Source organism: Anaerobiospirillum sp. NML120449 (genome assembly GCF_023051105.1).
Classification (GTDB): domain Bacteria; phylum Pseudomonadota; class Gammaproteobacteria; order Enterobacterales; family Succinivibrionaceae; genus Anaerobiospirillum.
In genome coordinates, this window is sequence record NZ_JALKIL010000004.1 from 115,344 (window position 1) to 173,014 (window position 57,671).

Consider the following 57,671-nt stretch of genomic DNA (forward strand, 5'->3'; position numbering starts at 1 on the left):
GACTGGCAGAAGCCTGCTGAAGATGAAGAGCTGGTCGCCACCGTACAGAACCTCGCCCGTGAGGACATTGGTCAGGCTTTCTATATCGTTGACAAGCTTGAGCGTCAGGAGCGTCTTGCTGCCATTGCTGAGGACGTAACTGCAAAGGTTACCGCCATGAAGGAAGAGTGGGCAGAGATGGGCCAGAAGATTGCCACCATCCTGTTCGAGCTCGAGCGCACCACTGTACGTGAGCGTATCCTCAGCGGTGAGAAGCGTATCGACGGCCGTACCCAGCGCATGATCCGTCCTATTACCGTTGCTACCGGTATTCTGCCACGTGTTCACGGCTCTGCTCTGTTCACCCGTGGTGAGACTCAGGCCATTGCCGCCTGTACCCTCGGTTCCGAGCGTGATGCTCAGACCCTTGAGGACATGACCGGTACCCGTACTGACCGCTTCATTCTTCACTACAACTTCCCTCCATACTGCGTAGGTGAGACCGGTCTTATCGGTTCTCCAAAGCGTCGTGAAATCGGTCACGGCCGTCTGGCCAAGCGTGCTCTGCGCGCCGTTCTGCCAGATGCAGAGAAGTTCCCATACACCATCCGTCTGGTATCAGAGATCACCGAGTCCAACGGCTCTTCTTCCATGGCCTCTGTCTGTGGCGGTTCCCTTGCTCTGTTTGCAGCCGGTGTTCCATGCTCCTCAGCCGTAGCCGGTATTGCCATGGGTCTGGTTAAGGAAGGCGACCGTGTTGCTGTTCTTACCGACATCATGGGCGACGAGGATCACCTTGGCGATATGGACTTCAAGGTAGCCGGTACCACCGAAGGTGTTACCGCTCTGCAGATGGACATCAAGACTGACGGTATTACCCGTGAGATTATGCAGCAGGCTCTGACCGATGCTCACGCTGCCCGTATCCACCTGCTCAAGATCATGAGCTCTGCCATGCCTGAGCCTGAGGCTACTCTGTCTCCTTTTGCTCCACGTATGGTTCTTATCAACATCAACCCTGAGAAGGTCAAGGACGTTATCGGCAAGGGCGGCTCCAACATCCGCTCCATCCAGACCGATACCAACACCTCCATCGACCTCAGCGATGACGGTACCGTACGTATTGCCGCTGCCTCCGAGGCTGATGCCAAGGCTGCCATTGCCCGCATTGAAGAGCTTACCGCTGATGTTGAGGTAGGCCGTGACTATGTAGGTAAGGTTGTCCGTATTACCGAATTCGGCGCATTCGTTAACATTCTGCCTGGCCGTGATGGTCTGGTTCATGTATCTCAGATTGCTGATGAGCGCGTTGACAATGTTGCTGACTACCTGCGCATTGGTGACAGCGTAAGAGTACGTGTCCTTGGTGTTGACGAGGCCAATGGCCGTATTCGTCTGTCTATCCGTGCCTGTCAGCAGGAAGAGGCCGCTGCCGGGCAGCAGGCCGAAGAGCAGCCAGCTGCTGACGAGTCCTCAGAAGAGACTGTCTAACAGCCTGCCGGACTGATGCCACCGGCATCAGTCCCCATCAAAATAAAAGGTCCATGAGATTTGACTCATGGACCTTTTATTTTGCCTGCAGCGCACGGCGGTATGGGTCCTCCGGGCGTGCAGGCACCGCTGGCTGCGCGGGCGTGCAGGCGCCGCTGGCCGCGCGGGCGTGCAGGCGCCGCTGGCTGCGCGTGCAGTGCAGTCAGCGCTGGCAGGAGGGCGGGAGGCATCATATGTGGTGCACTGGTGTGAGCTGTGCACATAGTGTGCTGTGCTCTGTATGTATTAATTGCGTTCAATTGTGGTGCAAAGAAAGTTATCTACAGAAGTTTATATTTGAGGCTCAGATCAAGGAAATTAAGCAAAACAGGGGGATTTATGGCAAAATATGTGGCTTTTTTGCCATTTTAATCAGCATTGTGCAATTGATCCTTTTACAGGCAGCTGCATGAAAACTGTGCACCAAATAGGCGCCAGGATCAAAAGTGCTGAAATAGGGGCAAAAATAGTGCAAACTAGGAAGACTTAGTATAGGTTGCAGCTATCAGACCGGCCTGTTTTACGCTTTTGCAAGCGATCAGCTTCCGTCTCTGAGCTTAACTGCAGCAGCTAAGTGTTCTTACCGATCATCCCGGGGCCGTGCCCAGCGGCACGTTTCGTGCCCCACAGTGGATGACATCAGGCCATCTCAGTGGCGTCATCTAAGGCATTACTCAACACTGTCATCAAACGTTTACTGACTGTCCGATACCGGGCAGAGCCTGACCAGGCTGACGCCATTGCGGCCTCAGCTTCCGGCTTGAAGCCATACTTACCTGTGCCTTGTATCTTTGCAACTGTTCTGTGCGCATTATGCCCCGGCGATGAGCCTGGTGTGCAGTAGCGGCATCTGTTACATACTGAGGTCTCAGGACTGGCATTAAGCCGCTACAGCCGACTGCCTCTCCGGGCTGCGGCTGCCTTAATGCATCAGAACAGTGGCCCTGTGGCCACCTGGACGATGAATTTTTCTGATGCCTGATTTGTCTTGGTAGGTAACCTCAGCTATGGCAACCCGCGAACATTTCTCCTCACGTTTAGGCTTCCTTTTAATTGCCGCTGGATGCGCAATCGGCCTTGGTAACGTGTGGCGCTTTCCTTATATTGTGGGCCAGTATGGCGGCGCAATCTTCGTACTCATTTACCTCTTCTTCCTGGTAGCTTTCGGTCTTCCATTATTAATGATGGAACTGGCTGTGGGTCGTGCTTCACGCCGTTCCCTGGCTCTGTCCTTTGAAGAGCTCTCCCCTAAGGGCGGCAAGTGGTATTACAACAAGTACTGGATGATTTCAGGTAACTACATCCTGATGTCTTTCTACAGTGTGGTTACCGGATGGATGCTTTACTACTGCGTAAAAGGCTTTACCGGCGAGTTTGGAACCAACACTGAAGCAGCCGTTGCCGGTAAGGCTTTCGGTGAAATGCTCTCCTCACCATCAGACATGCTCATGAACATGCTGGCTGTAGTAGCAATCGCCTTTGGCGTATGTGCTCTGGGTCTGCGCAAGGGTGTAGAGCGTATTACCAAGCCACTGATGATTGTCCTTTTCGGCCTGCTTATTTTCCTTGCTCTGCGCTCTTTCACCCTTGATGGTTTTGCAGCAGGTGTTGAGTACTACTTAAAGCCTGATCTCTCCAAGATCACTGATGGCGGTATGTCCCGTGTTATTGAGGTACTGTCCGCTGCCATGGCTCAGGCTTTCTTTACCCTGTCCATCGGTATCGGTGCCATTCAGATCTTCGGTACTTACATGAACTCCCATCAGACTCTTGCCTCTGAGGGCCTGAGCATCCTGGCTCTGGACACCACTGTAGCTTTACTTTCCGGTCTGGTTATTTTCCCTGCCTGTTTTACCTACGCCGTAGAGCCTGGTCAGGGCCCTGGTCTTATCTTTGTGACCCTGGTTTCCGTATTCTCACATATGGAAAACGGAGCTGTATGGGGCGGCATGTTCTTCATGTTCATGCTCTTTGCAGCCTTGTCCACTCTGATTGCCGTGTTCGAGAACATCATTGCCATTACCATGGAGCTGTTCACCACTTCCCGTCGTCGTGCCGTAATGGGTAACTTCGTCGTGATTCTGGTCATTGCTCTGCCATGTGTCTTTGGCTTTAACCAGCTTTCCTTTATCCACCCTCTGGGCGGTGAGTCCACCATTCTTGATCTCGAAGACTTCCTGATTTCCTACAACATTCTGCCATTTGGTGCTCTGGTATATGCTGCATTCATCACCTGGCGTGGCGGCTGGGGTTATGACAACTTCCTTAAGGAGTGTAACACCGGCAACGGCATCAAAATGCCGTCCTGGGGTGTTAACTACTATCGTTTCGTTGTCCCTGTAGTAATCTTCCTGTTAATCATGAACTGCTACTACAGCGTATTCTTTTCCAAGTAAATAGTAGTTATTAACTGTCATTACCTGTTGATTCAGGCTCTGCCAGTAATAACAGCAGGGCCTGAAAAGGGCTGTTGCTGTCAGGCAGATAACAGCCTTTTTATCGTTTTCAGTACTGGCAAAACCTGACCTGTGAACCGCGCAGGCCATTGATGTCGGGTACAGGTTAATGACAGACAGCTGCAGCAACGGCAGCTGTGCCAGGCAGGCCTTCTCATGCGCGCCAGTGCGAGCGCCCGGAGACAGGCTGGTGCTGAGCCGGAAAGCTGTCACTGCTGCAGCTGCAGGCTGAACTGACAGATGTGTTTTTACCCTGTCAGGCAGCCCCCAGCCATCAGGATTTATAAAAATTATGGCCAGAGAACAGTTCTCATCACGTTTAGGTTTCCTTCTTATTGCCGCAGGCTGTGCCATTGGTCTTGGTAATGTATGGCGCTTTCCTTACATTACCGGTCAGTACGGCGGCGCCATTTTCGTACTTATTTATCTGCTGTTCCTCTTCATCATTGGCATCCCGCTTCTGACCATGGAGCTTTCCGTAGGTCGTGCCTCCCGCAGAAGTCTGGGCAAGTCCTTTGAAGAACTCACCCCTGGAACCAGATGGAACCTCAACAAGTTCTGGATGATTCCTGGCAATTACATCCTCATGTCCTTCTACTCGCTGGTCACAGGATGGATGCTTTACTACATGCTCAAGGTGGGCTCGGGCAATGTTGAAACCGGCATTACCCAGGCCGATGCCGGCGCCATTTTCAACAATCTGCTGGCCTCACCGAACATCATGCTCATGTGCACAGTATTCGTTGTGGTGCTGTCATTCAGCGTCTGTGCCTTTGGTTTAAGACGTGGTGTTGAGCGCATTACCAAGCCAATGATGCTCATGCTCTTTGGTCTGCTCATCTTCCTTGCAGGACGCTCCTTTACCCTGCCAGGTTTTGCTGAAGGCGTTTCCTACTACCTGATGCCCAGCTTTGAAAACATGCAGAAAGAGGGCATTTTAAACGCATTGTCCGCAGCCATGGGGCAGGCCTTCTTCACCCTTGGTCTGGGCGTTGGTTCCATTCAGATTTTCGGCTCCTACATGAGCCGCAATTACACCCTGGGCTATGAGGCTCTGACTATTACCCTGCTTGATACCACCGTTGCTCTGCTGGCCGGTCTGGTAATTTTCCCGGCCTGTTTCAGCTACGCCGTTGAGCCTGGTCAGGGTCCAGGTCTGATCTTCGTTACCCTGGTAACCGTGTTTTCCAATATGGAATATGGAGCAGTATGGGGTGGTATCTTCTTCCTCTTCATGCTCTTTGCAGCTCTGTCCACCCTGATTGCCGTGTTTGAAAACATCATTGCCATTTCCATTGAGGTCTTCAGCATTTCCCGTATCAAGGCTGTTGTTTACAACTGCATTACCATTTTGCTGCTGGGCCTGCCATGTATGTACGGCTACAACTATCTGTCCGACATCCATCCACTGGGTGGTGAGAGCACCATTCTTGATACTTACGACTTTATCTTAAGCAATAACATTCTGCCTTTTGGTACCACCTGCTACGTGCTTTACATAACCTTAAAGCGAGGCTGGGGCTTTGATAACTACATCAAAGAAACCAATCACGGCATCGGTCTTAAGATTCCAGGTGCTGCCCGTAACTACTACCGCTATGTACTGCCTGTAGTTATCTTCGCTCTGTTCTTACAGGGCTATGTGGCTGTCTTCGGCAAATAATCACACTGTGCCTCCATTTCCACACGCTGCAGCCAGGTGCTGCAGCTGCAGGTGGCAGGGGCAGGTGACCACAGAATTTGTTCTCCGCGCATTCCGGTTTAGTAGTCCGGATGTGGAGAGTAGCTCAAACTTTCCGGGTCAGTTCCCGGTATTTCGCAGGGGCATGGACTTTGCCCCCCCGAGGAAGCTTGTTAAACAGCAAGGAACAGCTGATTTCTGGCTGATGCTGTTTTCAAAGGAGTTGTTATGTCTCAACGCGAACAGTTCTCATCGCGCTTAGGCTTCCTGCTTATTGCTGCAGGATGTGCAATTGGTCTGGGTAACGTATGGCGCTTCCCTTACATCACCGGTCAGTATGGTGGCGCAATTTTCGTACTCATGTACCTCTTTTTCCTGCTCTTACTGGGCGTACCTTTATTAACTCTGGAGCTGTCTGTAGGCCGTGCTTCCCGCCGCTCTGTAGCCCGTGCTTTTGAAATTCTTGAGCAGCCAGGTTCCAGGTGGCACTGGAACAAGTTCTGGATGATTCCAGGCAGCTATATTCTGATGTCCTTCTATGGCGTTATTACTGGATGGCTGCTGTACTACATGTTGCGTACTGCCACAGGTTTCTTCCCTGAAGGTACCACTCAGCAGACTGCCGGAATGCGCTTTGAGGAGCTGCTGGCCAGTCCGTATATCATGTTTGCCTGCATGATGTCGGTAGCCTTTATTGCTTTCTCTATCGTTGCTCTGGGTGTGGTCAAGGGTGTTGAGCGAATTACCAAGCCATTAATGCTGGTGCTCTTTGCTCTGCTAATCTTTATGGCCGTGCGCTCAGTATCTCTGCCGGGTTTTGCCGAGGGTATTTCCTACTACCTCAACCCTTCATGGGACAGTGTGCAAAAGCATGGCTTTATGCAGGCCATGTGGGCAGCCATGGGCCAGGTATTCTTTACTCTGTCTGTAGGTCAGGGTTCCATTGAAATTTTTGGAACCTATATGGACAAGCGCCACTCTCTGACCTCTGAGGCTATCTTAATCTGTATCCTGGATACCACTGTGGCTCTGCTGGCCGGCTTCGTAATCTTCCCGGCCTGCTTCAGCTTTGACATTGAGCCAGGTGCCGGCCCAAGTCTGCTGTTCGTAACTCTGACAACAGTATTCTCCAATATGGAGTTTGGTATCTTCTGGGGTACCCTGTTCTTCCTTTTCATGCTCTTTGCGGCTCTGTCGACACTGATTGCCGTTTTCGAGAGTATTATTTCGATGACCATGGACCTCTTTACGATTTCGCGAGTCAAGGCAGTTATCTACAACTTTGCCATCATTACGGTGATGTCAATTCCATGTATCCTGGGCTTCAATGTGCTCAAGGACTTCCACCCTCTGGGCGGTCAGACCGTAATCATGGATCTGCAGGACTTTATCGTATCTAACAACGTACTGCCTATAGGCTCTCTGGTCTTCCTGCTCTTTATCACTGCAAAGAGCGGCATGGGCTTCAAGCGCTACCGTGAAGAGTGTAATACCGGCAGCGGCCCTAAGATCCCTGAGTGGACCTTATGGTACTTCAAGTACGTACTGCCTGTAGTTATCGCCGTAATTCTGGTAGTTGGCTACTACAACATCTTTTTCCTCTAAGGGCTGACCAGAGCAGCCGCAGCAGCGACCAGCCCGGCCCTTACAGGGGCGGTCTGGTGATGCTGACAACAGAGGACATACTTAAAGGTCCGCCGCATTTGCTCCGGCTCTGACAATCAGGCCCGACAGCCGCGTACACTGCGCAGCTGCCGGGCCATTTTCATTACTCACTCCCATAAACCGGTGCCATAAGACCACCTCAATCGCGCCGACCCTCGCAGCCATCATCACAGCGCGCTGTAAAGGCATGCAGGGGCTGGATGCAAGGGCAGACAGACTGGCTGCAGTGATCGATAAGTTTGGAGGGATACATGGACAGGGACAGGAGCCGGGATTAAAAGGGGAGGGAAAATGGATGAAAACAGGAAATTGAGCGGCTGTCCTGACGCGCAGGAAATAAATTGACGCGGGATGGTCCGGGAGTACGCTTACCGGGTATCTGTCTGATATAAGGGATGCGTATGGGACTGTGGATGTACAAAAGTCGGGAGTCAGCTCCCGTATTGTATTTTATCTATGGAACCTGAACGCTGTTTTCAGGTCATAATTACAGTTGAGAAAATATGCCTGATTTCTCTTATTATTATGGTGCAAAGTGCATACAGGTCTGATAATGACAGGTAGATTAAGCGTTATTGTGCTAAGTTAGAGTACTGAATTTCGACAGCCGTAACCCTGTGTTCCATGGAATATACAGCTCAATGGCATTTCTGCCTTGTCATAAGCGGGAATACATGGTGATGATTTGTGGTTCAGGCTGCAAAAGCTTATGCATTCAGGCGGTAAGAGTATATAGTTTCACAGACAGGGAGGCGTGACCAGCTTTGTTGCAATGGTCATGCAGTCAGAGCCGAATATTTACCGGCTGACCGGGTTCGTGATTTTTTTTCGTTGGATTACTGTTGCAGGCAAGGATGCCGCAGCAGAGGGATAGAAGATGCTGAGAAAGTCTTTAGCCTTTAAGTTCAAGGCCATGGTAATGAGTTTTGCCTGCCTTATTTTTGTATCTGCCGGCATCCCTTTTGATGAGGCAGTGGCTGCATCTTCAGCCCAGAAGTCTTCTCAGAGCACCTCCAAAAAATCTGCTGCCAAAAACACATCAGCCAACAAGTCTGCAGCCAGTAAGTCTGCAGCAAAGAAGAGTTCATCAAAAAATACTGCAGCAAAGAAGAGCTCAGCCAACAAGTCTGCAGCCAGTAAGTCTGCTGCAAAGAAAACAGCTGCCAAAAAGGCCCCGGCTAAAAAGACTGCTGCAAAGAGCGCAGCACCAAAGAACACTGCCTCCACAGCTCCAGCCAGCAGTGCAGCAAAGGCTGCTGCCAAGACTGCCGCCGCAGCTGCTGCCGGCGCTGCAGCCAGCACCGCTATTGCCTCTACTGTCGATCCTTCCATGATCGAAAAGCTCAGAGCCAGCATGGGCGATGGCGCCAAAGAGATGTCCATGGACTTCTTTGAGTCCGTACCAAAGTCCCGTATCAGCAAGATGCGCGATGCCTACATCCAGGCTGAAAATGCTTTCAAGCGCGGCGACGAGGCACTTGGTTTTGAAATCCAGCGCGAGCAGCTCAAGGGCTATCCTCTCAATATCTGGCTTAACTACTACTATCTTGCCTACAACATCAGAGATGAGAAGTTTGAAGCTGCCATGCAGTTTATTGAGCGTAATGAGCAGGCTGAACTGTCAGAGATGCTCAAGGATCGCTATGCCCGCTATCTCTCTGAAAACAAGGACTATCAGCGTCTTTCCCGTCTGGTAGGTGACAAGCCTTTTGATGAAACAGCACTGACAACTTTAAGTCATAATCAGAAGTCCCAGATCTGCCGCTACTACGAGGCTAACTGGCCTTTAAACCGTGTAACTGGCGATGCTGTTCACTTTGCTACCCGTATGTACCTGGAGCTGGGTAACAGACCGGCTGCCTGTAATGCGCTGATTGTGCAGATGGATGCCAGGGGCTATCTAACCGATGCCCTGCGTCTCAAGCGCTATGAAAGCGCCTATGTGCAGCGCTACTACCAGGAGACAACAGAGAGCCTTGCCAGGGTGCTCAATACCACATCTTTTGGAAAGCGTGTTGAGGCACAGATGGCTCTTTACAGCAATCCATCAGAGCTGTTCAGCAAGGTTGAGGGTAACAGTGAGCAGGAACACCGTACGGCTGTGCTTGCTTTCAAGCGCTACGCCAATCTGTGGCCAGAGCAGGCACGCAGCGATTTTGATCGCTTCATTAAAAAGTACAAGCCATCCAATGCCGAGCTGGTAGACATCTATCAGATCTTTGCTTCCAGTTTCCTTGGTCGCGCCTTTGAGCTTTCCGACGTAGAGTGGGTAGACAGGAATCTGCCAGCTGTTGCATGGAACACCAGGCTCAAGGAGCAGCGTCTGCGCCGTGCTATCTACTTTGCCCAGTGGCAGAATGTCTATGTTCTCATAGACCACCTGCCTGAGGATCTGCGCAATGCAGTTAACTGGCGCTACTGGAAGGGCCGTGCCGCCCACGAGCTGGGCAAGAGTGCCGAGGCTGATACCATTCTCTCTGAGGTAGCCCGTGACCGCAGCTTCTTTGGCTTCTATGCTGCTCAGACCTTAAAGAAAGATTACGCGTTCAATTATGCCAGGATCTCTCCTGATTATTCTTACCCAATGGATATTGCCAGCAACAAGGCTGCTATCCGCTTCATGGAACTGCATGCCCTTGATGATGATAATGCCATCTATGAGTGGCGTGAGATAGCCCGCCGTTCTCCTGAGCACGAAGCCATGGTAATGGCTCAGTGGGCGCTTAACTCTGGCAATTTCCGCTATGCCATTGATTATGTGATAAGTTCGGAAAACTGGAATGCCCTTGATTACCGTTTCCCTCTGGCTTTCCGTGGCATCTTTGAGCAGTATGCAAAACAGAGTAATGTGCCTCTGTCTTTCCTCTACGGTATCTCCCGTCAGGAAAGCATGCTCAACCACTCCATCAAGTCATGGGCCGGCGCCGTGGGCCTGATGCAGGTAATGCCTGGCACAGCAAAGGACATTGCCCGCAGAGAAAACTGGAAATTCTCCGGTGCCAGTGATCTTCTTGATCCGGAGACCAATGTACGCTTTGGCTCAACCTATGCCCGCTGGATGCTCGACCGCTTTGACAATAACCGCATTCTTGCTGCAGCTGCCTACAATGCTGGTCCTGGCCGTATCCCTCAGTGGAAGTCCACTGATGGCATCTTCCGTGACACCGCCATGTATGTGGAGACCATTCCTTTTGAGGAGACCCGCAAGTACGTGCAGAACGTCATTCTCTACGATGCTATCTACAACTATCTGCTCACCGGTGACAAGGGCAGCCTCATCCGCCCTAATGAGATGAGCTACGTCTACTAACAGCAGGCAAGGCGCAACGCACCATACTCTGAGTTGTACCTGAGTCATAGCATGGTCAACGCAGAGCCTGCATCACCATAACCCACGGCCTCCGAAACACCCCTGAGAGGGATGCAGCGGAGGCCGTTTGCTTTTCAGGCAACATGTCAATCAGAAGCGTTGGGCAGTCCTTTTGATTACCGATTGCAGACCTTGAATTAAAGATGCACCGGCTCTGGCAGTAAAAAGTTGCCTTGCAGTGGAAAGAAATTTCTTCCGGTAGAGCAGTCGCAGCTGAAATTTCAAAAAGTTTTTGAGGCCCCCCGGGGGTAAAACTGGTCATTTTCAGGGCGGTCAACTTTGCGTCAGGCCCGATGGAGGCGTCGTTTCTGGCTTAAAAATCAGGGTCATCAAAAAAGCTTAAAAATTTTTTAAAAAATGCTTTACATCACAATAAAAAACCTTATAATGAGCACCGTTGAAACGACAGAGTGTTTCAGCAAAAATCTGATTAAGCCCAGGTGGTGAAATTGGTAGACACGCTACTTTGAGGGGGTAGTTCGCGAGAGTGCGGGTTCGAGTCCCGCCCTGGGCACCAATTCAAGCTTACTGCAAGACCGCAGAGAATGGTCAGCAAGTAGGCTTTTTTTGTTTTTACAGCCTGCAAAATTTCAAGCCTGCTGCACGCATCCCATTAAGTCCCATCCGGCTCCATCCCGCTTCATCCGGCTCCATCCCGCTTCATCCGGCTCCAGCCCGTTCCATCAAATCCCATCTCACCGGCCTGACCATCACCAGGCTAATAACATCTTTCCTGTCTCACTGCATCCCATCCCATCCCATCCCATTCAATTCCACTTCATCCAGCTCCTCCAGCGCTTCCTGGTTCAATACAGCTTCGCTCATCCTGTCCGTATGGTCCGTATGGTCCGTATTGTCCGTATCGCACAGGCACATTACTGCGTCAGAGCATAGCCTCGTTAAAAAGCATCCGTTCAGCCCGGCACAATAACTATGGAAGTCATATCTTCAGTTCAGTTCGGTTCCGTTCCTGGCACCAGCATACCTGCATTACCACGCCCAACCGGTAACTGTCTTGTCTGCAAGAGCCCTGAGTAATTGAACTCAAAGGCAGTGATCAGCCAGGATAAGACCGATCCTGCCTGATAAGACCAGTCTGGGCCGGCTGACCGGTGGAATGCTGCATGTTGGGCATGGCTGCCGGGTGCTGAAATATAGAGCGCGGAGGGAAATACCTGTATGCAAGTGATATTAGTTTTGACCAGAATTCTGTGGATCAGGGGCTCAATGAAGTATTCATGCGTTTCCAGATCCGTTATGCATGGCTTTATTTGTATTTGTGCAGGTTTGGTTTTTGTTTTGTGATTCTATCTTTGCTATGATCCAGACTGATATCTATGATCTGTAAAAAATTCGATAGATAAGCCTGTACCTGTATACCAGACAGCCTTGGTGGCATGATGTTATGTATTGATCTGTAACGATGTTTTTGCATTGCACCAGCCATCAGTCCCAGTGTCCGTGCCCATGGTATGAACTCTTTGAGGGGGCTGTTAAACAGAACTTGGCAGATCGCTGTAACAGTACAGTCTTTTCTTCTTATTTTCGGCTGACTGATGGAGCTTGAGGCGGACAGATATGAGCTTTGAACCAGAAGATCATGCTTCCGGACCCGCTGTCAAACGGGTACGTGCCGCAGCAGGTAAAGACCTTAATGCTGCACGCGCCTGCATGCCTCCTGTTGTCCGTACAAAGAGCCCGGAGCGCAGTCAGGACGTATGCATGGTCTCTGCAGGCAAGGCTGCTGCCGGTAAGGCTGCAGCAGGGCAGAATAAAACCTGTGACCGCCTGGCTTCAGTGCAGTACTGGGTTGTAGGCCGCGATGGCCCATTGTCCGACCAGACATCTGCCATATGGCGGCGAGCAGTGACTGGCTGCAGTCAGTTATGGGCCATGTTTGCAGCTGCAGTCTTCATGCTCTGTCCTGGCATCTTACAGCCTGCTGCAGCCTTGATGCACACGTTTTCAGGACATGATGGCAACGTTATCTCTGATGCCGTAGACCTCCGCTCCACTCTTGCTGACAGAGCTTCCGACGACAGCATGATGTGGCTGGTAGATAACGGTTTTGGCTCCACTTTAAGCTTAGACACCCTGCGTACCGGCCCTGAGTCCACTACTGTCCCCATGTCGCTCAGCCGTCGTCCTGTAGAGTCTGTTATCTTTGAGCATCATGCCCATGATGTTCCTGAGCTCTTCTCCTATATCCACGAGCACCGTGGTTCCAATATCGTAACTCCTTATGGAGTTCTGCCTGTATTCATCTGCCTTGATCACAGGTTATTCTGGTTAAACCCTCTTCATCACGTCCATTCTGACGGGCACACCTTCTACTTCTACCCTGATGCCCGTTCTGTAGCCGCTTACCTGGCCGGCGATGTAGCAGCTGCCGCTACCTCCGGTCAGTCAACCGTGCTGCCTTACACCTCATCTGGCGATCCTTTTGCTCTTAGCACTCTGCAGACCAGACCAGGTCACGACGACTTGGGAGCCCCTATTCCTATTGCCACCATAGGGGCAGCCATAGCCAAAGTTAAAGGAGCAGGAGCCAGTCTGTTCCCTGATCATCACCGCATTCGTGCTCCTGAGGGCGATGATGAAAATCTCAATACCCAGGAAATGGTCGATGGCTATCCGACTCGTCACAAGCCGCGCTTTGTTGATGGACGTCCTTACATGGAGGATGTAGATGGTGACAATGTCATTGATATTCCTGATGACTCTCACTACATCTACCTGTACACCTCATTTGTAATGCACAATCTGCTCAAGATCAGCTGTGAACTGGAAAACAGGGGCTGTGAGCAGCGCATTGCCTATGCCCGTGATATGAACCGCAACTTCAATCCGGCATGGGAATCTCAGGAAAATGAAATATGGGCCCGTTCTTCCTCTTTTTACTATGGCAATACCATAGCTGAGGAAAAGCAGCTTTCCGACGTGCAGTCAGTAAGGGCTCCTGGTGTATCTGCCATGGCAACCTCCCATGCAGCATCAGCCCATTCTTTCAGCATCAGAAAGCAGGCTCAGAGTATCAGGGAGCTCAATACACCCTATGGGGCAGAGCAGGATCTCAGTGACGACAGCGCTTCAGCCATTCCAGGTATTCTGCTTGATGATCAGGATATGAGCAGCAGCTCGAGTGGTATCTACATTGGTGTGCTTAATGCCCGCAGCTTTGAACGTTACGAACGCTTTAACAGTTACATACGCCGCGATCTGGTGCCTTTCAGCTTTGGTCAGCAATATATTGGCAGGGTCAGTGGCCGCGAGTATGAGGCTGCCTGGAAGGAGTACATAGACAGGGTAAACAGCGTCAACGGCCGCAACAGTTTTGGCAGTGGTTGCTACATTTCTGCAGCAGGCTATTACATGACGGTTTTTGGAAACAGCTGCATTCCTTATGGCGGCTTTGAGCGTATTGAGGCCCGTGCCAGTGACAATGGCACCCTGAGTGCGATCACTGTCCACAGCCGCCTCTCTCCTACAGTAGACAAGGAAGATTTCATAAACTTTCTGAGCATGCGCTACGACAGGTTTGACCCATACGAGACTGCTGTGGGAGATGTTGCTGTGCTCTACGAAGAAATCTGCAGCGCCATGAAGGAGCTGTCTGAGGACCGCTATAACTGCGAGATCTACTGGTTCCGTGATCATAACAACTACCTCAAGGTGACCTACGGTGTGCACGATGACAATCGCACTCTGTCACTGCTCTTTTCTGATGAAAGCTTCCTTTTTGGCTCTGAGCGCAAAACCCTCAACCGCCGCCTTGCTTCAATACGCAATGAGATCAAGGTAAAAAATCATATGGCCATTAATGGCCCGGCCCGCAGCTACGACAGCACCGCACAGGTGAGCCGCGACAGCAACACACCAGTCAGCTACGGTTCCCCACCGGTCATCTACCGTGCCATGAGCGAAGCTCAAAAGGAGGCTGCGGATAGAGACGAAGCTGAAAATAATCAATAAGACAGGACGCGGAACCAGTAATTATGTTGCCAGCTCGGGCAGTATCAGGAACTCCAAGTCATTTATCTGTTAATTGCTCCACTGGGCAGAATTAGCAAACGTATTGTCAAAAAGGGTACGAAAGCCTGCAGTTGAGCAGGAGTTATGGGACCATGTCAGTAGGCGTCTGCATTGTGACAGCCCTGTAACCGGTCATTAACTTAAGCTGGAGCTGATGTTAATGACCGCTTTGTTTATGAGCGGGCGCAGCAGACGGGAGGATGCTTCAGTCGAGCTGATGCTGCAGCATGGCAGTCGCTGCAGCCTGACGGATTCCAGGCGTGCTGATGCTGTTTTGGGCATGCCTCGTGTGCGCTAAAGGTAAAAGAAGGGGAAAGGGCAGGAGCCGGGCATGGGGCGGGGACCGGGGCTGGGCATGAGCATGGACAGGGGCCGGGTATGGACAGGGGCAGGGACCGGGGCGGGCATGAGCATGGACAGGGGCAGGGCATAGGCAGGGACCGGGCAGCGGCAGGGGCTGCGCTTTTGTAGAGCGGGTTGGGCACCAGTATGAGTTATCCTGGTGGTAAATTGGGGGCTGTAACTCAATTTTACAGACAGCTCTTAGATGGCAGGTGACATGGGATTGTGAAAAATGATAACTTTCACAGTGAAACAGTTACATACATATTGCGCATCATGCTGTGAGTAACGGGCATTATTCCTGGCCTGTTTGACAGGGCTTACGCCTGCAAAAGCAATGCAGCTGCTCTGAGCTTTCAGCTGCTCATGGTTTGAGCTTATGACAGGTGTGGGGAGAGATGGTCCAGCCAGCTCATGCTGGTTTGCTGGCTGCAGGTCAGCTGGTATGCAAGGTTGTCTGAAGGGCTTAACAGCTGACCGTCGGCGGGGGCAGTGTTTTGATGGAAGAATTTCAGTACCCGGTCTGATTTTGGAGAAAATGTTCATCAATATCATTCTGAATTGTGAGATCGCTCAATATTATCCGGGCGTCTACAGGACATAATTACGTGTATCACTGCCCTGGAAAGACCATGTTGTGATCTGTATCCGATAGTAATTGTTCAGTTGGAATTAATGTTGCATTAGACAGTATAAAGCCGACAAATGATAAGGTTTCGACATTAGCCTTTTAGCAGGTCAGCGCAATTATGGGCGCAGTTGCGGGCACAGGTAAGAAAGCCCGAAACATCCCCCTGCTGATGCGCTGTGGTCCCGTCGGCAACAGCTGTCCGTTCCTGGTGGGAACGTGACATAAATTTAATTCTCAGGTTTACTCCGGCATTGACTGGCACATAAACGTGCAGGTCCTGTCAGACCCCGCATCGGGGAAAGCATTCTCATAAAGCCGGAAATGTTAGTCTTCAGTCTGCAAAAGACTGGACTTGCCTGCCTTAAATCACACTGCACAGTTTCTGAGACCGGCCTTCAGGTCTGTCACTTTTCTGAGCAGCAGGGTGCTGCATAAGTCCTTGCAGCTTGTCAGTACACATTTTTGTGTTTAGTACTACAGCTATTTACCGCAGTGTTGAGCAAAGCTTCAACCTGGGAGAGAAGGTTTAATTTAGGTGCTCTATGTCTGACTTCCATAATACAGATGGCCAGAATTCAGCTTCACAGAACTTTTCTGCACAGCGTGGCGGCAGGAGAGCCTCCATGGGCTGGGCTGGTAACGGCTCCAATGGCGATGAATGGTACGACCAGGGCTTCGATCTGGGTGAAGAGGGCAAGGTCGACAAAGCCCGACTGGAAGCCTATGGTATTAATCCTGAACTGGTTAAATCAGTTAAGGAGCAGGTGATTGTTGCTACCCAGCATCAGGAAGTTTCTGATGCCAAGGTCAATCTGCGTGAAGGTACAGTAAAGATCGATATGGATCCGCTGGCCTCCAAGATGCAGATCTCAACTGGCAACCAGGATCCTGCTGCTCTTACTGCCAGATCCCGTTCCACCACTTTTGGTGGCGGCAGCTCCATGTTTGACAGGGATAATTCCCGCAATGGCAACCGTGCTGCGACCATGGATTATTCTGCCCCGTCATCTCAGTCTTTCTATCCTGCTGACAGCATTTATTCCGACAGCTATATCAAGCAGAAGACTCTTGAGGCCACTCAGGAGCTTTCCGGTCGCAACAGCACCAGTGATTTTGTTGGCGGTGATCCTGTAGGTGAGGATCTCCAGGATGAGTATTCAACTCTGTCCCACCGCAGACGCAGCACTCTGTCTTCCAATGACAACCGTTACATCCAGAACCGTATTGCTCAGCGCAATCAGGAGCTGGCTGAAAACGATGCTGACTCGCACATGACTCATCAGCAGCGCATTCAGGAAATGCGCAAGCGTCAGATCCAGGAGCAGCGTGAGCGCTTTGAGCGCGAGCGTCAGAGAAAGGCTCTGGAAAAGAAGCAGATGCAGCAGCGCAAGAATGAGCAGGTAGGTCTTGCTGTTCCAGAGGAAAATACCCTGACACAGACCACTTCCACTGCTCAGAAGGCCTGGAGTACCAGTCGTACTCTCTATCCTCAGCATAAGGTTGCTACCAGCGCTGATGAACTGGCACGTAATGCAAGTGCCGTAAAGAGTGCTAACCCTCAGCGTGCCCAGATCTGGAATGAAGCTCACCAGGCCCTTATGGCTATTTCCAAGACTGGTGAAAAGGTTCATAACGACAGTGGTGCCAAGCCATTTACACGTTCCAATACTTTCCTTGGTACAACTGCCAATATTCCAGCCGGTCTGGCTATTCGTGGCGGTCGCAGAGACCGTTCAGTAATCAGCGCCTATACTCCGCTGTTTACTGCTCAAAATGACGACTCTGAATCATCCTCATTATCAGCAGAGCCTGCAGACAACAGGATTTTCTCAAGCAGCGGTACACGTCCAAGCCGTGTTCTTGCTGAGGATCAGGGCGGTCCAGTAGATGAGTCTACCCGTTCTCATGCCTCCCGCATGAATGCAAAGGCCAAGGACTCAATGCTGTTGCCTGATAACAGTGAAAAAACTCTTGAAGAGCTGGCCAAAGAATATCCAGGCCTGTCTCCTGAACATTTAATAAAATTAAAGCGTTCTTCTCACAGATGCCATCTGGTATCCCGCACACCAGTATTTGATGCCAATTCCAATATTTCAATGTACGAGCTCAAGTTCACTGCCGGAAAACTCTTCCAGGTGAACTCGTTAAAGAGCGAGCACGTTTATCACGTACTGTTTGGTTACTTCATACGACGAGGTGTGTCCTGCTTTATTGGCCGTCGCCCTAACGTGATGGTCATGATGCCTATTACCTACGATTTCCTTGATTATATTGACCGTTACTCCGTCAACCGCGTCGTTCTGCGAATCTGTCCTGAGCAGCCGGTTACCCCATCAGCCCTGCACATTCTGACCCGACTCAGACGCAGTGGTATGAGCTTTGCCATCGATCTGATGCTCCTGCTCAAGAAGGACTGGAACCGCGCCATCCTGAGCATTGAGTATGTGATGATCGATCTCAGTGCCAAGGTCAAGGAGCAGCTGCACGTATTCCAGCGCCTGAAGATCAAGGCCCCATGGCTCAAGACCGTGGGTTATAACGATGTCAATAACGAGGGCTATCGTTATCTTTCCCACCATCAGATTGATTATCTTGATGCACCTTTCTGGATGCCTCAGCTGCGCTTCAATCAGGACCCTGAGTTCTTCAAGCCTATGCAGCAGGAGGTTCTGGGACTGATTCATCAGCTGTTTGCCGACGAGCCAGACTATTCAGTCTTCTCTCGCTTCCTCAACACTCATGAGTCGCTGAGCCGTGACATGGCCGTATTCCTGTACCGCTTCCGTCACGCCTCACCACGTCAGGTGCAGAGCTCGCATGATCTCTTCCAGTATCTGCAGGAGACCACACCGGGACGTTCGTTCTCAGTGCTGGCCGGCCGTGCCATGATGCTGTACTACGTCAAGTCTGTTACCATCTCCTCCCAGGAAATTCTCCAGGAGTACTTCAAGCAGGCTCTGATCCGTGGTTATTTCTGCGAGTACCTCAACAAGGTAATGGCCAACCCTGATCTGGAGAGATTCGGCTTCCAGGCCGGTATGTTCTCCCTGCTCCATCTCTTCCTGCTCAAGGAGGAAGTTGATGTGATTGCAGATGATCAGTATGCCGATATCTACGACCGCATTTATTCCTCTGAGGTGCTTTCCGATGCCATTGACTGTATCTCTGCCATCGAGAACACCAACCTCAGCTCCATTTTCAGCTTCATTCAGAAGTACCACATTCCGCCAGCCTCTGTGCTCATCAGCCATGAGAAGGCCGTAATGCGTACCAATGAACTTCTGCTGATCCTCAACATTGCTACCGTCAGAAAATAAGGCGGCCCTCAGTAAGTCCGGTTAAACTGTTTTGGCCGGACCAGGTTTAATGCCCGACAAGCCTGAGTTTGCGTATTGCTGCGCAGGGGTGGGGCCTGTAGCCGTATATCTGTTCCTGATGATGTTCGGTACGATTACAGGGCTCTGCCGGCAGCTGGTCGCAGATAGTCAGGTCAGCATGCAGTAACGATGCACAGGTAACGTTTTGCGGATGAGTATTCGCATTTACGTGTCCTTCAGCGACTGCTGCCATGCACAGCAAAGGCAGCCTGGAGGGTGTTGCTGTCTGTCGGCTGTTTCAGTCATAAAAACTGTGGCTGGTGTCAAAAAACAGCTGATTTAAGATAACGGTGACGCCTGAATTGACGCTCAAATGAGCATGTGCCCCGAATTGGTTCAAACCATAGCCTTTTAACCGGCCGATGTTTATCGCATTTAAGTGGCTGTCCCAGCTGACTGGCACGAAAATGAGCCGGGAATCAGGACTGGCACTGCAATTGCAAATTTCTTCTTCAGCCCGGAGCCTGGCGCGTGTTAAGCTGCAGCCGGCCGGTGCTGCCGTGCCCTGCTGTGCGGCTGGCAGAACCGATGCTTGAGGGTATTTAACCTCAAAGCATGCTCCTGACAAGGCTTATAAGTGAAGGTATCTGCGGTCCCCGTCAGGGACTGATACATGCTGTAATGCCTGAAGCGGGCTGATTATTTGACACAGTCAGGAGCTCTGTCTGTGCAGACCATGGTCTAACAGTGCCTGGCTGCATGATGGTACCTGTACCGCAAGTTATTGCACCTCTGTCTGCGCTGATTTGGATAAAATCAGGGCGGAATCAGAACTCAATATTATATAATTCATCTGGATTGCCCGGAAAAGGCGCAAATGCGCCGTTTTCAGAGCAGCATCGCAAAAGCGGTGCGGGACATTACTCAGGAGAGTTCAGGTTTTTGCCTGTACGTACGTTAATATGTAGTGCCCCCAGATGACCAGGAGTGCAGCAGCGCCTCCTGAACCGTTTGAGCAGGCCCAGTGCCGTGCTCTGTCCTAAGGCCAGAACAAGAGCTATTTGAGCAGATGTCAGGTAACCCAACAGCCGTAATGCAGCAGCGAGCCGCTCAGCAGGCGCGCGCCAATCCAGCAGCCATGCAGGCTGCTGCGGCTGCCCGTGCCCGACAGATGGCAGCAGCGGGCGGTCGCCCAGGTCAGGCTGTCCCTCAGGGCGCCAGACCAGGTGTTCCTCAGGGGGCCAGACCAGGTGTACCACAGGGCGCCAGACCAGGTGTTCCTCAGGGCGCAAGACCAGGTGTGCCACAGGCCGCACGTCCGGGCATGCCGGCTCAGGCTCAGCAGGCCCGTCCACCGCAGGCACCTGGCACAGCTGCAGCTGCCTCGGCCAATAACGAGGCCAACCACAGCCATATCATTTCCCGCACCCCTGTTTACGATGCTCACCGTGTAGTACAGATGTACCGTCTGCGCTTCTCATCGGGCAACAAGTTCGTAACTGACCGTGTGCTGCCTCAGCATGTAGCATCGATTATTGATGACTACTTCATGAAGCGCTCCATCATCAACTTTGTGGGCGCCAAGTCCAAGGCTCTGATCATGATGCCGGTCAACCCGGCCATCATTCCACTGGTCAAGAAAGGCGTAGCCTCACGACTGGTACTGCAGATCCCTTCCTATCAGGAGCCAAGCGTTCAGGTAGTGGACTTTATGTCCAAGGTCAAGCGCTTTGGTGTCCGCTTTGCCGTAGACCTCATGGACGTCATGAAGCGCGGCTGGCTTAAGGGCATCCTGCATATCGAGTATGTGATGATCAACATGGGCAATCAGGGTGCATGGCAGCTGGCCGTATTCCAGAAGCTCAAGGTCAAGGCCCCATGGCTCAAGATCATTGCCTACGGAACCACTGAAGCCACTCTGCTCAAGATGTCTTTGAGCTACCGTGCTGATCTGGTTATTTCGCCAATGAGTACTTCGACCATGACCTTCAAGCAGTCCCCTGCACTGCTGGAGCCGTTCCAGGCTGATATCATGTCGCTGGCTCATGAGCTTTTCCAGCCAAAGATTAACTATCCGGTTTTCAAGAAGTATCTTTCTGAGAACCGAGCCATTCTCAAGATCCTCATCTACCACATTCACCGCTTTAAGAAGGTGGATCTGCGTGTTCTGGGTAACCTCAGCGATATTTACAAATATCTGCTGGAGCACGATCCAATTCCTTCCTTCACGGTGATTCTGCTGCACGGCCTGCTCCAGCACTACACCAAGTGCGTACAGAGCGCCTCTCTGCATGTTATTGATGAACTCTACCGTCGCGTACTGATTCACGGCTACTTTACCGAGTACGTGGTGCGCCGTATGCCAAATGCTTCAGCTGAGGACAGGCATTACAGCTTCCAGACCGGTGCTTTCTCCCTGCTCCCTGAGATTCTGCTCAAGAGTATGGAAGAGCTGATGGCTGACCGCTATCTGACAGCCATTAGCAGACATATCAGCAACAAGAACTCTCTGGTATGCCGTACCGTACAGTGTCTTGATGACATGGAGAGCAACAACCTTGAGGGCGTATTTGCCTATGCCCGTACTTTCAAGGTGCCATCAGCCCGTCTGTGGGCAGCCTATGAGGATGCCATCATTCAGGCCAACGAATTCATGACCTCTCTGCAGGTCACCTCAGGTCAGCGCTGACAGGCGCTGCCTGCTGTGCCAGAGCAGCGCGCCTGGGCGCGCCGCACGCTGCACAGCCTTGTGTTCTACGCAAAAAAAACCTGGCAAGACCAGGTTTTTTTAACTTTGTACGCATTGAATATAATCAATGTATGTATGCGTCAATGCCCACCATGGGCAGCTGTCAGCGCCGCCGCAGCAGCAGCCATGGCTGCGGCGGCCTGACCTGCGGCCTGGGATGTGGTGCCGGACCTGAGGTCAGGCTGCTGCGCGCTGACTGGCATGAGGCCGGCTGCCACGGCCGACAGGACTGCATGTCTGGCAGTCCGGACTGAGCGGCCGGGCCATCAGGGCCGGTACTTTTATTTGCTATGGGCTGAAAATAAAACAGGTCTGCCCTGTCAGGGGCAGACCTGCTGTGGCCATGCCTTGATAAGGCGGGCCGTAACCATGAGTGGAGGCCTGATTAGAGGGCCTGGAACATGGCGGAAATGGACTCTTCGTTGCTGATACGGCGAATGGCTTCGGCCAGCATTGGAGATAAGGTCAGGTAGCGGATCTTCTCAATCTTGCGGGTCTCTTCAGTTGCAGGAATGGAGTCGGATACTACCAGCTCATCGAGAGTGGAGTTGGAGATGTTCTCAAGAGCCTTGCCGGACAGAACAGGGTGGGTGGCATAGGCCATTACGTGCAGAGCACCGCGCTCCTTGAGGGCGTCAGCACACTTGCACAGGGTGCCGCCGGTGTCGATGATGTCGTCAACGATGATACAGTCACGGCCGTTTACTTCACCGATTAAGTGCATAACCTCAGATACGTTTGGCTGAGGACGACGCTTGTCGATGATGGCGATGTCGGCGTTGTTTAACAGCTTGGCGATAGCACGGGCACGAACCACACCACCCATGTCAGGGGAAACCACTACAGGGTTGGTCAGATTCTGCTGGAGCATGTCATCAACAAAAATCTGGCTGGAGAAGCAGTTGTCTACAGGGACATCGAAGAAGCCCTGGATCTGCTCAGCGTGCAGGTCAACAGTCAGGACACGGTCAACGCCTACGGAGGACAGGAAGTCAGCAACTACCTTGGCGGTAATAGGCACACGGGCAGAACGCAGACGACGGTCCTGACGGGCATAACCAAAGTAAGGAACTACTGCGGTAATACGACCGGCAGAGGCACGGCGCATGGCATCAATCATGACAATAAGCTCCATTAAATTGTCATTGGTTGGTGCACAGGTGGACTGAATAATGAAGATATCGCAACCGCGAACATTCTCATTAATCTGTACATGGATTTCGCCGTCGGAGAAACGATCAACGGTAGCATTGCCTAAGCGGGTATACAGTCTGGATGCAATCTTCTTTGCCAGATCCGGGGTAGCGTTACCGGCAAACAACTTCATATCAGCCATTTATGTGTCCTGAAAAGTAAAAAATTGAAGCTTGATTATGCTCATCTTCCAAAGCACGCTGTATATTACCACTAATCAGATAAAAATCAGCGTTTAGAGCGATTTATCCTGAAAAAAAGCAGTGTCATGCTGCCCCGTACAGATCCTGTGCTCAGACTGGGCTCAAAATCTGATTTCAATGGGCGGCAGCATGTATGGAGCCTTAACTGCAGGTCTGCCACAGAGCAGACTTTTTACTGCCTGAGGCAGACTGTCTTTGTGCCCTGGCAGAAATATTCCAGAATAACCAGCTCTGATATCGACATTTCAGCTCAGTTCTTAAGTCCTGACGTCCCACTCAATGTAAGCAGAACCAATAATTTTCCGCAGGTATTCCTTTTCATCAGCAATGACGCCTGCAGTTTCCCGCCCGGCTCAGCAGCGCTTGCGCAGCAGGGATGGCGCAGCAAAACTGGCGACCAGGGATGGCGCAGCAGTGCATACGCCACGCGCCACCGCGCAGCGTGGCCAGCACGCAGAGGTGCGCAGGCAAAGGCAAAGCCATTGCAAGGAGCTGCGCTTTTAAGACCAATGGTCCGGGCAGCCAGCCCATTTATGGGCGACTGTCCTTGTGTGTGTCTGATTGCTGAAAAAAGGAAAAGGGGAATGTTCTGGCCACAGGGCCTTGTTTTCCCGGTAAAGTGAGGTAAAAGCGGACAGTTCCGTATGCTTGACGTGACCGCACAGTGGTGCAGTGCAGATCAGGAACTTTCGGTGACAGATACTGAAATCACTGTGTATCAGAGGCGCTCTGGGGGAAGGAAAGTTGCAGGCGCAGCGGACGCTGCGGCTTATGCTCAGGTAAGCGGCCCGGGAGGGTACTTGCCCGGGAGCCAAGCTGAAGGTCTCAGGCCTGACAATTCATTAGTGCTGTAGTGACAGGTGATACGTTGATGGACTCAGTCACAAATGCCTGGAAAGAAAAGTCCTGATCCCATACTTTGCACAGATCTTCATGGGCTTTAAGGGCCTCTTCCCTGGTATCAAAGGCTACATAACATGATGCCCCGGTACCGGACATGGCAGCACGGCCATATTTTACCAGGTAGTCCAGTGTTAGTCCAACTTCGCTGAACTTTTTTCTGACCGTGCATTCACAGTCATTGTTATACATGCAGTCCATTGCATCTTCGAAGGTGCGCTCAGGGCTGAAGTGCTCTTTAAGACCGGGATCCGTAAAGATTTCCCTGGTGCTGACATGGCAGTCAGGGGTAACTACCAGATACCAGCGCTCATCAAGCTCCAGAGGGCGAAGATACTCACCACGACCTTCAACATAGGCATGATGTCCTCCCACAAAGAAAGGCACGTCCGAGCCCAGGGCTGCTCCAATATTCTGCAGGGTCTGGTTATCAATATTGAGCTTTGCAAGATGATTTACCACCAGCAGTGTGGTTGCAGCATTTGATGAGCCTCCGCCAAGACCTCCGCCCATTGGCAGAACCTTTTTAACATCCACTGTGACACTGAATCTGCGGCCGCTGTGTTCCTGCAGGGCCCGTACTGCACGGTAAATCAGATTCTCCTCAGGCTTCATGCCCATGGTGTTGACCAGGGTTATCTCCCCGCGTCCATCATTGTCCACCTCAAAAGTCATCTCATCGCCGTGATTGAGCATGCAGAACAGCGACTGCAGGTTATGAAAACCATCAGCTCTCTTACCGGTGATATTTAAAAAGAGATTGATCTTGCAAGGGGACAGGACCTTGAACATGAAAATGCTCCCGGGATAACAAAATACTGAATTTGACAATGCCTGAGCGTTTTTCAGGCAGCTGCGCAGCTATAAGTGCCTGCACCAGGGGCTGCAGCATGACAGCCACGTGGCAGCTCCGTGCAGGGCCCCTTGCTGGGCCCATGCCTGCTCCCACGGCTGGGCCCATTGACGGTCCCATGGCTGGGCCCCAGGCTGGTCCAGCTGCTGGGCAGCTTACTCAGGGTATTTAATCTGGACGTCGCGGATATCACGTATGGTGACGTCAACGGTGATGTCGTTGCCGGTGATCTGAAGCTGACGTGGAATGGCTATGTTCTGATAGGAATCATAGTCAAGGTAGTCAATGGTGTAAGCGCCCAGAGTGGACCGGGTAACAAGACCAAAGTCATTGACCTTTGAGTCCTCTCCAAGTGACATACCCATCAGCACCTTGTGGAAATTGTTCACAGGCAGCTTAATCTTCAGATGACGCAGCAGCAGTTCTTCTGCTGAGCGGCCGGTGTGCTGAGTGCCTTTCATATCAAGTACGGCGCGGGACGGCTCAACCTTGAGCAGAGCCAGCTGCTTGCCGCCGCCAGCAATCAGTCGCAGCTCGTAGCTGTCATTGCCCGAACCCCTGTAGAAGAAGTTCACGGCACGACGCTCACCCTGCTGCTCGATAATAACGCGGCCCAGCATATTGATGCTGGTAATGCTCATCAGGCGACCCTGATGGCTCTGCCAGAAGCCAGGGGCGGCAGTCTGCTCAGCCGGTATATCAGCAGTTGTCTGACAGCCGCTTAAGGTGGCAGCCAGGGCTGCACCCATGAATACCGGAATGAGGGTACGTCCGGCCTTCTTAACCATGGAAGACATTAAGGTATCTTGAGAGCTGTGGATTGGTGACATGGCATCATCCTTTCTGACAGAAAAACGAAAAAGCATAGTACTTGAGGTACGTGCCTAACAGGCCGACAGGCAAGGAGCTGTGCAGCACTGCTGCAGGCCGCGTGCAGCACTCCTGCATGCGGTCTGCTGTCTGCTGACTTGCTGTGGGAGCCATGACCGCAGTCAGAACGGCCATGGGGCAGGGCTGAGCCCGGCTTTGCGGAGCGGAGCCTGCAGATAAAACAAGAGCCTGACAGAGCTGGTCTGCAGGCTCGGGCAACCGGGCCTGAGCCCGGCGCTTGTGACAGTCAGGCTGCCGGCACAGAGGTCCTGAACTTAGCCAAGGGCAATCTGAGCCTGTCTGACCTTTTTGTAAACCTTGATCATTTCCTGGTGAAGCTTGAAATTCTTCATATCCAGATCAGAGGCGCACAGACCATTAAACTTCTTTTCATGGTTGATGTGAGCCATGACATCGCTGTAGGTGGCGCTGCTGTAAATGCGCTCCAGAGCCTCAGCATAATCATCAAAGTTCAGGCTGCTGTCGAGGCGGCACTCCAGAACCCTGGTCAGGCACTGGTAGAAGCGCAAACGTGGCAGGTCAAAAACAGTATGGTTGAACATGACGGTCCAGCGGGCAAAATCAAGGGCACGCTCATAGTCATTGGCCTCAAGGGCAATCAGACACTTGAGCTCACCAAAGCGCAGAGTGGACCATGGGCTGTCGCGATCCGGCAGCAGACCTAAAATCTTAGGAACCAGGGCGTCATCGTCGATGTTCTCATTCTCCAGCTCATCAAGGTAGTCCTTGTAGGTCTGAGGATCTTCATCAGATCCTGGCAGGCCCAGGATAGCTTCCTGGAAAATAATGTAGGCATTGGTGTTGTTGTAGATCAGATCATCAAATGGATAGATCTCGGACATGCCAGGAACAATGATGCGGTATACCGGCACACCCAGGTTCTGATAGGTACGGATGTAGATATCAAAGCCCAGCTTGTCGATGATATAGCGCAGAGCCTTGTACTGATCGTGGGTGGAGCCGTCAAAGTCCCAGGCTACGAACTTGAACATTGGCTGCTTCTTGAACATCATCATTGGCAGCAGGCCGGTGCTGTCGACGAAGTGGCTTTCGATATTGATAATGCCGCTGGTCTGCTCCAGATCGAAGCTTGGCTCATCAAAGCCGTCAAGATCGCTGAAAGTGCGTCCCTGCATGAGCTCGGTAATAGTACGGTCCAGGGCCACCTCAAAGATAGGGTGGGAGCCAAATGAGGCTACGCAGGTGCCATTGCTCTGATTGAAGAGTACTACGCACACTACAGGATACTGACCACCAAGGGAGGCGTCATAGACTATGCACTTGAGCTCATCGCTCTGCAGGGCTTTGAAGTTTGCCCAGGAGCGTGGGTACTTCTCGATGATCTTCTCTGGAACCTCAGGCAGGCACAGACCCTCACGGATAATGCGGGCCTTGACGTAGCGCTCAATTACCTCGGACAGACCCTGAACCAGGGCCTCATACTCGGTATTACCGGCGCTCATGCCATTGGAGGCATAGAGATTGTCGAGCAGATTGACCGGGAAGTAGACAATCTCGCCATTACGGGCATTGGTAAATGGAATGGAGCATACGCCACGCTCAAAGGAGCAGCTCTGGATATCAACCAGATTTTCCAGAGTCAGGCTGCCATTGTTGCCATAGAGCTCGCGGAGCTTGACGTTGAGCACGTCATTGGGAATGGCATTGCTCTTCTCATCATCTTCACTTACCGGAGTCCACTTTTCATCAGGGAAGTGAACAAAACGGGCTTCGGCATTTTCCTGACCAAGATAGAAATCAGAAAAGCTCATGTGAGTAGCCAGACGCTCAAAGATTTCGCCATAGGCCGAGCACAGCGCAGCGTCACGGGTAGAGCCCTTGCCGTTGGAGAAAATGGCAGGACAATTGGCTACAGCAAGGTGTACTGACCATAAATCCGGAAGAGGGTTGAGCCACTGCTCTTCAACCAGATCGATTTTGAGCTCACTGGCTACTTTTTTAAAGCGACTTAAGGTGTCCTCTAAGGCAGCATCTTTGCCCGCAATTGTCGTCATGTCTAAAAACCTATCTATATGATGAAGACTCCCCCGCGCTGTCCGGCTCAGACTTCCGCCTGCCAGCTTCATGAAGCCCATGCGGCCAAAGGGGCCGCACGTGCTGCAATCTTCCTCCAGCAGGCAGCAAATGCTGCCAGAGGCAGCTGCAGGCAGCAGCTGAGGCTTACTGCAGGAGCTGAAGCTTACAGCATGAGCTGAAGCTTGCTGCAGGAGCTGACGCTTTCAGCAGGAGCTGGCGCTTACAGCATGGTCTGAATTTCAGCCTTGGGTGAGTACTGCAGATACTGTATAAAACAGTGTTTGTCCAGGCGCAGCTTTTTGATGTGTTCAGCCCCACGAACTTACGGGGCAGCTCTCAGAGGCACTCTGCCTGTAGAAGATATGACTGCGGCGTACCGCGACTTTCATTACAGGTATCAATGCCCCTGTACCTGGCCTGTATCAGTTATGAAGCTGGATTTTGCATCAGAAACTTACTTACAGGTACTGGAATTTTGAACACTGAGGGCAGCTGCACATTTGCCCTTAAGGTCCGCAGCAGGTACGAACAGTGCTGACAGCTCAATTCTGATGCTTCAGCATGTATCCAATACTGTTGTGCGGCGCTGACTCAGCCTGCGAGCAAGGTGATTAACAGTGCCTGCAGGCACGGATTTGCTCAAAAAACTGGTCGGGAAAGAATTCTGTGGTGGCGCTCAGGGAACATCCCTGGCATATGGGTATGAACGCAGCAACGACCTTTTATCATGATTAACAGGTAACGGGCCTTGCTATGACGGCCATTGGCGATACCGCGACCCCCAGGGACGATACCGGTCGCAGGGGCGATACCTGTCGCCATGGGCGATGCCGATTGCAAAGGAGCAAGAACGGTCGCAGGGGCGATTCCGGGAGCTTCTGGGGCGACGCCGGCAGTCATAGGCAGTTCCGGGACGGATCAGAGCCGTGCGTTCACTGCAAAAGGAGCCTGTCTTTGGGACTTGCAAGCCACCTGCATGTGGCAGGTCATGGCTAAGGCATGTTATTGCAGCGGCATATCATGGCAGGAACGGGCCTGATTTCTCTAACAGGAGCATAACTGTGTTCAGAACCTGACCGTACTGAGTACCGTTATGCCGGAAACAGGCAGCAGGGCTGCTGTTATCACTGGCGATGTGGCCTGAAAGCACTGCCGGCTCGTCCGTCTGCGCGGTCTGAAGGCACTGTCGACTCAGCCGTCTGCGCGTTCTGAAGGCACTGCCGACTCAGCCGTCTGCGAGGTCTGACAGTGGCTTACTATTATAGTCAAAATCGCTATTTTCTAAAGCTGCGTAACTGGCTTTTGTACGGGTAAAACTGCAAAAGATTATTCTTTAGACCACGTTGATATAGAGCCTGCGCACCTGTCTTGCCCTGGGGCAGGTACACACATACTGCAGTGACCAGAATACGACCCGTACCATCAGGTGAAAGCTGTCAGACCTTAGTTTGAGCTAATTATTTTTCTGTAAAATGGCCCAGGTTTTTGTCCATCACTCTGCTGATTTGACCTGGGAGAATTAACTGTGAATAACTCTAACAGTCTCAACACTGAAAAGCTCGATGATGTTGCTCCATCTCCTGATACCGTAGCGGATCAGCAGAGCAGCACGAATGACAGCACAGACAAGGCAGGCAGCCAGGCCGCTGTGCAGCAGCCGGCATCCGACAGTGCAGAACCAGCACAGGAACCTGCTGCAGCTGCAGCTGCAGCATCAACTGACAGCCCGATTCATGAGCCGGCTGCAGATACAGCTGCCGCTGATGCAGCCTCTGATGCAGCCGCTGCTGGTTCAGCTGGTGCGCAAGCTGAGCCTGCAACTGCTGCAGAGACTGCCCCTGCCTCAGCAGCTGATGCCCCTGCAGCAGATGCTGCTGCGGCGCAAGGTGAGGGCGCAGGGGAGAATCAGGTATTTCGCATGGGCGATGACGTGTCCAGCATTACTGGTCGTCCTCACATGACCGCTGAGGAAAACCGTGCTCTTGCTCAGGGTAACCGTTTCTTCCATAAGGCTATGGAAAGTGCTGCACGTGCCCGTGGTGAAGAGTATGAGCGCTTCAGCCTGCCTGCCCATATGAGAGCCGCCCTCAATCAGATTGATATGGAGGCTGCCCAGGAGAAGCTCGAAGAGCGCCGCAAGGAAATGGAAAAGCAGGGCCTGAGCACAGATAATCTCACTGTTGAGGAAAGTGCTATTTCCCGCCTGCATAACCTCAGTGCCGAGGAGCAGGAAGCTCTGGACAAGCAGCGCGACAATGACGCCAAGATTGAGGCCGGTGGTGCCCGCTTCTATGGCAAGTATCAGGAGTTGCTGGCCCGTCAGAAAGAGGCCCAGGAAGCCTCAAAGCTTAAGGTTATGCGCAATATCAAGCTCATGGGCGTGGTTATTGTCGGTCTGATTGGCTATATGGCCTATAACCACTTCATGGTGGATCGCAATGCAGACACCATTGAAAGCCTCAAGGCTTCCCTGCCACTGGTTATCGATGAGCAGACCACCATGGTCCGTATTGATGACCGTGCCAATGACTTCAAGATCTACTTTGAAAAGGATCCTGCAATTGTTGCAGGCCTTGATGAGCACCAAAAAGAAGCACGTCTTGATGTGTACGAACAAAATGCACTTGAACTGTGCAAAAATCCTCTGCTTCGCAGTATTATCGTATCCGGTCGAAAAGTGACTGTATTATTAGAAGCAACAGATAGAAGTTTCTTCCGTGAGTTTTCTGTCGACAAATGTCCTGCTGCAGAGCAGCAGGCCAGGTAGCCGGATAATATGCCCACAGCTGTGCACAGATGCTTATGCGCGCTGTGCATAAGCGCTGCGTTCGTCAGCCCTGCCGGGCTGCCCGCACAGCTGGCATTGCTGCTGCGCTGTGCGAGGCTGAGCACCGCTTTAATCCGGGCGGTGCCTGACAAAAGACCCGCGCTCTTATCTGACAGGGCCGACAGCTTGCGGAATTTTCCTTATTTTGAGGTTTCAAGCAAATGCTAAAGTTAGGTCTCGTCGGATGGCGTGGTATGGTCGGTTCTGTTTTAATGGACAGAATGCAGACCGAGGGTGATTTCAACTTATTTGAAAACTTCTTTTTCACTACCTCTCAGGCTGGTAAACCAGCCCCTGCCTGCGTAAACCTCAAATCTGACGTACTGCTTGATGCTTACAGCGTCGACGCCTTAAAGGAAATGGATGTCATCCTGACCTGTCAGGGCGGTGACTACACAAACAAAATGTACCCTGCCTTAAAGCAGGCCGGTTTCAAGGGTTACTGGATCGATGCTGCATCTGCCCTGCGCATGCAGGATGATGCCATCATCATTCTTGATCCTGTTAACCAGGACGTTATCGACCGTGCCTTAAATGGCGGCATTAAGACCTTTGTCGGCGGTAACTGCACCGTAAGCCTCATGCTTATGGCCATGGCCGGTCTGTTCAAGGCCGATCTCATCGAGTGGGTATCCTCATCGACCTATCAGGCTGCCTCTGGCGCCGGTGCCCGCAACATGCGTGAGCTGCTCATCCAGATGGGCCAGCTGCACGACAGCGTGAAGGCCGAGCTTGCTGACCCTCACTCAAACATTCTGGACATCGAAAAGAAGGTCCGTCAGACCATGAATGCCGCTGACTTTGAGACCGAGTGTTTTGGCGCTCCTCTGGCCGGCTCAGTACTGCCATGGATCGACAAGCAGCTTGAAAATGGTCAGAGCAAGGAAGAGTGGAAGGGCATGGCCGAAACCAAAAAGATTCTGGGCCTGGGTACAGGCACCATTCCTGTTGACGGCAACTGCGTACGTATCAGCTCCATGCGCTGCCACAGTCAGTCCCTTACCATCAAGCTTAAGAAGGACGTCAGCGTAAGCGAGATTGAATCTCTGATTGCTGCCCACAATCAGTGGGTCAAGGTAGTTCCAAACGAAAAGGAAATTACACTCAGGGAGTTAACCCCGGCCTTTGTTTCCGGCACTCTGACCGTACCTATCGGCCGTATCCGTAAGATGATGATGGGCCCTGAGTATCTGTCAGCCTTCACTGTAGGCGATCAGCTCCTGTGGGGCGCTGCCGAGCCACTGCGCAGAATGCTGCGTCTTATTCAGGCATAAACTCAGCCCGTCATATTGAACAGCTATGGCCCTGGCACGATTTCAAGCCAGGGCATCAGGCCCAGTATGGCCCTGCGCATCCTATATAATCACATGCAGGCAATTATCTGCTTTGAGCAGGTAATTGCCTGCATTGTTTTTTCCGGCCAGGCATGAACTCAGAGCAGCCTCTGAAATGAGCGCCAGGCGTGGGCATATATGCAGACTGTCATGAACTCAGAGCAGCCTCTGAAATGAGCGCCAGGCGTGGGCATATATGCAGACTGTCATGAACTCAGAGCAGTCTCTGAAATGAGCGCCAGGCGTGGGCATATATGCAGACCGTCATGAACTCAGAGCAGCCTCTGAAATGAGCGCCATGCAGCTGGTACATAAGCATGCATCAGTATGCTCCTGGGATGCCTGGGCATCGGCTGTTAATCAGCGATGTTGGAGCTTTTCGGGCACATGAGTATTGTTTATGGCGGCCACAATGATGTGAGCTGCAGGGCTGGACATATTGGTAACAGGATAATTGTCGTACATGCATTGTGACTGTAAAACTTACTGAAGCAGGGTGTGACAGATATCATTTTGCCTGGTCTGTAAGGCCTGCAAAGCAAAGTCTCTTTCAGGTTTTATCAATGTATAAGCCCTGTGCCGTACCTGTTTTCCAGGCCTCATGATATTTTTGCATTGAACCTGATATGATATGAGCTGTCCCGGCACAAAATTAAATAATGCTTACAAACATGATGCCTCTGACAGCAGAAAGTAAAAGCGTTAACTGACGTATAAAACGCGATAAATATGATGTCGCGTAATGCTGCCCGGTCAGCAGTTGCAATCAGGGGTAATTTGTTTGCAGAAAGGATGAAATTAAATTTTCTGTGTCACTGACCAGACAGTTAAAAGTGTTCTGTCATCCTTTTCCTGCCTGTATCCTGCTGCACATACAGGCAGTTGACATGAGGTCCTGTGCCCCTGGTAAGTTACCATCCGGAAAACCTCAATAGCTGGCCTTTATCACAATGGCTCAGCCGCATGCGTTTCACGGCGCGCTTTATCTACATAACTTTTGCAGAGGCTGCCTTTGATATGCTCAGCCGCATCCATAATGCATCTGTAAAGGCGGTGTTTTGCGCCGGAGGTGTTTTACACCGGCATCGTTCTGTGCCGACAACGCCTGGTTTTGCTTTTAGTGCAGACATCGTTCTGTAAAGCCATAGTCTGTTGTGGGCAGACGCTTTATAAAAGATAAAAGGCGCAGACACAAGTCAAACAGTATAAGATCCTGACCGCTTTGAGCCCCAGGCATGGGGGACACAGCCTGGGACTGTGAGGCGGTATTCAGGTTACGGCCTGCTGATTACAGGGCAGAGCCGCAAATGTAGTTGAAAATAATGAGTTAATAGACGGCAGGACTGTCAGGTCTGTCGTTCCTTGCTGACATGTAAGTCATGTGAGACTGCATGCATATAAGGCAAACCTGCTTACGCCCATTTAATGATGGCCGCACTGTTGAGATAAGAGCTTTCATATCAAAGTTGCCGGCAATGCGGGCGGTAAAGCACAAGGAGATTGTTAATGGTTAGCGTTGACGGTCAGTTTCTGACCAGGGCCTGGAGCCGCGCAGGTTTCCTGGTAGCCCTGCTTTTTGCTGCTGTTATCAGCGCCTGTGGCGGTGATCATATCAATCAGGTAAAGGATGGATATTTCCCTGATGATAATCGTCGCAGCGTGGGTGAGGTACTGAGCATGTGCTCATATACCCGTGACGGCAAGTGGTCAAATGTTCCTGCAGGTGCAGATGGAACCCCAAGAGTAAAATATGAAGTTGCCTTGAGAAACAGGCAGCTCGTTAACTGGGTTATGCCCGAGCTTAACAGCAGGGAAAAGAAGAAAATCGCCAATGCCCTGGACAGCCGTGGCTTCCGTCTCATGATGAAAATGTCATTCGTTGTTTTCCGCAATGGCTCCTTCGATCTTGAGAAGATTGTTATCACCAGCAATGACCGTGAGGTTACCTCCCCTGAGATTACAGAGCAAATCAGACTGCAGATAGCAGCCCGCAAGGGGCTTGCTGACATTCCTGTTGATCCCTCCCTGAGAACTGATTTTAACTGGGCCCTGTACACATCCATGGCAACTAATTCAGAGCTTGCAGGCAAGACCAGGACCGGTCTTCTGGGCATGGGGTACAGCCTTTACGATTTCTCTTTGTTCAGTGTCGATACAGTGCGACGCTCTTTCCATCCGCTGATGCTCAACAAGGTCAGGTCGGTTGATATAAACGAAGAGTTTAAGACCATGTCAATTAAGGCCACTTCAGTTATCACCGATATCAATGACTATCGTCTCAATGAGGTAGGTGAGAGCTATTTTGAAAATGGCTATGGCATTTTTGAGGGTACTGGCATGATGAAGTCCGATGACATCCTGCAGATGATTGCCCCTTACACCTACCGATCTCTTGCCAGTGTAAGTCTTGAGGCAGCCTGCGATTTCAACGCCCTTGACCTCGGTGAGGCCTGTACCTTTAAAGATGTTGATGTTTCCCGCATAGCTCTTGGTTCTGCAGGCAGTGACCGCATCTACCTGTCTTTTGACAATGAGATGAATCCAGTGGTTAATCTCGATCCTGTGAGCGTCAACTCTGATGAACTGACTGAGTTTCTTGCCCAGCAGCAGTCGGTAATCAACTACACCACCATGGCCTATCCACTGGCCTATGCAGCCCAGTCCATTACTGCCATGACCCGTGAGATGAACGATTTTACTTTCTTCAGGACTCTGGTTGCTATCCGTGACCGTGTCATGAATGAGGCCGGGGCTGAAATACCGGTGCCGCTCAGGCGTGCTACCAGTATCTGATGCTCCGTTAATAATGGCCGTAACCGGCCAGTAAATCAGAGAAAAAAGCGACCTCATGGTCGCTTTTTTTATGGAAATCAAAGTGTGGCAACAAACTTGCACAAGGATAAATATCAGGCGGTGTATGCCATGATCTCGACACCGCCGGCCGCAGATGCTGCAACATACTGTGGCCAGCCGTAATGATTAATCTGTCCATGAAATAACGCTGCTGCAACAGCGCTATGGACAGCACTCCATTGCCATGCATTACGGTTTTGACCATACCTCTATGGTCTTACTCTCCTGAGCAGCGGCAGCTGAAACTGCCGCTGAGTCCTGATTTCTCCCTCTTCACAGATATTAAGACAGTGTTGTCCGCACCGGATAAGACCCCCTTGTTTATGGGATTTTGAGCTGTCAGAGGAAAAATCGACGAATTTTTTTTGCAAGGTACCTCAAGAAAATGGTCCATGTGACCGTTATACAGGTATGGACGCGCATGCCATGCACAGCATGGTTGCCCTGGACTTAGGAATTTTTGAGGGCCGCGTCATTTTAAGTCCGGCATTGCGCTGCCGGGTTGCAGTCAACTGTCAGGCAGGACCTCATTATGATTTCAAAAGACATACGCGACGTTTACCTGGTAGACGAACTGCAGCTGGGTCAGCGTTTAAATGAATCCCTCCATGAGGGAGACCAGACCGATTTCAATCTCATGCTGGCCATGCTTTCACCTGATGTCTGCGATGCATCATGGACCCGTGGTCCAGATATTGGTCAGGCCCCTGAGGACCTGCGTACCAAATTCTGTCTGCTGCCGGAAATCCGCAAGTACGCCGAGAGCGATGACTTTTCCCGTGGTCAGGACTTTGCTGACATGATTCACGACCATGAGGATACTCAGGTCGGTCAGTCACAGGTATTCTTAGCCGAGTGCCTGCGTCAGGAACCGCTGGTACCTTTCAAGCGTGACCTTGCCCCTGAAGTATATGCCGAACTGGCACCATTAAAGAAAGAGAAGGTTCGCCGTCAGTTTGCCGGTGAAATTATTCAGTATGAAACCTACCAGGGCAGTGGTCAGAACATGGATGTGCTTTCAGAAATCAAGCATGCCCAGACCCAGATTCAAACCAGAATGAAAATTGACGCCACCGCATAATTTTCAGCGTCATTTTCCCCCAAAAAAATGCACATGTTCTGCAAAGAACATGTGCTTTTTTTCGGCCCGAACAAAGCCTGACCATCAGGCTCCCCAGGCCGTCGGCCTGCGATCATCACGGCCGCAAGGACTGGCTGTGCTGCACAGCATGCGGCGCACCATGAAGCGCCAGGCATGCAGGGCAGGGCTGGTCAGCGGGTGCGCACTGAGTGCAGCTCTCTGTTGTCCATGGAGGCCTTGTCTCCCTTTTTGAGAATGACCATGACGGCACCGGTGCCGCCTTTCCATTCAGGCGCGGAGTGATAGGCCAGAACCTCAGGCATCTGACGCAGCCAGTGCGCTACATAGCTTTTAAGTGTGGTCTGACGTTTGGCGTGTTGACGTTCGCTCTTGCCATGGATAATCAGGATGCAGCGAAAGCCTTCATTGCGGGCCATGAGCACATAACGGCGGGTATATTCATAGGCCTCCTCAACTGTCTTGCCATGCAGGTCAATAAAGTCAGCTTCGCGGTATTCGCCGTTTTTGAGCTTCTTGAGCAGAAAAGGCTGTGCGCCTGGTGAGCGGTAGGAGAGCACTTCGTTAGGAGCGACTACTGGTACGTAGGTAGAGGAAAAGTAATCTATGCTTTCTTCTTTGGTATCACGTGAAGCTGCTTCTTTCTTGATGCGGGAAGTTTCCTTGTCAATGGTGGCTGCAGGCAGTTCGACCTTATCCTGTTCCATCTTCCTGACCTTGCCCAGCTGCCCGACCAGATCAATATTGTCAGTGGTCTTTACAGCCTCCTCCATAAGCAGATCTTCAAAAGAAAAATCATTGTTAGCAGATGACATGGTGCGGTTAACTCCTGGTGGCAGGTTCTGTTTCTGTCATGGCTGCCTTTTGCTTATCCCTGTTTTCAGACAGATTCATACTTCCTGAAGGGCATATTAAGGCGGAGCAACGGGACATGAAAATATCAGAGAAAAACAGCCGAAACTACAGCCGAAACTACAGCCGGATCAGCTGTCAGCTGATGTATAAAAACAAAAATAAATCATATTGCTGCGGGCTCAGATCATGGCCTGAACACGGATTCAGGTCAATGATCTTTGCATACAGGGCGGCTCAGCGCAAACAGGGCGCAGATCATGGCTTAAACACGTATGCAGGTCAATGATCTTTGCATGAGGTGCGGACTGGCGCAAACAGGGCGAATCTTACGGTTCATGGCTGCTCTTTGAATGCAGGGAGGGTATTAACATCCCTGCGGTGAAGCTCATGCTCAGCCGGCGCTGAATGGGCCTGTCCGGTCTGCGGTGGCTTTAGAAGTTAAGGCCAATGAGAATGCTGGCTACCAGCAGCAGGAGGCCGCACATTCTGATTTTGCGCATGGCGTGGAGCATGGACTGCTCATCGGGATCGTGCTCGCCGCCGAGCTTTGGCAGGCGCATTACAACGCCCTGATAGTAACGTGGACCGCTCAGGGAAATATTGAGAGATGCACCCACAGCACCGAGTACCATGCCTGTTACCGGAGCCGGAAAGGTCTTCATGCCCTCAGCTGCACCGGCCAGATGGCGAACCGGATTTCTGGAAAAGAACAGGAAAGCCATCAGTACTACTGCAGGGATGAAGATCATAATCTGATGCATGCGATATACAGTGCTGCCAAAGGCATGATTGCCACGCAGCTTGTAGTTAAAGGCATGGCTCATAATATTAATGGTCTGCATCAGAACAGCAGCCTCAATACCGCCTATGAAATACCAGACAATTACGGCAAACCATCCGGTGAAGATGCGCATGATGGCAGCCTCGCAGGCGGCCTTGGAAATGCCCATTGGAGAGAGCATGCCGGTCTCTCGTAACACCATGGTGGAAAGCAGGTCGCGTGACTTTTCCTTAAAACCCTCGTGCAGGGCGCGGTAGACATCAATGGTGCGGTCCTGAGGGAATTTGAGCTCCAGAACCAGAATCATTACTACCAGAGAAATAATGCTGTCAAAGCCTGAGAAAGCGTCGAGGGTAAATACCAGGAACAGCAGGGTGAGCAAAATTATAACCGGCAGCATGAAGCCTGCAAATGAGCGCTGGGTTTCGCTGCGACCAGGACGGTTTACCTTGCGTGACAGGCCGGTAAACACAGGCAGCAGACCGTAAAGGCGTATGCTGCGTGGCAGCGGGATAATCATTTCGATGATTATGGCCAGCGCCAGAATCAAAGAGGGCTCACTGAAGAGAATGCCTACATTCACATCACCTGCCATCAGCGGCTGGTCAAAGCCAAAGCCGGTGCTGCCATGAGCGGTGCGTGCCGGAACGGCCTCAGATGGGGCAGGCTCACGTGGTGCAGCATCATCCCACGGATAGACATCTTTTGGGTGAGCGGGCTCGCTGTGATAGGAAGGAGCAGACTGTGCCGGAGCTGCAGGCTGTGCAGGAGCTGCAGGCTGTGCAGGAGCGCCATGCTTTTGTTCAAAGCGCTTAAACTCCTGATCGAATATGGAAGGCTGATCATTGGCCATTACAGTAACAGCCGTGCCTGTGCTGCTGGCAGCACCGTCTGCAGAGCTGTCAGAAGCAAAGGGATTTAAGCTGATTACCAGATCGCCGGCATATGCAAAAATGCCCTGAGCTGCATGAGCAGCATCGGCGGCACTCAGAGGGGTTGAGGGACTTATATTCAGACTCATAGAAAAGTGACCGGAAAAGTTAACCCAGGGCCATAATGCATATGGCATTTAAAGCCTGATTTTATGGCATCAGGCTGAAGTTCTGAGGATGCAGTTTAAGAGCCTGCAGCCAGGTGCAGCGGCCGCAGAGGCAGCTGAGCGGTTACGCTGATCTGTGCCAGCAGCACAGCAGGGGCCTGGACATGAGATATTTGCTGGTACAGCATTGGGGTAGCTGGTACAGCAGTGCAGATGGGGCTCTGCAGCGATGCAGTGGAGGTATCAGCAATGTCGTAGCTGGTACATTAGCACCTGAGCATATGTCCATGGCCCGGGCAGGCCTCATTTACAGGGCCTCAATAAGGGAGAGCAGCAGGCGGGCGCTGTTGTCGGCGGCCAGCTGAACAAACTCCTCAAAGACCTCCGGGCTTTCACCCTGAGCGGTATCAGAAACAGAGCGTATTACCAGGAAAGGAACCTTGTAGTCAGTACATACCTGACCTACAGCAGCGCCTTCCATTTCGGTTACCTGAGCCTCAGGAAAGTCATTTTTCATGTCAAGGCACTTCTGCTTCTGGCTGATGAACTGATCACCAGTGAGTACTACACCGGTAAAGACATCAGGGGCAAAATTGCTCTCCTTCTTGAGACGTGCTGCTACGGCCTCAGCCTTGGCAATCAGGGCATGATCAGCATTGAAGTACTGCTCGTAAGAAGGCAGCTGACCGACCTTGTAGCCAAAGATCTTAAGATCAACATCGTGATAGGCAAGACCGGTGGACAGAACGATGTCACCAATCTTAAGACCCTCTCCAATACCACCGGCACAGCCGCTGTTGATGACGGCATCAGCTTTGAAGTGGTCACACAGGGCAGCTGCAGCGGTGGCTGCACAGACCTTGCCTATACCTGATTTGACCAGAATGATTTCATGATCATGGTACTTGCCGCAGATATAATCGCGGCCGCCTACAGATACAGTCTCCTTCTGGCTGATTGCATCTGCAATCAGTGAAACTTCAGAGTCCATTGCTCCAATAATGCCAACGCGCATAAAGCACTCCCTAAATGATGGTTAAGACAGCTCCGGCAGGCACGAGGCCCTCGGGCAGTGATAATGCGGCTGCTTATCGCAGCCGTCTGAACATAAAGTATATAACATGCTGCCCTGTCACACAGCCGCTCTGACTTTCATAGTCACAGGCTGCCCATCCCGGTACTCTGACCTTCATAGTCACATGCTGTCCATACCGGTACTCTGACCTGACAATCCTAAGTTGCGGCCGATTCCGTGGCCAGCTCCTGCGGCTTTACCGCCGGGCAGCCCTGCTTGAAGCAGGCTGAGGGGCAGTGCGGCTATTAAGGCCGGTACTCTGCAGCATGGCTTATGTCAGGATGACTTTCGGAATCAACTGGTATACCAGCTGGGCAGGGACGTCGTATTTTTGTCAGGCTAAGGGAGCGGGCGCTGCCAGAGCTGCTGGCTGGCAAGCGATCCTGGGGGCGTGCGGTCATTGCGTGCTGCTGTCTTAATGCGCGCAGTGACGGGTATGGGCAGGTCTTTTGCCCGGGTGGTGGGCAGGTGTGTCAGGTGACGGGCTGGGCCGGGCCTGCCCGGCCCAGGGCTGGGCAGAGGCTGCGTGCAGCCTGGTTAATACAGCGTATGACCGTGCGCTGAATCCTGGCTGGCGGGTTATGGGCTTTCGGGATCCCAGCAGCGCGTGCCCTGGGGTGAAAATGCCCGTTTTGACTTAATGTGTGTTCACAGGTTCATCTTTGGGGATTAAAGGACTGTCAAGCGCTTATTAAAGGCATTTTAAAGGGAGGGCTCGACAGGGAGCTGGCATGGTGCTGTGCATGTGCGCAATGCACGCACATTGCACATTTTGGCAATAACAGGCATGAAAAATGACGTTTTGATGCGCATCGTACTATACTTAAGGTACTTAATTAACTGACATAACTGATGTGCGTTTGCGGGCCTGTGACAGTTTGAACCGGCAAAATGGTACTTTCAGTGTGTTATAGCTCACACATTTAATTTACCGATCCCCATATCACTGGGATTATCGGGCCTGTGTCTTAAATTGACAGTATTATTTGAGTGCTCTCACAAAAGAAACTTTAGGAGATAGCTTATTTGGTAAGTCTGGTGCACAATCGATACTGTAGTTTTTGAACATCGTCTGCTTAAAGTTAGATAAGCGACTAATAAAACTCATGAAATTCACAGCAATATGTCCGTGTCATGATTACTGTTCTCGGCTGCTCTGAGAGTCCCATACCGGCACAGCCGGCAGTCAAACACATTAACTTCAGCCTCAGACAGAATTTACAGCCCATGTATGGCGTTTTGCTCAAACATAAGTGATTTCATGAAAGGTCCGTGCAAGCGGACCCTATTTCAGACAAGGTGAACAGATTTTTTTGACGGATCCCAGAGTAACAGCTCCTGGATCCAGCCAAAACGGCCGCCCTAACCTCTGTCAAAATGTAAGGCCTCTGTGTTCAGCTAGGCATAATGAGTTTCTTCTTACAGTCTGACAGTGTCATGCGCCTGTGCAGACCAATGTCAGGGGATAGATAAAAAGACCGGAAAAGTTCACGGTGAAATTTCAGGCTGAGGGCCTTAACCGCTCAGGCGGCAGACTCCGCCCTGAGCATCAGGCAACAAAAGGTGTTAAGGACGTGCGCAGTAAAGATGCGCTGTATGTACCTGTCACAGGCAGGGAATAAGGATTACATCCTCACACCAGACCGACCCTGAAAAGAAGCTGAACCTGAAACTTTTCCAGGCAGTGCGATGTTGGTTTATTTTTCTAGCTTACAGATTAATAATTGAGGTCGAGTGATGGAAAACTCACGTGATGTGGCTAAACAGACTTTAGCTTTAGTTCTGGCTGGTGGTCGTGGCAGCAGATTACATATGCTTACTGACAGCCGTGCCAAGCCAGCTGTATTCTTTGGTGGTAAGTTCAGAATTATCGACTTTGCTCTGTCCAACTGTGTCAACTCCGGTATTACCCGTATTGGTGTAGTCACTCAGTATAAGTCCCACTCCTTGTTACGTCACATCCAGTCCGGCTGGTCTTTCCTGCGCGGCCAGTTCAATGAGTTCGTAGATCTTCTTCCTGCCCAGCAGCGTGTTGACGAAGAGCACTGGTACCAGGGTACTGCTGATGCTGTCTACCAGAACATTGACATCATCCGCAATCACATGCCTAAGTACATTGTGATTCTGTCAGCTGACCATATCTACAAGATGGACTACACCTCCATGGTTATGGACCACATCAAGAGTGGCTGCCCTGTAACCGTGGCCTGTATTGCCATTCCACGTTCTGAGGCTTCAGCCTACGGCATCATGCAGGTAGACAACAACAATATGATCACTGACTTCCTCGAGAAGCCAGCTGATCCTCCTGGCATGCCAAACGATCCTGACAGGTCTCTGGCCTCCATGGGTATTTACGTCTTCAACGCCGAGTTCCTCTACAACGTACTCAATGAAGATGCCCGCACTGAAGGCTCACGTCGTGACTTCGGCTTTGACATCATTCCTAAGCTGGTTAAGGAGCACAAGGCTCACGCCCACGACTTCTCCATGTCATGCATCCGCAATCAGGGTAACCTGGAGATCTGCTACTGGCGTGACGTAGGTACTATCGATGCATACTGGGAAGCTAACATGGATGTCGCATCCGTACAGCCTCAGCTGGACGTTTACGACACCAAGTGGCCTATCTGGACCCACCAGGATCAGCTGCCACCAGCAAAGTATGTACAGGACATCAGCGGTGCTTCTTCAGTAGTGATGAACTCCGTATGTTCTGCCGGCTGTATCATCTCCGGCTCTTCTCTGTGCCACAGCGTACTGTTCTCCAACTCCCGCGTGCATTCCAACTGCTGCCTCAACGAAGCTGTAATTCTGCCATCATGTGTTATTCACCGTGGCTGCCGCCTGACCAAGGTTGTGCTTGACCGTGGCTGTGAGCTGCCTCGTAACCTTATCATCGGTGAGAACGAGACCACTGATGCCCGTCGCTTCTTCCGTACTGCAGGTGGCGTAGTGCTGGTAACCCGCGAGATGCTTGAGAAGCTGCGTGTTGACGAGCCTCACCTGTTCGATGGCTTTGAAGAGTACAGCGCCAACAGTTCCCCAATTTACTAAAGAGCAGCACCATGCAGCCTGTTCTCCCCTGACAGCTGTCCCTGGCACCAGGTGCCCGGGACAGGCACTGACCTCAAGGGGAGCTGACAGCTGCAATGCCGCATTTATACAGCACCTTGTATGTCATCTGGTCAGCGCCTTTGGCGCTGGCAGCTGCCGTCAAGGTGCTGTATTTAATATGGGGGTATGATCCCTGCACGCTCCTGCGCCGTCAGGTCAGCATGGCCAGGCGCCAGCAACGGGTCTGGTGGACCGGTCCTGGTGTACCGGTCCTGGTGTACCGGTCCTGGTGTACCGTGCCTGGTGGACCGTGTTTGGTGGCCTGCAGCGGTGTGAGCGCAGTGTCTGCTGCGCTTACCTTACCAAGTACATTGTGCTGCCTTGGACGGTAAAGTAAGGGCGTGAGGGCTTATTTGAATAATCTAATGCGGGCTGGCCCGCACTTTGGCTGCTAACAGCTTGCAAATTAAGGCAAATTTGCCTAAGCTTGCATCCTTTATCGCGGTCAGAACGGCCTGATTTCAGGCCTGTATATGGTTTTGTCTAATTTTTCAGACAGTACAATTGCCATACTGCAACTGCTGCGGTAGCGCTGAACTGTGCCTGCATGGCATTGATCAGGCAGCAGAATTACTGTACAAAGCACAGGGAAATTTTCAGCCATGTCCTTGCAAGGTGCCTGCCTGGCACGTGTCAGGTCAGCTGATGTGCGCCTGAAGGTCCGGGTGAACGTAAAGTATCATTTTCAGACCTGCACGCAGGTCTGTATGCTTCAAACAACGGGGCTGACGACTCACCCCATGATTAACCTGAGCTGTCATATTTAACGCCTGCTTATTAATAAGGCCGTACCGGTAACAGCAGGGCCGGGCCGGACTGCAGCAGGAATGGTGTTTCCTACAGGAGTAGTTACTGATGAGTGAGCAGATCCTCGATCAGAACGCAGTGGTTGAATCAAGCGAGGATGCAGTTTTTGATGACATCCGTCCTTGCCGGGATGATGAAGCTCAACAGGAGCTGGCTGTCATTGCCAACGATGAATCTCTGGTAAACGGTATTGTCAGACTGCGTTATCCAAAGCTGAGCAGGTTTATTGGCCCTCTGCTGAAGATTCCGGTACGTTCATACATCAAAAATGCCGTCAGGAAGATCAACTCCATTGAGGACTTCCAGATGCAGGTAGCAGCAGCTGTTACCCGCATGATAGACAACACCACTGATGGCGTAACTTTCAGGGGCTTTGAAAAGCTCAACCCTGATCGCGGCTATCTTTTTATCTCCAATCATCGCGACATCTCACTCGATCCTTGCTTCATCGACTTTGCCTACCACAGCTATTACAATCAGACTGTGCGTATTGCCATTGGCGATAATCTGCTCAAGATGCCGGCTGCCACTGCCCTGATGCGTCTTAACAAGAGCTTTATCGTCAAGCGCTCCGTTACCCTGCCACGTGAGCGTCTCAAGGAAGTAAACCACCTGTCTCACTATATTGGTCTGTCCTTAAAGGAAGGCCACTCCATCTGGATTGCCCAGCGTGAAGGTCGTGCCAAGGACGGTAATGACTGCACCGAAGAGGCAGTACTCAAGATGCTGCACATGTACGGCCGCAAACAGGGAAAGAGCTTTGGTGAGTACATGTCCAGTCTCAACATTGTCCCTGTCTCCATTACCTATGAGTACGATCCTGGTGATGTGGCCAAGGCCAATGAGCTCGAAGAGCGTGCCCGTAACGATGGCAAGTATCAGAAGAGCGAGTTTGAGGACATCAGGAGCATTATCAAGGGCATCAACGATTACAAGGGCCGCGTATGCATAGTGGCCGGTGATCCTGTCAGCGGCGGTTTTGAGACCCCGTCCCAGCTGGCTGCCCTTATCGACAGGTTTATCTACCTCAACTACGAGTTCTATCCAAGCGTAATGCTCGCCGCTCACGGCCTTGGTCTGTGCGGTGATGATGAGATTGCCTCCATCAGCGCTGAAGACAGGAACAAGTTCAATAACCGTCTGCAGGGCTACCCTGAGCACCTGCACAAGCGCATTATGCAGATGTACGCCTATCCTTACATCAACAGGAAGCGTGCAGCTGACGGTGAGCTCGATTTCACTCTGGATAACGTTAAGGAAAGCGTCTGCGAGCCGTCCGCCAGTGAGCCGGCTGCCAGTGAGCCGGCAGCCAGCGAGTCGGTTGACAGCGCCGCTACCGAGTAAGCAGCTCCGGCTGCAGCAGCGGCAGCGTATAGCGCTGCCAGGGCCACTGCCGAAACGGGATTGCATGCGGCCACTGACTCAGTTTAAGCCTGTGCTTTAGCTGGCAGTGCGCATGGATGTGCACCTGGCAGAGCTGCTCAGTAACAACAGAACATCAAGGCAAGATGCCGTACAAAAGACAAAGGGCAGTTCTTAAGAACTGCCCTTTGTCTTTTGTAATGCACCATTACTGTCACTTAACAGTAATTCCGTGATGTATGCTTAATTTGCGCTGTTTTATTCTGGATAAAAAATTCAGATCTGAATTGAGATAAATAAAGGCCTGAGCGGAATTTCCTAGATGTGTATAAGGCACGTAATCAGGCAAAATCAATGGCGTGATAACGTTTTCCAGGCTAAAATACTTTACTATACTTATTAAATAAGGCATTTTCCTCAGTTAGTAACTGAACTCGTGCAGATGTGGCGCCATTTCTTTGTTTTGGTCCTTAAAAAAGGTAATTATGGCTTACTGCAAGCCATTTCGTGGCTGATAACAGTACCTTCCATCTCACACTGCCTCACACCCTGTCTGTGATACGGGGTAATCTGACAGGTCCTCAGACGTCATGCTCTATGTGCCTCTGCCGTTCAGGCAGCAGGGAGCTTACGCACATCTGTGGACTGGCCACCGTCTGTTGGCCTTTGGAGTATTAGCGCAGGTCAGATGCGCTTGATTTATTCAGGATGAACATATATGTCCACCAGGTTCGAGCAGCTGCTCTCCCAGAACATCAAAACTTTGACAGAGTCAGGAGCAGAGCTGTATCGCAAATACGGATTCAGTCCGCTGTATAACGCTGACGGATCCCGTTCCTATCTGCGTGCCAGCATGCTGGCAATGTTTGCCCTGTCGCTGATAGCTCACGTGGGCCTCAAGGACAGTGCAAAAAATGATCCAGGTAGTCAGGGTGGCGCAGTAATAATTGCTGACAGCAAAAACCAGACAACAGGCACTTTTGAAGCCTTTGATCGTGTTCCTAATGGCAGCTCTGCAGCAGGTTCTCTGCACAATGGCGGTAACAATATTGCAGGTCAGCTCGACCTTGCTGCCAGTGGCGCCGGTAACGGTGCTGCTCAGGGTTCCGGTGGTCAGGCATCAGGTCAGGATGAGTCCTGGTCTCTGTTTGGTTTTTCAGGCAGTGAGCCTGAGGTAGACAAGGCCACCATGGCCGTACGTCGCCAGGCTCTGTCAGAGCTTTCTGACGGTGCTGCTTTCCTTTCTTCCTGTGGCGATATCAATGCCGGATTCAAGGACTGCCGTTTTACTTTCTCCAATAAGGTAAGACCTTATTACAACGCCAAAATCGTGGCCGGTCCTGACAACTTTACTATTACCCTCACCGCAAGAGGCAAGCAGCTCAAGGATCCATGCGCCAAATTCGTCGTCAGCTCCCGTGGCGAGTATATGGCCTTTGACAGCAAGGGTGTAATTGCTGAAAAGTGCTTCATGGACACTGTTATTGCCGAGCGTATTGCTACTCTAAACTCCGAGGTCAAGGCCGTTACCAGCAACGATAACGCTGCTGCCGATCAGTCAAGCCTGGCCGCCCAGTAAGTACATTATGCACTTATGTGCAAGGCGCACAGTGCGGCGCGGCGCAGCCGGGCAGCCATGTTGCAGGACAGCATGCTTCTCAGGGCTGACACTTGATACAATTTTTGATTCAAAATCGCAAATTAGCCCGCCTATGTGCGGGCTTTTTTTATCTGTACAGCGCGTAAATACGCCATTTTGACTGTAAGGTGCGGGAGTGTGCTCACGGTATGAATGACCATAACAGGCCACTTAGCTGATAAGGCTGTTGCAACTGGCTAACCGAAGTTGCCCGCTGGTGTATAATCTCACTGTCAGCTTTAACTGGCTTTTTTTGATTTAGGTGAGCAAGGCATATACGATGAAGATCGCTAAAAATACCGTTGTTACTGTTTCTTATGTAGTTACTGATGAGACCGACCAGGTTGTCGGCCGTACCGATCCCAAGCAGCCAGTGGTTGCCCTGATTGGCCAGGAATACCTGGTTCCAGGCATGGACAAGGGTCTGGTAGGTCATGAGAAAGGTGATGAGTTCACTTTAAAGCTCAAGCCTGAGGAGGCTTTTGGTGAGTTCATGGACGGCCTTGTTCAGAGCATCGACCGCTCCATGTTCGGCGATTTCCCAATTCAGGTTGGTAATGCCTTTGAGGCCGACACCTCTGCCGGTCCTCGTCTGGTAGTTATCAAGGAAATCAACGATGACAAGGTTGTTGTTGACGGTAACCACCCATTAGCCGGCAAGACCTTAAACTTCATGATCGTTGTTGAGGACGTACGTGAGGCTACCGATGAGGAAATCGCTCACGGCCACGCTCATGAGAACGGTGTATGCCCATCTGAGGCTCACGGCGGCTGCTGTGGCGGCGGTGGCGGTTGCTGCGGCGGCGGTCATGGCCACGGTCACGGCGGTGGCTGCGGCTGCCACGATCCTTACGAAGAGGAGCACGAGTGCTGTGGCGGCGGCCATGGTCACGGCCACGGCGGTTGCGGCTGCCACGACAGCGCTGAGGAGAAGGAAGAGCACGGCGGCTGCTGTGGCGGCGGTCACGGCCATGGCCACGGTGGCTGCGGCTGTCACGGCTAAAGCTCAATCTCTTTTTCCTTAAAAAGTGCTAAACTATCGACCTGTTTTTTAACCAGGGCGATGTTTATCAGCAATGCAGGGCCCTCCTGGCAGTTAACATGCCGGAGGGCTCTGTAGTTTTCACCCTGTGCAGCCGCTTATGGCAAATGGGCCAGGCCAGGGGCCGTCCAGCCCCGGGGCGCAAGTGCCCTGGGCCTGTCCTGGGCCTTGCCCATGGCACTGGCTGCTCTGCCCTGCATTGCTGATGCCCGCATAATGACGCTTCTCTTAGGTGAGAAGAACTTGTTTAACCAGTTTTTAAATGGAGGTGGGTGCTGCCTGTGAGCTGCAGATCAGGTATGGCGCCAGTAATTATGAAGTTCATTCTCCGACTCTTTCCTGAAATCTCCATCAAAAGCCGTCCGGTACGTAACCGTCTTATCAAGGTTCTGACTCAGAACCTCTTTAATGTTGCCGGTCATCATGGCTTTACAATCAAGGTTCTTCCTCAGTGGGACAAGCTCATAGTTAATGTGGGTGAGGATGATTCTGACAAGACCCGTGCCATGGCCGTACGTGAGCTGTCACGTATTCCTGGCATTCACTCTTTCCTTGAGGTCAAGGAGTTCCGCTTTGAGAACTTTGATGACATCTTTGCTGTAGCCGGTCCTATTTACGGTCCTGAAATCGAGGGCAAAACCTTTGCCGTGCGCGTCCGTCGTCGTGGCAGCCACTCTTTTACCTCTCAGCAGGCCGAGCGCATGATTGGCGGCATGTTCCGTCAGAAGTATCCCAACAACGGTGTGTCCCTTGATAATCCTGATGTCAAAATCACCATTGAGATTGATCAGGATCTGGCCTATGTGGTCACAAGCCGTCACCAGGGTCTGGGCGGATATCCTGTAGGTACTCAGGGCGTGGCTCTGAGTCTGCTTTCAGGCGGCTTTGACAGTGGTGTCTCCACCTACAAGGCCATTCACCGTGGTATGAAGGTCCACTACGTATTCTTCAACATGGGTGGTACTGCCCATGAGCTGGGGGTAAAGCGTGAGGCCTACTTTATCTGGGATCGCTTTGCTGCCTCTCACAAGGTGCGCTTTATCACCGTACCTTTTGAAAAAATTGTAGGTCAGATTCTTGAGCGCACTCACCATGGTGTACGCGGAGTTATCCTCAAGCGCATGATGGTGCGTGTGGCCTCTGCCGTAGCTGCCCGTCTCAAGGCTGAGGCCCTGGTGACAGGTGAAAGTGTCGGTCAGGTGTCCTCACAGACAGTGACCAACTTAAGCCACATTGATGCTGTCTCTGACACCATGATCCTGCGTCCTCTGGTTATGGAGGACAAGCAGGATATTGTCGACAAGGCCTGGGAAATCGGCACTGCCGGCTTTGCCGAGAGCATGCCTGAGTACTGTGGTGTTATTTCCGATCACCCTAATGTCTGTCCGGAGCGCTCTTTCGTCGAAGAGGAAGAGGCAAAGATGGAAAGCGGCCTGATTGAGGATGCTCTTGAGCGTTCCTCCATGCTTGAAATCAAGGAAATCCCTGAAAACACCAGCCGCCTTGAGGTCGAGGTTGAAACTGTCAGCACTCTTGCTTTCAGCGATGTGGTAATTGACGTGCGCTCACCTGATGATGCCGATCGCAATCCTTTAAAGGATCTCGCCAATCCGGTAATCACCATTCCTTTTTACAAAGTGGCCTCAGAGTTTGAAAAGCTCGATGACATCAAGACCTATGCCCTGTACTGCGATCAGGGCGTGATGAGCCTGATGCAGGCACGTGAGCTCAAGGAAAAGGGCTATCACAACGTCAAGGTATGGCGCCCTGAGCACAGTTGATGACGGCCACTGGCCATGCCAGCGTCAGCATCTGAGTCTGCGCAGCAGCGCTTGCTGGCGGCAGCGCTGTCGTCCTCCTGGCCGATGAGCAGACCCAGGCCCAGACCAGGGGCAAACAAATACCCAGAGCAGGAGCAGACCAATGTCCAGGGGCTGAGACAGTATGACTGTGACGCCTGTCTGTATGTCCAACAGTGACGCCTGTAGTGAAAAATAAGGCCGGGATCCCGTATACTCACAGGGAGCCCGGCCTTATTGTATGGGCCGGGCCCAATTTCTGTGGTCAGACTGTCAGTGCGGACACCCACAAAACAGTACGTAGCATGATCTGCATACAGCATATGAGGCCTGTGCTGCTGTTGTATTCAGCCCCCGACAGTCAGTTGAACTTCTTTGCCGGGCTTTCTGTGCTTTGCTGGACGGGCAAGAGGGCATGCCCGGCACTGTTGGGCAGCAGCGTATGCTGCTTTTTTGCCGGCAGCCCCCAAGGTAAGTACATACAGGCTGCGTCAGTGCCTTCAGATAAACGCAGCAGGTTATCAACTCAGTCAATAAATTCATGACTCAGGATTTGTGCCGCACGGCCAGTGGTCAATGCGGCTGTGTACCATGTGGCCAGAGAGCGCTGTGCATGTGTGTGCAGCAGCCTCGGGCACCAGCCCGGCCGGGGAGCTGCCACCTGTTGCAGCACATCAGCTGCATATGGTGGTGATGCCGTGATGGGGCGGGCGGAGATTGTTTTGTTTTTGGTCAACGGGTAATGAGTAACGGGGAGAAACAATGCATAACATCGTTCTTAACAACAACGTTAAAATGCCGGCCCTGGGCTTTGGTGTTTTTCAGCTTCACGATGAGAATGAATGTGAGCAGGTTGTGCTCAATGCTCTTTCTGTTGGCTACCGTCTGATTGATACTGCCCAGGCCTACAACAATGAAGAGTCGGTAGGAAAAGCTGTAAAGGCCTCTGAAGTGCCCCGTGATGAGATCTTTCTGACCTCCAAAATCTGGGTCTCCAACAGCGGAGAGCAAAAGGCCATGCTCTCTCTTGAGGACAGCCTGCGCCGCCTTGGCACCGACTACATCGACCTTATGCTCATTCACCAGCCTTTTGGCGATTATTACGGCACCTGGAGAGCTCTTGAAAAGGCGCTCAAGCAGGGTAAATGCCGCGCCATAGGCGTCTCTAACTTCTATGCTGACCGCCTTGTTGATCTTTGCAACTTTGTGGACGTCAAACCGCAGATCAATCAGATGGAAACTCATGTCTTTCAGCAGCAGACCGCCCTGCGTCCCTATCTGGACCGCTTTAAGGTACAGCTTGAATCATGGGGCCCATTTGCCGAGGGCATGAACAACTTCTTTGCCAATCCTGTGCTTTCCAAAATAGGAGCACGTCATGACAAAAGTGTGGCTCAGGTGGCTTTGCGTTTTTTAATTCAGAGCGGCATTATTGCCATTCCCAAGTCCAGTCACCTCAACCGCATGGAAGAAAACATCAATATCTTTGATTTTGAGCTTACCCGATCAGAAATGGGGCTGATTCAGTCGCTTGATACCCGCAACAGTGTCTTTTGCAATCATCAGGATCCGGAATTTGTCCAGGCTCTGGCCGATTTTGTACCTGGAAGTAAGCAAAGCTGAAAAAAATCCGGATTTTAAGTTCTGCACCGGCCTCAGTCGATATAGAATAATAAGTTTCTTACGTTCGCCATTTCTGCCTTATGCAATCTGCAGGAGCATATCTGTGGCTAATGCGTCTGTATTAACTCTGCCCCGGGGCTGATTCCCTGCCCTGTGCCGGACTGATGCCGTGACTGGCTGGGCGGGGCGGAAGCCGTGCCTTATGCCGAGACTGGTTGGGCGGGGCGAATGGTGTGCCTTATGCCGTGACTGGCTGAGCGGGGCGGACCGTGAGACAGCCGTTTTTATTTTTGTTCATTTCAATGTTTGTAACAACAGCATATGACTGCAAGTCCTCATATGCTGTACTGTCATCAGCTGTCTGGTAATTACAGCATCATGCCACTGCCGGTCTGTGGTCAGAGCAATTAACAGGATATAGAGTTTATGCTGAACAACTCAGTGCTTTTCATCGCTCTGCGCTATATCAGAGGATCGAAGAAGCAGCGCTTTGCCACCTTTGTTGCTGCCCTTGCTACTCTGGGCATAGCCATTGGTGTATGTGCACTGGTAGTGGTCAGCTCCATCATGCAGGGCCTGCAGGAACGTCTCAAGGAAAGCATACTTGGTGACTGTCCTCATGTGGTGGTCAGAGCCAACAGCAGTGACATTCCCTATCTGCTCAATATCAGGGGCGTTAATGCTCTGGTCCCTTTTATTGAAGGCGAGGCCATGCTCCAGCACGGCAGCAACATTTCCATGGTAACCCTTCAGGGTGAGCGTACAGACTCTCTGTACATCAGCCACGGCTATGCAGGTGAAATAGGTCTGAGCTCGCGCCGCGCCGCCTCTTCCCACGATGATATTGATCATCTTCAGTACCGTATCAAAATGCCTGAAACCGACAGGGCAGGCTATCACTACGGATCCCAGTATGAATTTGTCCCTGGCCGCTATCAGCTGGCCGTCAACTACAGCACCGTACTGGAGCTCAATCTGGATCTTGTGGATAACAGCAAGGTCCGTCTTATCAGCACCCGCAATGCCCGCTATACCCCTTTTGGTCTGACTCCGGTACAGCGCAATTTCTCTGTGGTTGATATTATCAACTCTCTGGACAAGTCCCAGTCTCCTATTGTTATTGGTCATTATGACGATGTCAGAAAGTTCTTCCGCGTTAAAGGCGAGGAGAATTACTACCGTCTGTTCCTGCGTGATCCTTTCATGGTTGAGGCCGTGACCTCCCAGCTGGACGGCAAGTATCAGTACACAGACTGGCGCAGCCGCTATGGCGACTTCTTCAAGGCCGTAGGTCTTGAACGAATTTCCATGTCCATCATGCTCTGTCTTATTGTGCTGGTTGCAGCCTTTAACATTCTGTCTTCCCTGACCATGGTGGTCAGCTCCCGTGTCAGTGAGATTGCCATTCTCAAAACTCTGGGCATGAGCAATGGCCGCCTGCTGGCCGTATTCCTGCTGGTCGGCATGTCTGCAAGTATTGTGGGCTCCATTGCCGGTCTGGCGCTGGGCATACCTCTGGCTCTTAATGCCCAGGATATGCTCAATGTCATTGGTATCAGCATTATGTCCGAGCGTCTGCCGGTTTACATTGATGCGGGCAATATCTCCATTATCGTAGCCCTGTGCCTGGGCGTCTCCTTGCTGTGCACCATATATCCGGCCATGTACGCAAGCCGCTCTGACCCGGCCCGCGCCCTGACTTCATCCTAGGGCCAGGCAGCCGCCAGAGGTTCAATGAGGGCAGCGCAGCGCGCTGTGCGCGGTGCCAGCCGGCGCGGCCTGCCATGGCAGTGCCGGCCCTGTCGCCAGGCATGCCGTGCTGGCGGCACGGGGAACTGACCCTCAGGTCATGATTTGGTGTTCTGAGTTTTTTTCAGGAAATAGTGATGCATAAAATTTTACTCAAGGGTCGTGGTATCGAGCATGCCTACAGTGAAGGTGCCATCAGAACTCCTGTGTTAAAGGGTGTTGACCTCGATATTGAAGCCTCAAAAATGACTGCCATAGTGGGCAAGTCAGGTTCAGGCAAGAGCACCCTGCTTCATATTCTGGGCACTCTGGACTCACCTGATAAGGGCGAAATCGTCTTTTACGATACTGATATCATCAGTCTTTCAGCCCGCGACAAGGCTGTTTTCCGCAACCGTCATCTGGGCTTTGTCTACCAGTTCCATCATCTGCTGGGCGACTTTACAGCACGTGAAAACATCATGATGCCGCTGCTTATTGACGGCATTGCCCGCCAGCTGGCCGCCAGCAGAGCCGATTATCTGCTTGAGCGCGTAGGTCTTGCTGACAAGGGTGGCAAGCTGCCAGCAGAGATGTCAGGTGGTGAGCGCCAGCGTGTGGCCATTGCCCGTGCTCTTGCCTACTCCCCTGAGCTGATTCTGGCTGACGAGCCTACAGGAAATCTTGATGAGACCAATGCCGCCATGGTTTTTGATCTCTTCCGTGAGCTGGTGCGTGATGAGTCAGCAGCCGTGGTCATGGTTACTCATGACACCTCACTGGCTGCCCGTTGCGACAATGTTTTTGAAATGACCAGTGGCATTATCGAACGCGGTACCTTCAGAGCTGAAGAGAGCATCATGCTCGACAGTCATAAGCTTGATCTGCATACCTCTTACAAGGACATGGTCATGCAGCGTCTGCACAATATCTCCACCAACCCGGCAGCAGCCGGCGCCTCAGCATCAGGTATGGCAGACAGCACTGAAAGTGCAGGTACAGGTACGGCTGCAGTAGCAGGTGCCAGAGCAGATGCACAGAGTGCTGACAGCGCCAGTGCAGCTGAACTTGCGCGCCATGATTCAGAGAGCTCACAGTCTTCTCAGGCCGCAGCATTCAGCACCACTGTAGGCAGTTACCGCATTCCTCAGGAAGAATCCAATGCAACAGGTTCACGTCTGCGTGAGCAGGCTGACGCCCGACGCGAAAGCCGCGAAGAGGTCGGCAGTGGCGCCGCAGCCGCTGGCAGTGACGCTGCAGCTGCAGGCTGCGGCGCTGACAGGGCTGATAAGGGCGCAGGGGCTGCTCAGCAGGAATGCAAGGCTGTGATTTTTGACCGTAACAATGACTGACAGTCGCTAAATAACAGGCAGTAAGACATGGCCAGGATGGCCGGAGGTTCAAGTGGCAGATAATTTAGGGTTTAAGATGGCACTGCGTTTTGTCCGCTCAAGACGCAAGGCAGGCCTTACCCGCTTTATTTCCTTTGCTTCTACCTGTGGCATAGCCATTGGTGTGTTTGCCGCCATTATCGGTCTGTCGGTAATGAATGGCTTTGAGTATGAGCTTGAGAACCGTGTGCTCTCAATCATCCCTTCTGCTCAGCTCAACAGCTCACGCTCCAGTTTTGAAAATGCCGCTGAAATTGAAAGGCTGCTCCTTGAAGATAAGGGCATTGTGGCCACCTCTCAGGCCATTGAGCAAAAAGCCATTATTTCAGCCAACCGCGCCTTTGCACCGCTGGTAATTGCAGGTATCGATCCGGTTAGAGAAAGCAAGGTTATCGATATTGCCCGCTTTATCAACATCGGCCTTGAGTGTTTGGACCGCAATCGCTTCCCTGAGCTTAAGGACAGCTGTGCCCTGCCGGCAGCTCCAGGGGATGAAGGTCTGCTGGCCACTGCTCTTTCAGCCGAAGGTGCTGACAGCGCCGCAGCTGGCGGCGCCACCGGGCAGGCTGCTGCAGCTGCAGATGCTGCTGGCGGGAACAGCGCTGGCAGTCAGGCTCTTGATGATGCTGCGGTAAATGCAATTGCTCAGCAACGTGCTGCCGCTGCAGGCTCTGAGGCCTATGGTGATACCCTGGGATCAGGCAGGTATCTTACTGCCATGCCCGATGCTGAGGAGCAGCGTCTGCCGCGCATGATTATTGGTGCCGGTATTGCCCGCAAGCTGGGAGCAGGTCCTGGTGATGTGGTCGCCGTGGTTACTCTTGATAACAGCGATACTGGAGCTGATGCTTCAGTCAGCCGCACGCTAAAAAATCCGGACAAGCACAAGGTGCTGATTGCCGGTATTATTCACATCGGCGGTCAGATGGACAGCTCGGTGGCACTGATGAACTTTGCTGATCTTAAGGAGATGACAGGACTTGCAGGTCCCAACTCCATTCACATTAAGACAGTTGACTATCAGCAGACCAATACCATTGTTTTCAATGCTACCAATGGCCGCATCAGAGAGAGTGCTTTCCTGGTAACCTGGATGGGCTCCCAGGGCAAGCTCTATCACGATATTCAAATGGTACGTCAGATCATGTACATAGCCATGTTCCTGGTACTGGCAGTGGCCTGTTTTAATATCGTGTCCAATCTTCTGCTGATGGTTGCTGAAAAGCGCCGTGAAATTGCCATCCTGCTGACCATGGGCATGAAGCCGCGTCATATTGTGCGTACCTTCTCCATCATGGGCATGCTCTCTGGTGGCCAGGGAGCTCTTATAGGGTTTATTCCCGGTCTGCTGCTCTCGCTGGTGCTCACTCCATTTACCCAGTCATTCCGTGACTGGTTTGGCTTTGACCTGCTCAACCAGGATGTCTATTTCATCAACTTCATTCCATGTCAGCTGTCAGTGTGGGATGCGGCCTTTGTTCTGGCCTCATCAGTGCTGATGAGTCTGGCAGCTTCACTTTATCCAGCGCTGCGCGCCTCAAGGGTCAAGCCGGCCCAGGAGTTAAACCTCTAGCCGCGCCAGGCATAATCAGGTGCTGCCTTGCAGCACCATGGCACAAAGGCCGTCCTGTCTTCAGGGCGGCCTTTGTGTTTCCGGCATCAGGAAATGGACCGTCAGTCAGCCTGGAACCGTGCAGGGCGCTTTGCGCCATGCAAGGGGCGCGCTGCCGTGGCGCCGCCTGGGCGTGCTGCTGTAGCGCAGCCCGGGCAGGGCCACGAAGTAAACAGTGTGCCTTTTAGGAGCACACCTGTGGGGCACGGAGCCGCATTTATCGCCTGTAAGTACTGTTTTTGCTAGCTGGATCAGAGAAAAAGCACGGAGTTTTTGCGTTTTTACATGCACAGATTCACAATGTCACTCCATGACTATCATCAGGCTTTTGTTCTGACAAAACTACGAGGTTTTTAATAATGGTTAGCGCTTTAATTGCTTTTGCTAATGGCTCCGAAGACATGGAGGCTACCAGTGTCGCTTCTATTCTGGATCGCGGTGGTGTAAAGGTTACCCGTGCTGCAATTACTGCAGACGGCTCACGTGAAGTCACCCTGTCACACGGCATGAAAATAGTCTGTGACAAGCACATCTCCGAGTGCAATGACGTCTACGACATGATCGTTATCCCAGGCGGTCTGGACGGCTCCAAAAACTGCGCCGACTGTGCTCCTCTTATCACCATGCTCAAGGAGCAGAAGGCTGCCGGCCGTTACATCGGCGCTATCTGTGCTGCCCCAGGCTTTGTGCTTGCAAAGCATGATCTGGTAGGTGAAGCCAGAGCTACCGGCTACCCTGGCTGCTGTGACAGCATCAAGCACTACACCAACACCAATACCTGCATCGACAAGGAATACAAGCTGGTAACCGGCAAGGGCCCAGCTCTGTCCATCGAGTTTGGTCTTGCCTGCCTTGAGGCTCTGGTACCATTTGACGTAGTAGAGCAGGTTAAGACCGGCATGCTTTTCAAGGACGAATAGCAGTCCAGAGCTGACAGACCGCCAGCAACCCTTGCTTAAGGTTTAAGACTGCAAGGCGGCAGTACCTGTCACCTCCACAGGCAAGGCAGATCTGTATGAGCGCACTTGCGCTCAATGACTCCTGCCCTTGTCATTCAAAAAAGCCCTGAATCTGAGCGATTCGGGGTTTTTTTATGCCTGATATAAGCACAGGCGAGCGGTACTGAGGGTTGCAATTTGCGCTTACGGACTATGCCCTGACCAGCAAAGGGCGCGGCAGCAGCACAGTCTGCGCGCAGCCTGCGCGCAACCTGTGTGCTGCAGCCGTGCGACAGGCGCGCAACCTGCGCGCAACCTGCGTGGGGCAGGGGGCGGCAGGGGGGCGGCAGGCCTGTTTTGCCTGAAAGGGGTGACTGGGCGGGCGCTGTTTACTGGCAGCTGCCCGAGGCCGGTAGGGCTTTGGCACATGGGAGGGGCATTTTTGCGCAACCCGTGGACATATGCGATAATCAATGGCTTATTCAGGGGCGTTATGGCCCCTGAAGCGATCTTTTCTGGTCGCACACCAGCCTCTGTTACGGGCACCTAATGCTTGAGTTTAAGCATGCCCTTAGAAAGCACAGCTGCACTGAGGCCAGGCTTAAACTTAAGTTCTTTTGTCAGTTATTTAAACGGTTTTTGTTAATGGATAAGCTAGTTCAGGCTAAGCAGGATGGCATAGCCGCCGCTCAGGGTGTCCAGAATCTTCAGGATCTGGATGCGGTTCGAGTCAATTATTTAGGCAAAAAAGGCCTGTTTGCAGAGTTTATGAAAGAACTGGCCCAGCTTGATGCCTCTGAGCGTCCACAGCGCGGTGCCATCATCAACGAAGCCAAGCAGGAAGTAGTTGCCGCCATTGAGCAGCGTCGTGCCGAGCTGGAAAAGGCAGCCATGGATGCCCGTCTTGCCAGCGAAAAGGT

General features: G+C 52.0%; 30 protein-coding genes, 1 tRNA gene and 1 pseudogene (2 of these 32 cut by a window edge). 24 read left to right on the forward strand and 8 right to left on the reverse strand.

Features of this window, described 5'->3' with window-relative positions; translation table 11 throughout:
* From pnp to MXE41_RS02430, 9 genes are all read left to right on the forward strand, one after another.
* Positions 1 to 1,470 carry the 3' portion of a polyribonucleotide nucleotidyltransferase gene (gene pnp, locus MXE41_RS02390; protein ID WP_246977458.1) on the forward strand. The gene continues 699 nt to the left of window position 1, outside the view, so the window shows 1,470 of its 2,169 coding nt (coding positions 700-2,169); its start codon lies off the left edge, out of view; its stop codon occupies positions 1,468 to 1,470.
* Positions 1,471 to 2,516: 1,046 nt separating this feature from the next.
* Complete coding sequence (locus MXE41_RS02395; protein WP_247099225.1) at positions 2,517 to 3,905, forward strand: sodium-dependent transporter; 1,389 nt, start codon at positions 2,517 to 2,519, stop codon at positions 3,903 to 3,905.
* A 352-nt stretch (positions 3,906 to 4,257) separates the two neighbouring features.
* Entirely contained in the window at positions 4,258 to 5,628 is a 1,371-nt protein-coding gene (locus MXE41_RS02400; RefSeq protein WP_246977456.1) for a sodium-dependent transporter, read from the forward strand.
* A gap of 246 nt (positions 5,629 to 5,874) precedes the next feature.
* Positions 5,875 to 7,251: a sodium-dependent transporter gene (locus MXE41_RS02405; RefSeq protein WP_246977455.1), complete on the forward strand. Its 1,377-nt coding sequence runs from the start codon at positions 5,875 to 5,877 to the stop codon at positions 7,249 to 7,251.
* Positions 7,252 to 8,188: 937 nt separating this feature from the next.
* Entirely contained in the window at positions 8,189 to 10,621 is a 2,433-nt protein-coding gene (locus MXE41_RS02410; RefSeq protein ID WP_246977454.1) for a transglycosylase SLT domain-containing protein, read from the forward strand.
* Positions 10,622 to 11,115: 494 nt separating this feature from the next.
* Positions 11,116 to 11,198: transfer RNA gene (locus tag MXE41_RS02415), tRNA-Leu, on the forward strand.
* Between the two features lie 1,436 nt (positions 11,199 to 12,634).
* Positions 12,635 to 14,653 (forward strand): hypothetical protein, encoded by a 2,019-nt coding sequence (locus MXE41_RS02420; RefSeq protein ID WP_247099226.1) that lies wholly within the window; start codon positions 12,635 to 12,637, stop codon positions 14,651 to 14,653.
* A gap of 1,575 nt (positions 14,654 to 16,228) precedes the next feature.
* Positions 16,229 to 19,003, forward strand: coding sequence for a hypothetical protein (locus MXE41_RS02425; RefSeq protein ID WP_247099227.1), 2,775 nt, complete (start codon positions 16,229 to 16,231; stop codon positions 19,001 to 19,003).
* A 1,069-nt stretch (positions 19,004 to 20,072) separates the two neighbouring features.
* Positions 20,073 to 21,692: a proline-rich domain-containing protein gene (locus tag MXE41_RS02430; protein WP_246977536.1), complete on the forward strand. Its 1,620-nt coding sequence runs from the start codon at positions 20,073 to 20,075 to the stop codon at positions 21,690 to 21,692.
* A gap of 445 nt (positions 21,693 to 22,137) precedes the next feature.
* Here the strand turns inward: MXE41_RS02430 and MXE41_RS02435 are convergent, their stop codons facing one another.
* The 4 genes from MXE41_RS02435 to ycaO all read right to left on the reverse strand — a co-directional run bounded on the left by MXE41_RS02435 (position 22,138) and on the right by ycaO (position 27,808).
* Complete coding sequence (locus MXE41_RS02435; protein ID WP_246978697.1) at positions 22,138 to 23,088, reverse strand: ribose-phosphate pyrophosphokinase; 951 nt, start codon at positions 23,086 to 23,088, stop codon at positions 22,138 to 22,140.
* Positions 23,089 to 23,974: 886 nt separating this feature from the next.
* Positions 23,975 to 24,841 carry a 4-(cytidine 5'-diphospho)-2-C-methyl-D-erythritol kinase gene (gene ispE / locus MXE41_RS02440; protein ID WP_247099228.1) on the reverse strand — a complete coding sequence of 289 codons (867 nt, stop codon included), beginning with the start codon at positions 24,839 to 24,841 and terminating at the stop codon, positions 23,975 to 23,977.
* Between the two features lie 216 nt (positions 24,842 to 25,057).
* Positions 25,058 to 25,732 (reverse strand): lipoprotein insertase outer membrane protein LolB, encoded by a 675-nt coding sequence (lolB, locus tag MXE41_RS02445; RefSeq protein ID WP_247099229.1) that lies wholly within the window; start codon positions 25,730 to 25,732, stop codon positions 25,058 to 25,060.
* Positions 25,733 to 26,047: 315 nt separating this feature from the next.
* Complete coding sequence (ycaO, locus tag MXE41_RS02450) at positions 26,048 to 27,808, reverse strand: 30S ribosomal protein S12 methylthiotransferase accessory factor YcaO (RefSeq protein ID WP_246978700.1); 1,761 nt, start codon at positions 27,806 to 27,808, stop codon at positions 26,048 to 26,050.
* 1,547 nt (positions 27,809 to 29,355) lie between these two features.
* Here ycaO and MXE41_RS02455 point away from each other — a divergent pair.
* The 3 genes from MXE41_RS02455 to MXE41_RS02465 all read left to right on the forward strand — a co-directional run bounded on the left by MXE41_RS02455 (position 29,356) and on the right by MXE41_RS02465 (position 34,784).
* Positions 29,356 to 30,597 (forward strand): hypothetical protein, encoded by a 1,242-nt coding sequence (locus MXE41_RS02455; RefSeq protein WP_247099230.1) that lies wholly within the window; start codon positions 29,356 to 29,358, stop codon positions 30,595 to 30,597.
* Positions 30,598 to 30,818: 221 nt separating this feature from the next.
* On the forward strand, positions 30,819 to 31,931 hold the full coding sequence (gene asd / locus MXE41_RS02460; RefSeq protein ID WP_247099231.1) for an aspartate-semialdehyde dehydrogenase: 1,113 nt from the start codon (positions 30,819 to 30,821) through the stop codon (positions 31,929 to 31,931).
* Positions 31,932 to 33,497: 1,566 nt separating this feature from the next.
* On the forward strand, positions 33,498 to 34,784 hold the full coding sequence (locus tag MXE41_RS02465; protein WP_247099232.1) for a hypothetical protein: 1,287 nt from the start codon (positions 33,498 to 33,500) through the stop codon (positions 34,782 to 34,784).
* Positions 34,785 to 34,791: 7 nt separating this feature from the next.
* Here the strand turns inward: MXE41_RS02465 and MXE41_RS02470 are convergent, their stop codons facing one another.
* On the reverse strand, positions 34,792 to 35,049 hold the full coding sequence (locus tag MXE41_RS02470) for a hypothetical protein (RefSeq protein ID WP_247099233.1): 258 nt from the start codon (positions 35,047 to 35,049) through the stop codon (positions 34,792 to 34,794).
* A gap of 327 nt (positions 35,050 to 35,376) precedes the next feature.
* On the opposite strand from MXE41_RS02470, the gene MXE41_RS02475 reads away from it, so the two are divergent.
* Positions 35,377 to 35,925 (forward strand): VC2046/SO_2500 family protein, encoded by a 549-nt coding sequence (locus MXE41_RS02475; RefSeq protein WP_247099234.1) that lies wholly within the window; start codon positions 35,377 to 35,379, stop codon positions 35,923 to 35,925.
* Positions 35,926 to 36,116: 191 nt separating this feature from the next.
* On the opposite strand, the gene MXE41_RS02480 is transcribed toward MXE41_RS02475, so the two are convergent.
* From MXE41_RS02480 to MXE41_RS02490, 3 genes are all read right to left on the reverse strand, one after another.
* Positions 36,117 to 36,758, reverse strand: coding sequence for a Smr/MutS family protein (locus MXE41_RS02480; protein ID WP_247099235.1), 642 nt, complete (start codon positions 36,756 to 36,758; stop codon positions 36,117 to 36,119).
* Positions 36,759 to 37,229: 471 nt separating this feature from the next.
* Positions 37,230 to 38,600, reverse strand: coding sequence for a cobalamin biosynthesis protein (locus MXE41_RS02485; RefSeq protein WP_247099236.1), 1,371 nt, complete (start codon positions 38,598 to 38,600; stop codon positions 37,230 to 37,232).
* Between the two features lie 325 nt (positions 38,601 to 38,925).
* Positions 38,926 to 39,633, reverse strand: a complete 708-nt coding sequence (locus MXE41_RS02490; RefSeq protein ID WP_246978707.1) for a 5'-methylthioadenosine/adenosylhomocysteine nucleosidase — start codon at positions 39,631 to 39,633, stop codon at positions 38,926 to 38,928.
* A gap of 1,797 nt (positions 39,634 to 41,430) precedes the next feature.
* Between MXE41_RS02490 and glgC the strand changes: the two genes are divergently transcribed.
* The 11 genes and pseudogenes from glgC to pheS all read left to right on the forward strand — a co-directional run.
* Positions 41,431 to 42,750 (forward strand): glucose-1-phosphate adenylyltransferase, encoded by a 1,320-nt coding sequence (gene glgC, locus MXE41_RS02495; RefSeq protein WP_246978708.1) that lies wholly within the window; start codon positions 41,431 to 41,433, stop codon positions 42,748 to 42,750.
* Between the two features lie 915 nt (positions 42,751 to 43,665).
* Positions 43,666 to 44,961 carry a 1-acyl-sn-glycerol-3-phosphate acyltransferase gene (locus tag MXE41_RS02500; RefSeq protein WP_247099237.1) on the forward strand — a complete coding sequence of 432 codons (1,296 nt, stop codon included), beginning with the start codon at positions 43,666 to 43,668 and terminating at the stop codon, positions 44,959 to 44,961.
* Between the two features lie 736 nt (positions 44,962 to 45,697).
* Complete coding sequence (locus MXE41_RS02505; protein ID WP_246978710.1) at positions 45,698 to 46,558, forward strand: hypothetical protein; 861 nt, start codon at positions 45,698 to 45,700, stop codon at positions 46,556 to 46,558.
* A gap of 340 nt (positions 46,559 to 46,898) precedes the next feature.
* Positions 46,899 to 47,621 (forward strand): peptidylprolyl isomerase, encoded by a 723-nt coding sequence (locus tag MXE41_RS13035; RefSeq protein ID WP_281503444.1) that lies wholly within the window; start codon positions 46,899 to 46,901, stop codon positions 47,619 to 47,621.
* A 353-nt stretch (positions 47,622 to 47,974) separates the two neighbouring features.
* Entirely contained in the window at positions 47,975 to 49,441 is a 1,467-nt protein-coding gene (thiI, locus tag MXE41_RS02515) for a tRNA uracil 4-sulfurtransferase ThiI (protein WP_247074066.1), read from the forward strand.
* A 780-nt stretch (positions 49,442 to 50,221) separates the two neighbouring features.
* Positions 50,222 to 51,082 carry an aldo/keto reductase gene (locus tag MXE41_RS02520; RefSeq protein WP_246978712.1) on the forward strand — a complete coding sequence of 287 codons (861 nt, stop codon included), beginning with the start codon at positions 50,222 to 50,224 and terminating at the stop codon, positions 51,080 to 51,082.
* A 426-nt stretch (positions 51,083 to 51,508) separates the two neighbouring features.
* A complete protein-coding gene (locus tag MXE41_RS02525; protein WP_246978713.1) occupies positions 51,509 to 52,792 on the forward strand; it encodes an FtsX-like permease family protein in 1,284 nt (427 codons plus the stop codon).
* A 176-nt stretch (positions 52,793 to 52,968) separates the two neighbouring features.
* Positions 52,969 to 53,601: pseudogene (locus MXE41_RS02530) on the forward strand (ABC transporter ATP-binding protein); the annotation flags it as partial.
* Between the two features lie 613 nt (positions 53,602 to 54,214).
* Complete coding sequence (locus MXE41_RS13205; RefSeq protein WP_247099238.1) at positions 54,215 to 55,774, forward strand: FtsX-like permease family protein; 1,560 nt, start codon at positions 54,215 to 54,217, stop codon at positions 55,772 to 55,774.
* A 398-nt stretch (positions 55,775 to 56,172) separates the two neighbouring features.
* On the forward strand, positions 56,173 to 56,733 hold the full coding sequence (locus MXE41_RS02540) for a DJ-1 family glyoxalase III (protein WP_246978715.1): 561 nt from the start codon (positions 56,173 to 56,175) through the stop codon (positions 56,731 to 56,733).
* 663 nt (positions 56,734 to 57,396) lie between these two features.
* On the forward strand, positions 57,397 to 57,671 hold the start of the coding sequence (gene pheS, locus MXE41_RS02545) for a phenylalanine--tRNA ligase subunit alpha (protein WP_246978093.1). The gene runs 709 nt beyond the window's last position; only the first 275 of its 984 coding nucleotides appear in the window; its start codon is at positions 57,397 to 57,399; its stop codon lies off the right edge, out of view.

Bases quoted from the DNA above. Each gene is read 5' to 3' on its own strand.
- MXE41_RS02410 (WP_246977454.1), top strand. From the start codon at position 8,189: ATGCTGAGAAAGTCTTTAGCCTTTAAGTTCAAGGCCATGGTAATGAGT.
- MXE41_RS02435 (WP_246978697.1), bottom strand. From the start codon at position 23,088: ATGGCTGATATGAAGTTGTTTGCCGGTAACGCTACCCCGGATCTGGCA.
- MXE41_RS02500 (WP_247099237.1), top strand. From the start codon at position 43,666: ATGAGTGAGCAGATCCTCGATCAGAACGCAGTGGTTGAATCAAGCGAG.
- glgC (WP_246978708.1), top strand. From the start codon at position 41,431: ATGGAAAACTCACGTGATGTGGCTAAACAGACTTTAGCTTTAGTTCTG.
- MXE41_RS02395 (WP_247099225.1), top strand. From the start codon at position 2,517: ATGGCAACCCGCGAACATTTCTCCTCACGTTTAGGCTTCCTTTTAATT.
- MXE41_RS02485 (WP_247099236.1), bottom strand. From the start codon at position 38,600: ATGAGTCTGAATATAAGTCCCTCAACCCCTCTGAGTGCCGCCGATGCT.
- MXE41_RS02525 (WP_246978713.1), top strand. From the start codon at position 51,509: ATGCTGAACAACTCAGTGCTTTTCATCGCTCTGCGCTATATCAGAGGA.
- asd (WP_247099231.1), top strand. From the start codon at position 30,819: ATGCTAAAGTTAGGTCTCGTCGGATGGCGTGGTATGGTCGGTTCTGTT.
- ispE (WP_247099228.1), bottom strand. From the start codon at position 24,841: ATGTTCAAGGTCCTGTCCCCTTGCAAGATCAATCTCTTTTTAAATATC.
- thiI (WP_247074066.1), top strand. From the start codon at position 47,975: ATGAAGTTCATTCTCCGACTCTTTCCTGAAATCTCCATCAAAAGCCGT.
- MXE41_RS02470 (WP_247099233.1), bottom strand. From the start codon at position 35,049: ATGGTCAAAACCGTAATGCATGGCAATGGAGTGCTGTCCATAGCGCTG.
- MXE41_RS02475 (WP_247099234.1), top strand. From the start codon at position 35,377: ATGATTTCAAAAGACATACGCGACGTTTACCTGGTAGACGAACTGCAG.
- ycaO (WP_246978700.1), bottom strand. From the start codon at position 27,808: ATGACGACAATTGCGGGCAAAGATGCTGCCTTAGAGGACACCTTAAGT.
- MXE41_RS02520 (WP_246978712.1), top strand. From the start codon at position 50,222: ATGCATAACATCGTTCTTAACAACAACGTTAAAATGCCGGCCCTGGGC.
- MXE41_RS02425 (WP_247099227.1), top strand. From the start codon at position 16,229: ATGTCTGACTTCCATAATACAGATGGCCAGAATTCAGCTTCACAGAAC.
- MXE41_RS02540 (WP_246978715.1), top strand. From the start codon at position 56,173: ATGGTTAGCGCTTTAATTGCTTTTGCTAATGGCTCCGAAGACATGGAG.
- lolB (WP_247099229.1), bottom strand. From the start codon at position 25,732: ATGTCACCAATCCACAGCTCTCAAGATACCTTAATGTCTTCCATGGTT.
- MXE41_RS02405 (WP_246977455.1), top strand. From the start codon at position 5,875: ATGTCTCAACGCGAACAGTTCTCATCGCGCTTAGGCTTCCTGCTTATT.
- MXE41_RS13035 (WP_281503444.1), top strand. From the start codon at position 46,899: ATGAAGATCGCTAAAAATACCGTTGTTACTGTTTCTTATGTAGTTACT.
- MXE41_RS02465 (WP_247099232.1), top strand. From the start codon at position 33,498: ATGGTTAGCGTTGACGGTCAGTTTCTGACCAGGGCCTGGAGCCGCGCA.
- MXE41_RS02430 (WP_246977536.1), top strand. From the start codon at position 20,073: ATGTCAGGTAACCCAACAGCCGTAATGCAGCAGCGAGCCGCTCAGCAG.
- MXE41_RS02420 (WP_247099226.1), top strand. From the start codon at position 12,635: ATGCACACGTTTTCAGGACATGATGGCAACGTTATCTCTGATGCCGTA.
- MXE41_RS02480 (WP_247099235.1), bottom strand. From the start codon at position 36,758: ATGTCATCTGCTAACAATGATTTTTCTTTTGAAGATCTGCTTATGGAG.
- MXE41_RS02490 (WP_246978707.1), bottom strand. From the start codon at position 39,633: ATGCGCGTTGGCATTATTGGAGCAATGGACTCTGAAGTTTCACTGATT.
- MXE41_RS02505 (WP_246978710.1), top strand. From the start codon at position 45,698: ATGTCCACCAGGTTCGAGCAGCTGCTCTCCCAGAACATCAAAACTTTG.
- MXE41_RS02400 (WP_246977456.1), top strand. From the start codon at position 4,258: ATGGCCAGAGAACAGTTCTCATCACGTTTAGGTTTCCTTCTTATTGCC.